This window comes from Amycolatopsis sp. NPDC028719 (genome assembly GCF_055565395.1).
The window spans coordinates 917751-965595 of record NZ_JBVHUL010000005.1 but is presented as its reverse complement, the minus strand read 5'-3'; the positions used below and the strand labels follow the sequence as shown (position 1 = coordinate 965595).

The following is a 47845-nucleotide window of genomic DNA, read 5'->3' as shown; positions in this document are numbered from 1 at the left end:
GGACGCGGCCGCCACGCCTGCTGCACATCGAAAGTCATCGGGTCACCCGGGATACCGAGCAGCTCCAGCAGCGACGGGTTCGACAGCAGCGGCTCCTCCCCCACCTCCTGGCCACCAGCCCCACCCAGGCGATACGGCGAAATGAGCCGCGCCAGCGTTTCCGCTTCCACCAGGCTCATCGTGTCCGGGCGGCCGAACCACTCCACCCCACCGGCGCTGCGGGCTCCCATGCGATCCGCCTCCACCACCAGCCGCAGGCCGCGGCGGGCGGCGAGATTGCCGATCGAATCCGACAGGTCGACCAGCGTCACCCCGACCAGACCCTCCTCGAGGATGATCTGCTCCTCGCGGGTGACTTCGGCGTCGTCGAGGACGATGACGATGTGCGGCTGGTCCGGCGCGGGCGTCGCGTTGCGGGAGAAACGCTGGCGGTCACGCAGCTCCTCATCCAGCCACTCTTCGATCTGGGCCAAGGAACCCGCCATCATCCGCATCGGCCCGATGCCGTCGGACAACGCGGGGTGCTGGGCGTGCGGCAGCCACTTCGCCCACTCCCACTCCTCTTTCGCCCGACCGGCCGTCGCGACCGCGATCAGCACGTCCTCGGGGCTGTGGAAGGTGACGATCTGCGCGAGCGTCGCGCGCGCCAGCCCTCGCTTGAGCTCGATGTCCCCTTGCAGGCACACCGCGGCGAAACCCCGCAAGGCGATCTGCGTCGGCAGGTCCGGCACGATGGAGTGCGCCCGGACGAACCGGCGCAACGCCAACGTCGAGATGGGCTCCAGCTCGTCCACCGGACCCGTCTGCGGCGGGACCAGCCGCGTCGCCAACCGGTGGGAACTCCGGCCCACCCGCAGGTGCAGGAAGTCCGAGTCGTTTTGCCGCCGCTCCCACATCCGCCGGCTGCCCGCCAGCGACCACAGCGAACGCGGATCCGGGTGCACCCACTCCAGCGCCGCCCGCTGGCCGGCCATCGCCTCCCGAGCCCGGTCGCGCATCTGCCCCAGGTAGCGGAGGTAGTCCTTGCGGTCTTCGTCCATCTCCGCACGCTTGGCGCCGCTCCCCTTGCCGCCACCGCCGGCCATCATGCCCAGCGTCCCGACGACCGTCGTGGCGCCCAGGGCGATCGTCAGCGGATTGCGCCGGCTCGCCTGGAACAGGAACACGAGCAGCCCCAGCGACGCGACGATCATGACGACCGGAAGCGCCTTCATGACGATGTTGCCGGGGATGACCCGGGGCACCTCGGGCGGCGGCTCGAGGTGCACCTCACCGCCCGGCGGGCGCGGTGCCGCCAGCCGCGGCGACCGCTTGAACTGCAGCGTGCTCACGGAGGCTCCTTCGGATCGCCGAGAACGCTCGATGTATAGAGCGTTCAGTACACAGCGCACCGTAGCGAAGACTCCGCCGACCAGTCAAGACCGAACGTTCTATCTCAAGTGCTACTTCGACGCGGAGTCGATGCGGAACTGCAGGATCCCGTCGACACCCTGGAGGAACGTGTCGCAGACCTCGGCCGGGTCCGACAGGCAGCCCGCTGCCATCGCGCCGTCCCGGAGCATCACGAAGTGGCGGCCCGCGAGCCCGGGCGGCGTCTTCCCGACCTGCGCGAGCAGGTCCGTGATGGTGCGCAGGAACCACTCGCGGTGGGCGAGGACGGCCTTGTGCACGGGGTGCGCGGGGTCCGGGTACTCCGCGACCGCGTTGAGGAAGGCGCATCCGCGGAACTGGGCCGACCGGATGCCCTCGGTGATGGACTTGGCGATGGCGCGCAGGATGTCGGCCGCGGGAAGGCCGCTGGAGAGCGTCTTGTCGACCCCTTCGCGCTCCATCTCGTGGACGCTCTGGAGGTACGCGACGACAAGGTCGTCCTTGCTGGGGAAGTGCCGGTACAGCGTGGCGCGCGTGACCTTGGCCTCGGCGACGACCCGGTCGATCCCCACGGAGTGCAGACCCTCCGCGTAGAAGATCCGGGTGGCCGTCGCGAGCAGCCTCGACCGCGCTTCGGATACCTGGCCTCGAGTGTTGTGCACCATCAGTCCGACTGTAACAGATAGAACGATCAGTATCTATTGAGTCGCGGCGCCGTCCGGCACCGCAGGACAGCGACCCTTGCTAGAGTGAGCATTCCATACAACTGGAGAGAACGTTCGGTCACTTGTCCGCGCCTCCGTCTCGCGAAGGAAGCTCATGCCCGATCACGGCGTCGATCACGCCCGCTCCATCGCCGCGGCCCTCCGCGCGTTGCGCACCCTCCTGCCCGCCGGGCAGGTCCACGTTTCCGGCCCGGGCTACGCCGACGGCGTCGCCCTGTGGAACGGTGCCGTGAAGCACCGCCCCGCCATCCTGCTGACCTGCACCTCGACCGGCGACGTGGTGCTCGGTGTGCGCACCGCCCGCGAGTTCGGCCTTCCGCTGTCCGTCCGCGGCCGGGGCCACGACTACGCCGGCCGGGCGCTGGCCGACGGCGGCCTGACCCTGGACCTGAGGCCGATGCACGGGGTCCGGGTCGACCCCGGGGCCCGGGTCGCCGAGGTCGGTGGCGGCGCGTCCGCCAACGACCTGCTGGCCGCGGCCGGCGAGCACGGTCTGGTGGCCGCGACCGGCACGATCGGCACGGTCGGGGTGGCCGGGCTCACCCTCGGCGGCGGCTACGGGCCCCTCGCCGGCCGGGCCGGTCTCGCCGCGGACAACCTGCTGGCCGCCGAACTGGTCACGGCCGACGGGACGATCGTCCGCACGGACGGCCACCACGAGCCGGACCTGTTGTGGGCGCTGCGGGGCGGCGGCGGCAACTTCGGGGTCGTCACGTCGATGACCGTGCGGCTGCACGCCGTGCCGGCCGTGGTGACCGGCCTGGTGCTCTACCCCTGGGCGCAGGCCGGGCCGGTGCTCGCCCGGGTTCGCGAGGCCCAGCAGGATGCGCCGGACGAGCTGACCATCCAGGTCGGCGCGATCGCGGCGCCGGACGGCTCACCCGCGGTGCTGGTGCTGCCGACCTGGTCCGGCGACGTCGCGACCGGCCAGGACCCGGCGGGCCCGGTGATGCCGCTGACCCGGCTCGGCGCTCCCCTGCTCGCCCAGCTGGACGCGGCTTCCTACGCGGCCACGATCGCCGGCCGGGACGCGATGTTCCCCGACGGCAGGCACGTCACCCTCCGGACCCGCTCGGTGCCCGGGCTCGGCGAGGACGTCATCGAGGTCGTCGAGCGCTTCGGCGGCCGGCTGCCGACGCCGCTGTCCGGGATCACCCTGCACCACTTCCACGGCGCCGCCACCACGATCGCCCCCACCGACACGGCGTTCGCGCTGCGCAGGCCCCACCTCATGGCCGAGATCATCGGCATCCGGCCGCCGGAGGAAAGCGGAGAACACGTCCACAGCTGGGCCGACGCGGCCTCCGTGGCGCTGGCCGAACACGCCTTCCCGGGCGGATACGCCAACCTCCTCGGGCCGGAAGCGACCGACCAGATTCCTCATGTGCACGGCGAAAACCTGCCCCGCCTGCAGCGCATCAAGGCGGCGGTGGACCCGGACGGCGTCTTCTCGGCCACGCCGCTCCCGATGCCCCGGCCGGCCTGACCGGCCGGCCGCGGCTCGTCCCGTTCGTGCGGGCGGCCCGCGGCCGGTCACCAGGTCGCCGAATCGTTCACCGAAGCCAACCCCGCCTGCCAAGGCTCCCGGCCGCCGATGCAGTGAATGACCCATTCACCTCGCCCGACGCCATGAATGACCCATTCCTGGCAGCACAACCCACCACCAGAACCCGCGCCCGGTCACCAGGCCGCCGAGTGGTCACGCGAGCCGAAGGGCACCTTCCTCGCATCACATGCAAGGAAGGGAACCTTCAGCTTGCTCGGGGCGCGCATCGCCAGGCCGCTGTCAACGAACCTCGGAAGCGCGACACCAGCCGTCCGTGAGCTCGTGCTCGCGCATCTTCCCGGTGGGCGTGCGCGGCAGTCGCTCCGCGAACCGGATGTGGAACGGGTCTGCGTCACGACTTCGGGGCCGCGAAGGGGTTGGCGTCGGTGTGGTGGTGTCCCCACTCGTCCGGGCGCCCGAAGTCGTGGGGCACCCAGTCGTCCCCGACTTCGATACCGCCGCAGCCGATCTCCAGGTGGAACCCGCTGGGATTGCGGACGTAGAACGAGATCGCCTTGTCGTTCATGTGCCGGCCGAGGCTGATCGAGATCGGCACGTCGTGGGCCTTGGCCCGGTCGTAGGCGCGCCCGACGTCGTCGATCGAGCCGTGCTCGAACTCGAGGTGGTGGATCGACGCGGTTTCCGCGCTCGCCAGCGCGATGCTGTGGTGGGCGCGGTTGCAGCGGAAGAAGAACAGGCCGGGGGCGCGGTAGTCGGTCAGCTTGAACTCGAGCACCGACTCGTAGAGCTCGCGAAGTTCCCGGAGCCGGGGGCCGGCCAGCACGAGGTGCCCCAGACCGGTGACGCCCGGCCCACCGGCCGGGCGGTCGACGCCGAGGCGCACCTTGGCTTCGCCGACCGCCAGTTCCACGCGGTAGCCGACCGGGTCGGTGAACCAGCGGAGCTGGGTGGCGCCGCGCAGCTCCTTCTCCTCCGCGGAGGCGTCCACGACGGTGTAGCCGGCGTCCGTCAAGCGCTGCGTCAGCCGGTCCAGTTCCCGCGGTGTGTCGACGATCCACCCCAGCTCGCGCGGACTGTCCTCATCGGACGGATGGAGGGCGACGCGGTACTTGAACTCGTCCATCTCGGCCAGGACGACCGCGTCCGTGCCGGACTCGGCGTGGCTGACGCCGACGCCCAGCGTGCGCCCGAGCAGGTCGGTCCACGCGTCGACGTCGGTCACGTTGAGACCGACGTAACCCAGCTTCCTGATACCCACGGTGTGTCATCCCTCCGATGCGGCGCCGGCGCCGCCCTGCAGAAATTCGCGGACGATGTGGTTGAACTCGGGCGCGCGCTCGTACTGGACCCAGTGCCGGCAGTGCGGCAGCACGCGCAGCTCCGCGTCGGGGATCCCGTCGAGGATCCGGGCCGCCCAGGTCAGCGGAACGGTCTGGTCCTCGCGGCCCCACACGAGCAGGGTGGGGGCGCCGATGAGCCCCAGGTCGGGTGTCAGGTCGCCGAAGTTCGGGGGGATCGGCAGCTCGGGGTGGGCCCGGAGGCTCGACTCGTAGCGCTCGTCGATGAGCGCATCGGTCGCCAGGGACTCGTCGAACACCATGAGCCGCACGAACTCGGCCATCGCCTCGCGGGAAGGTTTTTCCGCGGCCATGTAAGCGAAGAGGCGCTCGAGCCCGGCGGGCCAGGGCGGGGCGTCCGCGGGGAGGACGCCGCCCGGTGCCATGAGCACGAGCCGGTCCACGCGATCCGGGTGGCGCATCGCGATCCGCATGGCGACCGCTCCCCCGTAGGAGTTGCCGACCAGGTGGGCCCGCTCGATCCCGAGCGCCGTCAACGCCCGGCACACCCGGTCGGCGGCGTGGAAGATCAACGGCTCGGCCGTGTCCGGCCGCGGGGACTCCCCCCAGCCGGGCAGGTCGACCACGATGTTCCGGTAGTCCCGGAAGGCGGGCAGGTTCCCGCCGAAGTTGCTCATCCCCGTGGCGCCCGGCCCGGAGCCGTGCAGCCACACCACCGGGCTGCCCGAACCGGTGTCGGTGTAGGCCAGCCGCGCGTCTCCGACATCCACCGTGCTCGTCACCATGCCGTCCCTCCGTGTATGTAGCGCTCACTATACAACGGACGGCGGCGTTATCAAGGCACTCGCGGCCAGGTGATGATCGGAAAGTGAGGCGGCCTTCAGCGCTTCCGCTTCGCCGCGCCGGCCCGTTGCTCCGCCAGCCCGCGGATCAGGGAGACGAAGGGGGCGACCTGCGAGCTGTAGCTCATGTCGTCGAAGCTGTTGGTCACCGAAAGACCGTCCGTCAAGGCGCGCCCGAGGACGGCCAGCTGCTGGACGAGGGCTTCGTTGTTCTTGCCGCCGTTCGGCGCGAAGATCGGGGTGAGCGCGTCCACCCAGGAGGCGTGGGCGTAGTCGCGGATGCGGCGCACGGTCACCTGGACCGCCTCGGCGTCCTTCTGCGGGCCGACGCTGATGGCGACCAGCAGGCGAAGGTAGTCCGGCCGCCGGTCGAGTGAGCTGCAGGCCGCCGAGAACCACGCTTCGAGCCGCTCCAGCGGCGCCAGGTCGTCGAACGAGGACGGGTTGGGGAACAAGGCGTGCAGCTCGTCGAAGGTGCGCTCGAGGAGCGCCGCCAGCACACCGAGCTTGTTCCCGAAGTGGTAGTAGATCGAGCTGGGCGGAAGGCCGGACTGCGCACACAGGTCCGAGATGGCCATGCCGTCGTAGCCCTTTTCGCCGACGAGGGCGCGCGCCGCGTTCAGGATGACCTCACGGCTGTTCAGTCCGGCAGCGGTCGGCGCGGAGCCGGAATCCCTCACCATGCCGGTCATGATAGGTCCGCCTCGACGGCACTCCCCCACCGGGCGCGCGGCCGGCGGCGGGTCGTCCGGCCGGGCCGACTGTCCACATCGGCCCGGCCGGTGAGGATCAGGCGACGGTCGCGTCGACGGTCACCGGGATGTTGCCGCGGGTCGCGTTGGAGTACGGGCAGATCGCGTGCGCGGCTTCGACGAGCTCGTCGGCCGTCGCCTGGTCCACCCCGGAGAGTTCGACGTGCAGCGCGGCGGCGAGGCTGAACCCGCCTTCCGGCGTCGCGTGCACCTGCACCTCGGCGACGACCGCGGAGTCGGTGACCCGGGTCTTCCGCTGTGCGGCAACGGCCTTGAGCGCCGAGTGGAAGCACGAGGCCCAGCCCGCCGCGAACAGCTGCTCCGGGTTGGTGGCACCGCCGGGACCACCCATTTCCTTCGGAATCGCCAGGGTGATGTCGAGCAGGCCGTCGTCGGACCTGGCCTGCCCTCCCGCCCGGCCGTCGCCGGTGGAGGTGGCGATGCCGAGGTACAGGGGTTCGCTCATGACGGGAGTCCTTTCTCGATCGCGGAGTCGCGATACCGAACGTTCTATCTTGACTCATCATGCGACCCCACCTTCATCTCTGTCAATACCGAACGTTCTCCTCACACCACGGGAACGTGCGGGGCGTCGAGCAGGCTGCGGTCGCCGTCGATGCCGTGGGCCCACGCGGCCGCGACGTCTTCATGCGGCGCGCCCCAGGGAATCGCGCCGACCTCGTCCAGCAGCCGGCAGTGCTCCGGGCCGAGTTCGACGTCCAGGGCCTGGAGATAGCCGTCCAGCTGAGCCGGAGTCCGTGGTCCCACGATGGGGATCATCGACGTCCGAGCCTGCGCGGCGCGGTGACGGAGCCAGGCCAGCGCGACCTGGACCGGGCCGGTCCCGGCCTCCTCGGCGACCGCGAGGACGGCGTCCAGGACAGCGGTGCGGTGATCGGTGCCCTCGCCGGCCCGGGCACTGAGCCGCCCCTGCTCGCCGCGCCGGTACTTCCCGGTCAGCAGACCGCCGGCCAGCGGCGAGTACAGGACGACCCCGAGCCCGTGGGCCTGGGCCATCGGGATCAGCTCCCGTTCGGCGGAGCGTTCGGCCAGGCTGTACTCGGTCTGGATGCCCGCCAGCGGCGTGCGCCCGCTCAGCTCGGACCGGACGGCGGCGCCCGCGACCCGCCAGGCCGGGAAGTTCGACAGGCCGCCGTAGCGGATCTTGCCCGACCGGATCAGGTCCTCGAAGCCGGCCAGGATCTCCGCCACCGGGGTGACGCCGTCCGGGAAGTGCGGCATGAAGACGTCGACGTGATCGGTCTTCAGCCGCCGCAAGCTCTCCTCCAGCGAGCGGATCATGATCTTGCGGCTGTTGCCGGTGGTCCCCGGCCGGACCCGGGCCTGCCGGGTCCCGCCGTACTTGGTGATCACCACGAAGTCGTCGCGCTCGCGACCGAGGAGATCACCCAGGACGGTCTCGGCCTCGCCGTTCTGGTAGATGTTCGAGACGTCGAAGGTGGTGCCGCCGGCCGCGACGAACGCCTCGAAGATCGCCTTGGCGCCCGCCAGGCCGGCGGCGGTGGGAGCCGAGCCGAAGGTGGCCGTGCCGAGCACGTACTCCGAGACCCGCAACCCGCTGTGTCGTCCGAATGTCTGGTAGCGCACGGAAATCTCCTCGAGGCACGAGCTGTGGGGTACAGTTCGGACGCTACCACAAAAACGAATGGTCGTTCTTTTATGCCGAGAGTCACCCAAGCCCACCTCGACGCGCGCCGTCAGCAGATCCTCGACGCCGCCCGCGCCCGCTTCGCCACGCACGGCTTCGCGCGCACGTCCATGACCGACCTCGTCGAGGCCTCGGGCCTGTCCGTCGGGGCGATCTACCGGTACTTCAAGGGCAAGGACGAGATCGTCACCGCCATCTGCGAACAGGCGGACCAAGCGCTCCCCACCGAGCTGACGGCCGAGTCCGTGCACGGCTTCCTGGAACACATCCGCACCCTGGCGCGCGAAGAAGACCACGCGCGGCTGGTCGCGCAGATCTACGCCGAGGCCGCCGTCTCCCCGCCGCTCGCCGCCCTCGTCGGCCGGCAGCTCGAGGACCTGCGCCACGCGGTCGCCGCGCTCCTGCGGGAGCACGAGCCGGCCGAAGCGGACCGGATCGCCGAGGCGTTCGTGACTCTGTGCGGCGGCTACTCGCAGCAGCTCGCCGTGCGCGGCGACGTCGACCCGGCCCCCTTCACCGCGGCTCTCCTGGCGATCATCGGATCCTGACGCCGGGGCCGGGTCAGGACTCGATTCCCGCGATCCGCAGCCACACCACCCGGCAGGTCTCGGCCGCCTGGTCGAGCGCCTCCGGAGAATCCGCCGCAGCGTGGTAGAACGTCCGCTCGATCATCCAGCACACCGCGCGCGCCAGGGCCCGGGCGCCGTCGGGCCCCTCGTGGGCGGGAACCCCGGCGCGCACCATGATCGCGGCGATGGCGTCGATGAAGATGTCCGCGGTCTCCGTCCACAAAGCTCCGACTTCGGGGATGGCCGAGGACTGGTCGATCGCGACGCGCATCATCAGCCCGTGCTCACGCCAGCGGTCGCGGGTGCGGTTCACGGCCGTCGCGATCGCGTCCCGGGGCGCGGCGGGGTCGTCGGCCGCCGCCCGGGACTTCTCGCGGAGCGTTTCGACGGTCTTGGCGAAGAGGGCGACCAACGCCTCCTGCTTGGAGCTGAAGTAGAAGTACATCGACGCACGGGAGAGCCCGGCGCGTTCGGCGATGTCGTTCGTCGTGAGCGCGTCGAAGCTCTTGACGGCCAGCAGGTCCTCGAGGACCTCCAGGATCTTGAGCTCGCGCAGGTCCCCTTTGGACGGTGCCGCGGAGCGCCGGCGACTCCCCTTGACCGGATCAGGCATTTCCCTGTCCCCTCCCGCTTCCGCCGGCGGTCAGTTCGCCGCGATCCGGTGACCGTCCGGGAAGTCCGTGGACCGGGACAGCTCGTCCCACGCTTCGATGTCCGCGGCCACGGCGGCCCGGCCGGCCGCGACGAGCCGCAGCGCGTCCGAACCGAGCACGAGGTGCACCGGCGGCTTCTCCGCCTCGACCACCGCGAGCACCGCCTCGGCGGCCTTGGCGGGGTCGCCCAGCTGGTGGCCGCTGGCGGCCTGCCGGGCCGCGCGGATCGGCTCGAAGAGCTCGTCGTAGTCCGCGATCGACCGCTCGCTGCGGACCATCGAGCGGCCCGCCCAGTCCGTCCGGAACGACCCGGGCTCGATGATGGTCACCCGCACCCCGAACCCCGCGACCTCTTTGGACAGGGTTTCGAGCATGCCCTCCACCGCGTACTTGCTGCCGCAGTAGTAGGCCAGCCCGGGAACGGTCATCAGGCCTCCCATCGAGCTGACGGCGAAGATGTGGCCCGAGCGCCGTTTCCGCATCCCGGGCAGCACCGCGTGGACGGTGGCGGCCACGCCGAACACGTTGGTGTCGAACTGCGCCCGCAGTTCGGCCATCGGTGACTCCTCGAACACGCCCTCGTGCCCGTAACCGGCGTTCGCGATCAGCACGTCGATCGGGCCGACGCTGGATTCGACTTCGCCGACCACGCCGAAGACGGCGTCGTCATCGGTGACGTCGAGCCGCCGCGCGTGGGCGCGCCCGGGCGCGAGCGCCTCGAACTTCGCCAGGTCTCCGGCCTTGCGCACGGTACCGACGACCGTGTGCCCGGCCGCGAGCGCGCCCTGCGCGAAGGCGCGCCCGAGGCCACTGCCCGCGCCGGTGATCAGAAAGGTTCGCTTCGTCATGCCGTCGACTCTACGCTGTGTCTAGAAAAATCGACACTGTGTCGACGGTCTCGTGCGGGCGACCTCCGGCCCGCTCGATCCGGAATGGCGAAGCGTTGCGCCGTCAAGGCCGCGTGAGCCGCTTCCTCGTCCTGCCGGGCGGTTCCGCCGGAGATGCCGAGTCCGCCCACGCACACGCCGTCGTCGACAGCGGGAACCCGCCGCCCACGGCCATCAGCCGCGGGTGCTGGGCCGGCGGCGCCACGCGCGGACCGGCGACGAGGGAATTCCAGGTGTGCGTCGCGAGCCGGAACGAGGCCGCCGTCCACGCCTGGTCGATCGCGACCTCGGCGGCGAGGAACGGGTTCCCGTCCGCGCGTTCGAAGGCCACGAGGTGGCCACCGGCGTCGGTGACCGCCGTGGCGACGTCGAAGCCGGCGACGGTGACCTCGGCGCGCACGGCCTCGATCAGCGCGACGGCCGCGGCCCGGCTGATCGACGGCGCGTTGTGCGTCTTGGGCCCACTCACTTCAAACCCGAATTCGGCGTGGGAACGACCCTGGTCACCTTGATCCGGTCGACGAGCAGGAAGTCCTTCACCTTCGCATCCAACTCGTTTCGCCACCGATCGCTCTGGTAAACGTCGGCGTACAACGTCTCCCGTTCCGCTTCGTCTTCGAAGCGGCGGATCCACACGTAGCCGTCCGGGTCCTCCTCGTCCACAAAGGACGCCGTGACCGAGTTCAGGAAGCGACGCGCAGGACGAGCTTGCCGCGCGTGCGGTGGGCCTCGCCGCGCTCGTGCGCCGCGGCGACCTGCTCGAGCGGGAACACCTCTTCGACCTCCACCGCCACCTCGCCCGCGTCGATCAGGGCGCCGATGGTGGTGAGCGCAGCGCCGTCCGGCTCGACCAGGAACGGCGACACCCGCTTGCCCTTCGCCTCGGCCGCTGCCGCCAGGTCGGGCGACACACCGGCCGGCACCGCGACGAGCAGCCCACCCGGGCGCAGCACGTCCAGCGACCGCGTGCCGGTGGCGTCGTGGGCGTCGCCGACCAGGTCGAGCACGACGTCGACGTCGGACACCGCGTCCTCGAACCGGACGGCGGTGTAGTCGACGAGCTCGTCCACGCCGAGCTTGGTGAGCCAGTCGTGGCTGCCGGCCCGGGCGGTGCCGAGCACGTGCGCGCCGAGGTGCTTGGCGAACTGGACCGCGAGGTGCCCGACACCGCCGCCGGCGGCGTGGATCAGCACCCGCCGGCCGGACTCGAGGTGCGCCGTGTCCACCAGGGCCTGCCACGCGGTGAGCGCGGCGAGCGGCACCGCCGCGGCCTGCTCGTGGCTGACGCTCGAAGGCTTGCGGGCGAACTGCCGCGCGGGGGCGGTGACGTACTCGGCGTAGCCGCCGGCCGCCCGCGGGAACCAGGGCATGCCGTACACCTCGTCGCCTTCCCGCAGGGTCGTGACGCCGAAGCCGGCCTTCTCCACGACACCGGAGACGTCCCAGCCCAGGATGAACGGCGGCTCGCCGAGCACGCCCGCCATCCCGGCGCCGGCCCGCGTCTTCCAGTCCACCGGGTTGATCCCGGCCGCGTGCACCTTCACCCGGACCTCGGTCGGCAGCGGTTCGGGGCGCGGCACCCGCTCCACCGAAAGCACTTCGGGACCGCCGAGGGTGTGCTGGACGACGGCGCGCATGGAGGTGTCGGACACTGGATTCTCTCCCTGGATCGGATACCCGGAAAGATCGGAAGGTGATCTTTCCCCGGACACCGGCAACGTATCCCCGGGGATATAGTTACCCGCAAGGGAGAGAACTTCCCAACGGGAAGCATCGAGGTGAGAGGCTTGCCATGGCCACCGTGTGCCTGACCGGGCAGCACTCCGACCACGACGTCTACGCCGCGCAGTGCCCGTGCCGGGCGATGCTGGACCTGCTGGCGAACAAGTGGTCCGCACTCGCGATCGGCGCGCTCGAAGACGGCCCGCAACGGTTCGGCGAGGTGCAGCGGCACCTGCAGGGAGTCAGCCCGAAGGTACTGACCCAGACCCTGCGGCGCCTGCAGGAGTTCGGCCTCGTCGATCGCACCGTCTACCCCGCGGTGCCCCTGCACGTCGAATATTCGCTCACCGAACTCGGGCACAGCGCGGCCGTGCCGCTGCGGATGCTGCGCAGCTGGGTCGAGGACAACATCGACAGCGCCGCCCACGCCGGAGCGCCGGCGGCCTCCTGCGCGACCGAGACGGCCGGCGCGTGATGTTCCCCCTGCTCGCGGTGGAGGACTTGTGGCCGACGCCGTCGTGATTCCTGGCGGTGCGTTCGGGCCGGCAGCGGGGCTGCTGATGTATGCCGGGGTGGTGGCGGAGCGACGCGGCGTGGCAGTGCACCGGCACTGGTGGTCACAGCCGCCGTCGCCACCGTTGGAGCCGCAGAGCGAAAGCTGGGTGTGCGACGAGATCAGGCCCCTGCTCGACCGTCTCGGTGGAAGCCCGCTGCTGATCGGGAAGTCACTCGGGACGAATGCTGCCACGCCGGCCGCCGAGCGGAGCCTGCCGGCGGTGTGGCTGACGCCGATTCTCACCGTGCCGTGGGTGGTCGCCGCTTTGGAGCGGGCAACCGCGCCCATGCTGCTGGTGGGCGGCACGGGCGATGCGTTGTGGGACGGCGCCGAGGCTCGCCGGCTGTCGCCGTACCTGCTGGAGGTCGAGGAGGCCGACCACGGCATGCAGGTTCCCGGCCCGGTCAGCGAGTCGGTCGCCGTGCTCGGCCGCGTGCTCACCGCGATCGACGAGTTCCTCGACACGATCGCCTGGCCGAGCCGAGCAACGAAGGGCCGAGGCTAGGCGAACACCGGTTCCAGCGCCGCGAGACGCGGGAGCGGGACACCGAGCCTGCGGCCGTCGGCCAGCACGTCCCGGGGGTAGAGACCGGCCGATTCACGACTCAGGCGGCCGGAATCTTCGATCTGCTCCATGAGGAAGCCGGCCAAGTTGTTCCCGCCGAGGACCTTGCGCAGGACGAAGCCGAGCAGCCCGGCCGGAAGGTGCGAGACGATCGCGGCGCCCAGCCTGGGCGTTCCCCCTTTGGCCGTCATCAGGGGAATCATTTCCCGGATGAGCAGGATCGATTCTTCGGCCGCGGCTCGCGATCGCACGAAGTCCGCGAACCCGCCCGCCTTGATCATCGGGGTCAAGAACCCGGCGTCCAGGATGAAATGGAACCAGAGCCAGCTGCGGAAGTCCCGGTGTTCGGAAACCGCGAAACCCGCGCCCCGAAAGAGAGCACGCACCGCCCGGTAGCGTCCGGTGCGATTCGCGTCACCGCAGAATCCCATGAAGACGGTCTTCAGGATTCCGCCCCGGAGCGTGGACCCGTCGAACCCGCCGCCTCCGCCCGGAAAACCCCAGACCACCTGCTCGCCGGGCAGTGCCGAAACGGCGACCACGGGGTCGGTCCACACGTTGTTGAACACCAGCACGGTGGCATCGCCGACGCGCGAACCCAGGAAGGCGGTGGCCTCGGCCAGCTGGTCGTGGTTGACGCTCAGGACGATGAGGTCGTAGTCGTGGCCGGCGTCCAGTTCTTCCCGCAGGACGATCGGCCACTTCTCACTGACCGGACGCCCGCCGCGATCGGCGCGGCCGTCCCGGATTTCCAGGTCGGCCACGGGGCCGTAGGCGGCCGCGCGGCCGGGACGGACGTAGAACTCGACCTGGTTTCCGGCCTTCTCCAGTGCCCACCCGTAAAGCGTCGCGATCGCGCCGCGACCGAAGAACAGAATCTTCATTGTCTTCCTCTAACTGGAAATGGTGTTCCACTTGCTGTTTACTGTAGGCGAAGAACACCGCCGCCGTTCACCCCCGCGAGGAAGTGAGAACAATCTTGGCCGGACCGACTCACCTGCGAACGTCCGGTTTGCGGGCCGACGCGGCACACAACCGCGCGAAGATCGTCGAGGCGGCTCACGAGCTCTTCCGCGCGCGGGGCGCCGACGTCGCCATGAGCGCGATCGCCCGGCGTGCCGGGGTCGGCGTGGCGACGCTGTTCCGGCGGTTCCCGTCTCGGGAGGCCCTGCTCACCGAAGTGTTCGCCGAGCAGATCAGCCGCTGCGAGACCTTGCTGGACGAAGCCGTCGACGACCCGGACCCCTGGAACGGCTTCCGCCGCCTCATCGAGTTCATGTGCGCCGAGCAGATCAAGGACCGGGGGTTCGCCGAAGCGGTCCTCGCGTCGTTCACGGGCGAGAACGACTACCGGCACCGCCGCGACCGCGCCGAAACCGCGTTCGAAAGGCTGGTCCGCCGCGCCCGGCAAGCCGGCCGCCTCCGGCCGGACTTCGCGACCAGCGACCTCGTCATGCTCCTGTTCGCCAACGGCGGCCTCCGGGACGCCCCACCCGAGCACGCCCACGCCCTTTCCCGCCGGCTCGTCGCGTACCTCCTCGACGCGTTCGGCACCTCACCCGGCCCCGGCGGCGCCCCGCTTCCGCCGGCGAGCCCCCTCGGGCTGGAGCACGCGGTGGGCCCAGCCAAGAGATAGAACGTTCGGCTGACCGCGCCGGGATCGGCTGACATGGGGGTGGGCGCCCAGGTCCTCGCCGAGTACGGCTTCCACGTGATCCGGTTCGACAACCGGGACGCCGAGCTGTCCACCTGGCTCGACGAGCTCGGTGGTCGGCGTCTCGATGGGTGGCGGCATCGCGCAGCAGCTCGCCATCGACCGCCCCGCCGCGCCACCGTCGCGTACGACCGCGCCTACCACCCGGCCGGCACGTTCCGCCAGATCGCCGCCAACGCGATCGCCCCGGACCGCACCGGCGCCCTGCGCACCTTGAAGCTCCCGGCGGTCGTCATCCACGGCGACAGCGACCCCCTGGTCGACGTGAGCGGCGGCCGCGCCACGGCAGCGGCGATCCCCGGCGCCGAGCTGCTGGTCATCCCGGGCATGGGTCACGACCTGCCCGAAGCGGAATGGAGCCGGATCGCCGAGGCCATCGCGGCGAACGCCGCCCGGGCCTGAGGCCCGGCTGCCGCGGCCCGGGAGTTCCACGCCCAGCTGCCGTGGCGAGACCGGGCTACCGCAGGTGCGGCGGCCGCCACCGGGCTCGAAACGCAAGGCGCCATCGCGGCGAACGCCGCCCGGCTCCCCCGCAGCCGAGGGGCTCCACGCCCTGCTGCCGTGGCGAAACCGGACTACCCCAAGTGCGGCGAACCGTAGCCCCCACCACCACCGGACTCGCAACGCAACACGTCACCTCGGCGAACGCGGAGGCTGTTGACCTTCAGCATCTCCCGCGCGTCCGGGGTGCCCGGGTTCAGCACCACGCGCGGCGGAGCGCCGGCTTCGCCGCCGAACAGGCCCCACGCCGGCGTCACCGAACGCTCCCACCACAGCGACAGGTCCTGGTCGGCTTCCATCACGTACTCGCGGACCACGCCGTCGCCGCCGCGCCAGCGGCCCGCGCCGCCGGAGCCCTCCCGGATGCGGTATTCGCCGACCCGCACCGGGTACAGCGTCTCCACGACCTCGATCGGCAGATCGCGCAGCGATCCGTTGACGTTGTTGATCAAAGCCGTCTCTCCGTCGCTGCCGTCCCACGCACCCCAGCCGCCGACGGTCGCCTCCAGTGTCACGAACGGCTCGCCGGTGCGCGGGTGCTCCCCCGCGAACTGCACGATCATCGAGTCGCCGTAGCTGGCCGCGGCGACCCGGTCGGGCATGGCGGGCGCGAGCGCGGCCACGACGAGGTCGATGAGCATGCCGAGGCTGGAGTAGTAGTACTGGCACGCGGCCGGTTCCCGCGCGCCGAGCATCGACCCGTCGCGCACCTGGACCTCCAGCGGGGCGAACGAACCGCCGTTGAGGCTCACCTGCGGGGAGATCAGCAGCTTGTAGCCCACGCGGGCCGCGGAAACCGCTTGGGAGCGGCCGCAGTTGACCGGGCCGGTGGCCTGGTCGGCGCAGTCGGTGAGGTCGATGGTCATCGACTCGCCCGCGACGACGACCCGCACGCGCACCTTCAGCGGCGTGGCGGGGTCGATCGCGTCGTTGTCCAGGTAGCCGGTCGCCTCGTACTCGCCGTCCGGGATCGCCGCGATGCGTTCGCGTTCCAGCCGTTCGGTCTGGGCGAAGATCTGCTCGCGTGCCGCGTCGACGGTTTCCGCGCCGTAGCGGGCGAACAGCTCGCCGAGGCGCCGCACGCCCATGCGGGCACACGCGATCTGGGCGCGCATGTCGCCGAGCGTCACGTACGGGAACCGCACGTTCGTCTCGATCAGCCGCAGGACGTCGGCGCACTCGACGCCGCCGGCGACGATCCGCGTCGGCCCCATGCGGAGCCCTTCCTGGTAGATGTTCGTGGAATCCATCGACCCGCCGGGGTCCTTGGAGCCCATGTCGATCCAGTGTGCGCGTGAGGTCGCGAACCCGGCCAGTTCGCCGCCGACGAAGATCGGCGCGTAGACCGTGCAGTCGTTGAGGTGCGTGCCGCCGATGTAGGAGTCGTTGAGCACCCACACGTCGCCGGGCTGCCACACGTCCGCGCCGAACAGCTCCTCGGTGTGGCGGGTGCAGACCTCGAGGTTGCCGAGGAAGATCGGCAGCCCGGACGACTGGCCGAGCACGCGGTGGTGGCGGTCCAGCAGCGCGACCGCGCAGTCCTTGCCCTCGTAGATCGTCGGCGTGTACGACGACCGGATCAGGGTCATGTTCATGTCCTCGGCGGCCTGGATCAGCGCCGAGCGGATGATCTCGGTGGTGACGGGGCTGATGCTCACGCGTGGTCCTCCTGCAGGTGGTCGGCGGCCGCGAGGGTGATGACCAGGAAGCCGTGGTCGTCGACGGCGAGTTCGGCGTCCGGCGGGACGACCGTCGTGGCGGTTTCCTCGTGCACGATGGCGGGTCCGGCGAGCCGGCTGCCCGGCGCGAGCGCGGCGCGCGCCACGATCGTGGTGGGCACGGCCTTCCCGGCGAAGACGACGTCGCGCGTCACCGGGTCCGAGCGTTCGGGCGCCCCGTCGGCCGCCGCCGCGCCGCGGTCGACGACGCCGTGGCCGGTGGTGCGCAGGGCGACGAACTGCACCGGCGCGCCCGGCGTGGCGTGGCCGTAGCGCTGGTGGTGGATCTCGGCGAAGCGCGCTTCGATCGCGGGCAGGAAATCGGGGCTGTCGACCGGATCCGTGTCGAGGACCGGCACGGTCAGGGTGTAGTCCTGGCTCTCGTACCGCATGTCGATGCCGTGGGTCACCGACCGGCGGTCCTCGGCGATACCCTGCTCCCGCAACGCTTCCAGCGCCTGCTCGCGCAGCGAGTCGAGCGCCGCGCGCAGGGCGTGGGTGTCGAGCTCTGCGCCGTTTGCGAAGAACTGCAGGGTGAAGTCGCGCCGGACGTCGGCTTCGAGCATGCCCCACGCGGAGAACGCGCCGGGGAACCGCGGCACGATCACCTCGGTGATGCCGATTTCCCGGGCGATGAACGCCGCGTGCATCGGTCCCGCGCCGCCGAACGCGAGCAGCCCGAACTGCCCCGGTTCCCGGCCGTGCTCGACGGTCAGGGTGCGGATCGCCTGGGCCATCTTGGCGTTGCCGACGTCGCAGATGCCGGACGCCAGTTCGACCGGGTCCATGCCGAGCTGCTCCGCGAGGGTCGCGACGGCCTGGTGCGCGGCGTCGAGGTCGAGATCCATGCCGCCGCCGGCGAAGGACGCGGGGTCGACCCGGCCGAGCACGCAGTTCGCGTCGGTGATCGTGGCCTGGGTGCCGCCGTGGCCGTAGCACGCGGGGCCGGGCACGGCGCCCGCCGATTCGGGGCCCACGCGCAGCGCATCGCCCTCGGCGTAGGCGAGCGAACCGCCGCCCGCGCCGATCGTGTGCAGGTTCACCAGCGGCATCAGCAGCGGGAAACCCTCGGCCTCGCCGTCCGGCGAGACGTCGGCCGCGTGGTCGAGCACGAGGGAGACGTCGAACGAGGTGCCGCCCATGTCGACGCAGATCAGGTCGGGGCGGCCGAGCAGCTTCGCCGCCGCGACCCCGCCCATCGTGCCGCCGACCGGGCCGGACAGCAGCGTCTGCAAGGGGTGCCGCCGGGCGAACCCGGCGTTGACCAGCCCGCCGGAGGACTGCATGACGTGCACCGGGACGTGCAGGCCCTTCTCGGTGAACCGGCCCTCGATGCGGTCCAGGTAGCGGTGCACCGACGGGCCGGTGTAGGCCTCCAGCACGGCGGTGGACGTCCGCTCGTACTCCCGCCACTCCGGGGCGACCTCGTGGGAGAGCACGACCAGCACGTCGTCGCCGAGTTCTTCGCGCAGGATCTCCCCGGCCCGGCGCTCGTGCCCGGAATCGAGGTAGGAGAACAGGAAACACACCGCGACGGCCTCGAAACCCTCCGCCCGCACGCGTTTGGCGACCAGCCGCACGGCGTCTTCGTCGAGGGGTTCGCGTTCGGTGCCGCCGGCGTCGAGCCGGCCGGCCACCTCCGCGACCGCCTCCGGTCCGACGAGCGGCACCGGCTTGCGGTAGTGCAGGTCGAACAGCCGGTTGCGGTTGCCGCGGGCGATCCGGTAGACGTCCCCGATCCCCTGGGTGGTCAGGATCAGCACCTTCGCGCCGCGCCGTTCGAGCAGCGCGTTCAGCCCTTGCGTGGTGCCGTGCACGAAGAACTCGATGTCGGCGAACGGCAGGTCGAACTGCTCCAGCGCGCCGAAGACGCCGCGCGCGAGGTCGTCGGGGGTGGTGAGCACCTTGCCCGCGCGCAGCCGCTGCGTCGCGCCGTCGTGGACGACCACGTCGGTGAAGGTGCCGCCGATGTCCATGGCGACCCGGTAGGTCATGGGAACTCCTTGTCGGATGGGGGAAATCAGGTGAGCGCGCGGCCTTCGGTCTCGGGCAGCGGCAGGACGGCGAGGAGGGCGACGACGAGGAACGCCATGATCGACGCGACGGTCAGCGAGGACGCCACGCCGTGATCCATCATGGCGCCGATCACCGGCACGGAGACGGTGTTCGCCAGCAGGATCGCCGAGGTCGACCAGGAGTAGCCGACACCGCGCAGCCCGGTCGGCAGCACCTCGGCCGACCAGGTGTTCCAGATGCCCCAGGCACCGAGTGAGAAGAACGCGAGGATCAGGTTGCCCGCGTACAGCTGCGCGGAACCGGTGGCGAGGCCGAAGAGCACGCCGCCGATCGCCGAGGCGAGCGCGAACAGCAGGAAGATCCGCTTGCGTCCGTGGCGGCGGGTCAGCCACGCGGCGAGCAGGTACCCGGGCACCGACACGACCTGCGTCACCGCGACGAACCACAGCGCGCCGGACACGCTCAGCCCGCGGTTCTGCAGCAGCACCGGCAGCCAGGTCTGCAGACCCCAGTAGCCCCAGCTGAACGTGAACGAGGTGAGCAGCATCGGCAGGAACCGCCGCCGCACCGGCGACCGGAACAGGGTGCGCACCAGGCCCGCCCGGCCGCCGTCGTCCTCGGCGGAAAACGTGGTGTCCGCCGGGATGTCCGCGCCGAGGCCGCGCAGGACAGCGGCCGCTTCCGCGTGCCGGCCGCGCCGGGCGAGCCAGTACGGCGACTCGGGCACCCAGCGCAGCACCGCGAACGCCCACAGCCCGGCCAGCGCGGCGACGATGGCGACGGCGCGCCAGCTGATGGTGCCCAGCGACTGGCTCACGCCGATGCACAGCAGGGTGCCGATGGGGAAGCCGATGCTGAGTGCGACGGCGCCCTGGCCGCGGCGGGCGGTCGGCAGCAGTTCGAGGAAGTACGGGAACGTGACCGCGTAGACCCCGCCGAACGCGACGCCGGACAGGAACCGCAGCGCGAGGAACGGCCAGAACGCCGGGGAAAGCCCGGCGGCCAGCGCGAGCACCGCGTACAGCAGCAGGCTCGCGACCGTGACGCGGCGGCGGCCGAGCCGGTCGATCAGGCCGCCCCACAGCAGCGCGCCGGGCACCATGCCGAACGCGACCGCGGACAGCGCCCAGCCCAGCTTCGTGTTGTCGACGCCGAAGTCGCCGGCGATCCCGGTCGAGACGTAGACCAGTCCGACCTGCTCCCAGGCCTCGATGACGAAGGCGAAGAACAGGACCGAGCCGGCCAGCCAGTGCCGGCGGGTCAGCCGCATGCCGGTGCAGACGTCGCCGACCGTCGGCGCGGTGGTGACGGTGGGCGGGACGGATTCGTGCGGGGCGGCCATGGCGCCTCCTATCATCATCAAAACGTTTTGATGAGCTTTGCGGCATCAAACCCGCGCGTCGGCGCGGTGTCAAGACCCCGGCCGCCGGCCGGTGGGCGATACTGGGCCGTCGTGAGGCGGGGCGAAGGGAGAACGAGGGTGGACGGGGAGGCGGCCCGGCGGACCGTGACGATCCGCGAGGTCGCCGAGCGCGCCGGGGTTTCGATCAGCACGGTCTCGCACACGTTCTCCGGGCAGCGGCCCATTTCGGCCGCTACCCAGGCCCGCGTGCGCGAGGCCGCGGCGGAACTGGGTTACGACCCGAACCCCAGTGCCCGCTCGCTGCGAACCGGCCGGTCCGGCCTGGTGGGGCTGATCCTGCGCCCGCGCTACGCGGTCGCCGGCACGCCCGACCGCGCGGAGACGTTCAACCGGCTCGTCGGCGCGGTCGCGACCGAGATGCTGCGGCAGCGGACCGGGCTGATCCACGTACCCGACCTGCGCGACCCGGCAGTGGCGAGCGTCCCGATGGACGGCTGCATCGTGGCCCACCCGTACGGGGGCGACACGGCGCTGGCCGAACTGCTCGGCCGGGGCCTGCCCGTGGTGACCGTCGAGGAGGACCCGGACCGGCCGGAGCTGCCGTGGGCGGTCCGGCTGGACTACCCGCCGGTGGTCGAAGCGCTCCTGGAGCACCTCTACGACCAGGGTGCGCGCAGCATCCTGCTGCTCTCGGGCACCGAGGACAACGCGTGGAACCGGAGGCCGCGCGAGACGTACACGGCGTGGTGCGCGCGGCGCGCGTTGCCGCCACGGACCGGCCTGCTGAGCGAGGGCCTGAGCATGTCCGACGCCGCCGAACTGGTGCAGCCCCTGCTGTCCGATCCGGACCGGCCGGACGCGATCGTGGTCGCGACGAGCGACTTCGCCGCGCTGATCGCCGAAGTCGCCGCGGCGCAGGGACTGCGCATCCCGGACCAGCTGATGCTGGCGGCCCTGACCGACAGCGAGCACGCTCGCGCCGGCACCCCGCCGATCACGGCGATGGACCTGACCCACGAGGCACTGGCCGAACGTGCGGTCGAGCTGATGCTGGCCCGCCTGGCCGGCGCGGAAACCCCGGCCGGTCCGGTGTTCCTGACCCCGGACCTGCGACTGCGGGCCTCGACCCGGCGCACCGGCTGACGGCCGCGCGGTTCTGGGCCGGGCAGTGGCGGTGACCGGCGGGGAATCCGCTTGCGGCACCGAAAAGGCGTTCTCGTCGCGCGTGCAGGGGTAAACCCGGTACGGGCGGGTATGGCGGGAGGATGCCTCCCCGGTTGTGGCGTTGTCTCGTCGTGGTCGGTCTGCGGTACGCGCTCGGCGGCAGCCCTGGCGGCGCCGGGACGATGCTGGTGTTCTGGCTGCTCGTCACCGCGATCGTGCTCGTCGTCCCGGCACCGGGACGACGAGAACGAGGGTGAGAGCGCCGAGCGGGCTCAGGTGGAGAACGGCGAAGACGCGCCTTCCGCGCGGGTGCGGCCACGGCGGCCGGTCGCCGCCAGCGGCTGGGCGATGTCCTCCAGGGACTTGCCTTCGGCGTCGACGGCGAGGAAGCGGGCGATCAGGCCGCCCGCGATCATCACGGCCGCGCCGAGCAGGTAACCGAGGAACAGCCGGCCGGGGTGGTCCCCGGTGCCGATCAGAGCGCCGTAGAAGACCGGTCCCAGCGCGCCGAAGCACTGCGCGATCGCGAAGAACACCGCGATCGCCTTGGCCCGCACCTCCAGCGGGAAGATCTCGCTGACGGTCAGGTAACCCGCGCTGGCACCGGCGGAGGCGAAGAAGAAGATCACGCACCACGCGATCGTCTGCGTGATCGCGGTGAGGGAGCCGGTGTAGAACAGCACGGCCGTGACGGCGAGCAGGACGCCGGAAACGAGGTACGTGCCCGAGAGCATCGTCCGGCGGCCGAGGGTGTCGAAGAGGTGGCCGATGGTGAACGGGCCGACCAGGTTGCCGACCGCGAACGCGATCAGGTAGATCGGCGTGGCCACCGACGGCACCCCGTAGAACTTGCCGAGCACGAGGGTGTAGGTGAAGAAGATCGCGTTGTACAGGAACGACTGGCTGATCATCAGCGAAGCGCCCAGGATCGCCCGGGACGGGTACTCGCGGAACAGCACCCGGGCCAGCGCCACGTACCCGATCCGCTCGGCCGGCGTCACCTCCATCTCCTTGCTCCGGTCGACCGGCGGCAGGCTGCGGCCGGACTGCTCCACCTCGTGCTCGATCTGCTTGATCGACTCCTCGGCGGCGTGCTCCCGGCCGTGCATGACCTGCCAGCGCGGGCTTTCCGGCAGATGCCGCCGCACGAGCAGGATCACCAGCCCGAGCACCGGGCCGATCAGGAAGCCCAGCCGCCACCCCAGCGACATGTCCATCCGGTTGAGCAGGATGTAGGTCCCGATGGTGCCCAGCACGGCGCCGGCCCAGTACGTGCCGTTGACCGCGATGTCGACCCGGCCCCGGTAGCGGGCCGGGATCAGCTCGTCGATGGCGGAGTTGATCGCGGCGTACTCGCCGCCGATGCCCATGCCGGCGACGAACCGGGTGACGTAGAGGAAGGCGACCCAGCCCGCGCCATTGCCCAGTGTCGCCGCGGTCAGGCCGCTGCCGACGAGGTAGACCGCCAGGGTGAGCATGAACAGGTTCCGCCGGCCCAGTTTGTCGGACAGGTTGCCGAAGAAGAGGGCGCCGACCACCTCGCCGGCCAGGTAGATCGTCGCCAGCAACCCCGCCGCCGCCGACGACAGGTGCAGCGTCTCGGGCTTGGTGAGGGTGTCGGCGACGGCGCTGGCCACCGTGATTTCCAGGCCGTCGAGGATCCACGCCACCCCGAGCGCGACGACCATCCGGGTGTGGAACCGCGACCAGGGCAGCCGGTCGATGCGGGCCGGGATCAGCGTCCGGACCGCCGATGACGCGGGTGTCGCCGCCATGACAACCTCCTGGGGGAACGAGCTGCCCCGCACGGCTTCCCCCGCCGTCGCCGGTGAAACCCGGGCGGACGCAACGGTTGCCGGGGCTTGACCTCCGCGGCCGGCGTGCAACCGTCCGGCCGGGCACTTCCGTCCCTGGAGAATGCCCATGCGAAGCTTGCCCGCCTTGCCGGGTTTCCTGCTCCTCGTCGTCACCGTCACGGCGTGCGGCCTCGCCGGACCGGGGTCCGGGAACGAACCGGCGCTGTGCTCCCCCACCTACGAACCCCGCGAACTCGTCGGCCGCGGCCCGCTCCAGCCGACGTTCCCGTTCCCCTCGGGCCACCGACCGGACGAGCACCAGCCGGGCGAAACCCGCACCACGGACGCGGCCGTGATCAAGAAGATCGCCGCCGCCGCGTGTTCGCTGCCGACCCCGCCGGAGGAGCTGGCCTGCACCCTCGAACTCGGGCCGAGCTACGAACTCCGCTTCCTCGACGCGCAGGGCCGGACGACGACCCTCACCGCCGCCGGTTTCGGGTGCCAGTTCGTCGAAGGGCTGGGCCCCCGCCGGTACGACGCGAAGCCGCTCTGGGAAGCCTTGGCCGTCGCCGGTCTCCCCGCGCCGTCGCCCCGCTGACTCAGTCCACGCCGTCTTTCCTCGATGCACGCTGCGGTCAGCGATGGAAGCGGGTCGTGTTCTCCAGTGGCTCCCGGCCGACGGTGAGGGAGTTGATCGCGGCGCCGGGATCGGAGTAGCCGAACGAGATTCCGAACAGCAGCTTCCCGCCGGCGATGCCGAGCGTCTCGCGCACGGTGTCGGCGTAGAAGCTCAGCAGCGCTTGAGGGCAGCTGGCCACCCCGTAGGCGGCCATCGCCAGCAGCAGCGTCTGCGCGTACATGCCCACGTCGGCGGTCAGCCGCGGGTCGCCGGACTCCGGCGCGTACAGCAGAGCGACGTGGGGCGCACCGTAGAACCGCAGGCTCTTCTCGTCGTACGTGGCACGCAGATCGCGGTCACCGCGGGCGATGCCGAGCGTGTCGTACAAGGCGGCGCCGAACGCCGCACGCCGGCGGTGGTGCACCGGCGAGTAGATGTCGTCGCTGTACGGGAAGTCGGCGGTCCGCCGGCCGGCGCGCTCCGCGGCCACGATCGCGTCGGCCAGGCTGTCCCGCGCGGCTCCGCTGACCACCTCGACCTGCCAGGGCTGCGCGTTGGAGTTCGACGGCGCGGCGGCGGCCAGGCCGAAGATCGCCTCGATGGTCTCGTCCGGGACGCGGTCGGGCAGAAATCCCCTGGTCGCGCGCCTGTCCCGGATGAGCCGCTCCGCCACTCCGCTCATCACCGTGGTCACATCGACTCCTTAGGTACACGCTGACGTTTACCTGCGCGACCGTAGCGGACGCTCCGCGCTATGTAAACGTTGCCGTATTGTTGGCGGCATGGGAGACGAACCGGCCCGCCGAGCCGGGCGAGGCGGCCGCGAGCGCGTGCTGGCCGCCGCGAGCACCTTGTTCGCGGCGCGTGGCATCACCGCGACCACGATGGAGGACATCGCCGCCCACGCCCCGGTGTCCAAGCGGACCTTGTACGCCCACTTCCCCACCAAGGAGGACCTGGTCCTGGCCCACCTGGACCATCTCTTGCAGTCCGGCTACACGCTGCTCGAGACCCTGAAGCGGACCGACCTGCCCGCCCGCGACCGGCTCCTCGCGATGTTCGTCGTGCCACCGTGGCCGGACGGCATCGTCCATGGCTGCCCGTTCATCCACGCGGCGGCCGAGCACCCCGACCCCGCCGGCCGCGTGCACGCTTTCGCGCGCGAGCAGAAACTCGTCATGCTCGCCCTGGTCACCGGTCTCCTCGACGAACTGGGCATCGCCGAGCCACCACCATTGGCCGAGCAGCTGGTCACCCTCGCCGACGGCGCGGCCGGCCGCGCGATGGTCCTCAACGACCCCGGCTACGGCCGCCACGCCCGCGCGGCCGCCGAAACTCTGCTGGACCACGCACCCCGTCGCCCCGGCGCATAGCTCACCGCACCGGCCGAACGGCGGTCATGCCGGATCACCTGTTCTGCCCGGCAGTGCGCACGCGGCGAGCAGCGCCGCGATCGTCCACGCCGCCGGGCCGACGCCCCACCACGTGGACAGGGCGCCCGCGGTGACCGCACCGATCGTCTGAGCGCCGTAGAGCACGACGATGTACAGCGCCACCGCCCGCGACCGCAGCGAAAGGGCCACGGTCGCCTGCAGGAAACCGTTGTTGACCGTGACCATCGACGCCTGCGCGGCGCCGAAGACGAGGCCGGTCGCGAACAACGCCGGCACCGAGCCGAGCAAGGGCAGTGCCGTGAGCGCGAGCGCGGCGAACAGTGCGCACGCGGACCGCAGCGCCCGCTCGGGAACGTACCGGCGCAGGTTCGGGTAGGCCACGGCCGAGCAGACCGCGCCGATCCCGAACGCGGCCAGCACGAACCCGAGGTCGGTGGCGGAAAGGCGCCGGACCGTCAGGACGTACACCGGGACGAGCGCGGACATCGCTTGAGCCAGCGAGAAGAACGTCGCCGCGCGCACGAGCAGTTCGCGGTATCGCGGCGTGGCCCGGAGGAACGCCGTGGTTTCCCGCAGCGAATCCCGCCACGAGCCCGCGACGTTCGACGTCACGACTATCCGGCTCTTCCGGAAACACAGGACGAAACCGGCGAAGGACAGCGCGTTGGCGAGGTAGACCGGGAACCCGCCGACCGCGCCGAAGGCGAATCCGCCGGCCGCCGGGCCGAGCGTGCGGGCGAGGTTGAACGACAGGCTGTTCAGCGCCGAACCGTCCTTCACCAGATCCGCCGGCAGCACCGAGGACACTTCCGCGTTCCACGCCGGGTAGCCGGCGGCCCAGCCCGCGTTGAGCGCGAACGTCAGCACGAGGATCACGACCGGGCCGAGGCCGCCGCACCACCCGAGCACGGCGAAGACCGCCGCCACCAGGGCGCCGGTCACATTGGCCCAGAACAGGACCAGGCCACGGCCGATCCGGTCGGCCAGCACGCCCGCCGGGAACGACAGGACCACGGCCGGCAGGGTGGCCGCGGCCAGGAGCAGCGCGTTGATCAGCGGCGACGGCGAGGAGAGCGCGAGCTGCGCGGCCGCCGCGGTGTTGTGCATCCACGTACCGAAGTTGGACAGCACCGAGACGATCCACAGCTTCCGGTAGGCGGGCACGGCCAGCGGCGGCAGCCCGCGCCACGCGATACGGCTCTCGGACACCACGCCCCCTGTCGATCCGGTTCGGTCCGCCGAGCATCGCCGCCACGATCAAGGTCGTCAATCTTGATGGAATCAATGTGAGATGCTGGCGGCATGACCGATCGGACGTTCACCACGGCGCAGGCCGCCCGTCTGCTGGGGGTGAAGGCGGACACGGTGTACGCCTACGTGAGCCGCGGGCTGCTGAGCAGTACACGGGCCGCCGACGGGCGCACGAGCCGGTTCGACGCCGAGGAGGTCCGGCGCCTGGCGGCCAGGAACCGCAGGGGCGCACCGGAATCCGCCCCGATCGAGACGGCGCTCACCGTCATCCGCGACGGCGCGCTGTACTACCGGGGCCGGAACGCCGCCGAACTCGCGGGTACCACCACCTTCGAGGCCGTCGCGAACCTGTTGTGGACAGGCGTGCCGGCCGAGGACGCGGCGTTCGTGGCGGCCGAGCCCGTGCGCGAACTCGCGTGCGCGGTGATCCGGCCTCTCGCGCGGCAGGCGCGGCCGGTGGACCTGCTGCCGGTGATCGTCGGAGCCGCCGCCACCGCGGATCCGCTGCGCTACGACGTGGATCCGGCGATCGTGGTGGGCGCCGGCCGGGCCCTGCTCGCGGTGATGGTGGACGCCCTGCCCTCGTACGGGAACGCCCGGCCGGCGGACCCGCTCGCGGTGCGCCTGTGGTCGGCGCTGACCGCGAAGGAGCCGCACGAGGACGGGATCCGCGCGCTCGACGCCGCTCTGGTTTTGCTGGCCGACCACGATCTCGCGTCGTCGACGATGGCTGCCCGCACGGCGGCGTCCACCAGAGCGCATCCGTACGCGGTGGTCGCGACCGGGCTCGGAGCCCTGGACGGCCCGACGCACGGGGCGGCCGCGGAAGCGGTGCGCCGCTTCCTGCGTTCGGCGGCCGAACTGGCCGACCCGATGGCCGCCGTGGCCGACCGCGCCCACGAAACCGGCCGCGTGCCGGGGTTCGGGGAACCGCTCTACCCCGAGGGCGACCCGCGGGCGGCGAGGCTGCTCGAACTGATCCACGCGCCGAGCCCGATCCGGTCCACAGTGGACGAGCTGATGGCTGCACGGCCGGCCATGCGGCCGAACGTCGACCTCGCGCTCGCGGTGCTCGCCGAGGCCTCCGACATGGTGCCGGGTGCGGGCGAGACGATCCGCGCGATCGGGCGGACCGCGGGGTGGCTGGCGCACGCGCTGGAGGAGTACCGCGAGCGGCCGTACCGATTCCGCCCGCGGGGTTTCTACACAGGGAGCTGACCGCCGGAGCCGATCGTTCCGATCGGACAGTTCACATATCAACTGTTTACGTATAGACTGTCACCGTGAAGCAGCAACCGTCCCTGCACCGGGACCTCATGCGTTACCTGCACCGGGCCGCGTTGCTGAGCGAACGGGCCGGTGATCGCCGGTTCCAGCAGCGGATCGGCATCGGCCGGACCCTGTTCCTGGTGTTGCGGTCGATCGCCGACGCCGGCGAAGTCCCCCCGTCGCAACAGGAGATCGCCGACCTCCTGAGCCTGACGAAGGGGGCGGTCAGCCGTCACGTCGAGACCGCCCGGCACCGCGGATGGCTGGCGGTCGCGACCTCGGCCGCGTCTCGTCGTGAGCACACATTGACATTGACCCCCGCAGGCCGATCCCTCGTAACGGAAGGGCTGGCCGTCCAACGCGAGTACGAGCGACTCGGCGGCGAGCACCTGACCGACGCCGCGATGTCCACCACGATCCGCACCCTGAAGACGATCTGTGAACTCCTGGAGAACGAGGAGCGGCGATGAAGATCGAGGTCATCCTCGGCAGCACCCGCCCTGGGCGGGTCGGCGACCGCGTCTGCCGGTTCGTCATGGACAAGGCAGCCCTGGTCAACGGCGCCGAGTTCACCGTGCTCGACCTGGCCGACCACCCGATGCCGTTCTTCGACGAGCCGCTCGCACCACTGGCCAACGACGACCGCCGCCCGTCCGCCGCCGTGCGGGCTTGGCTCACAGCCGTGGCGGCTGCCGACGCCTACGTCTTCGTGACACCCGAGTACAACCACGCGCCGCCGGCAGCGCTGAAGAACGCCCTGGACTTCCTCGCCACCGAGGCCGCCGGCAAACCCGCGTCGATCGTGTCGTACTCCACCACCGCACACGGCGGGGCGCTGGCCGGTGAGCAGCTCCGGCTGGCGCTGAGCAAAGCGGGCATGCTGCCCTTGCCCAAGAGCCTCCCCCTCGCCCACGCCGACCGGCTGCTCGGCCCCACCGGCGAACTGGTCGAACGATCCGACCGGGCCCGCCGGATCGCCGAGTTCGTCCCGGCCTCCCTCCGCGACCTCGTCAACCACACCCGCGCGCTCGAAACCCTTGCCGAAGCGACACCATCCGGCCATTGAGCGACTTGCGCCCACCCATGCCGATGGGCAAGGCCCCCGGCGTGTTCGGCTCTCTGCTTGGATATCGGCGTGACCGTGTACGACCTCGCTCGCGCCCTGCCCGCCATCCCTGACCTGCGCGCGCTGTGCCGTGCGCTGGCCGCGTTGGACGTCGTGCTGAGTCCCGGCAGCCAAGACCGCTACCACCTCTACGACACCGGCTGGGCACCTGGTGAGGAGCTGGCGTCCATGCGGGACGGCGCGGGCAACGAATACTCGATCGTGTTCACGGCCGCAGGGGCGTACGTGCGCGGCTTCGACCACGAGTCCCCGATGAGCCCCTACGCCACCGACGACGACGAGCCGTGGCCCGGCGTTCTCGACACCGTGCCCGGCGTTTTCCGGGAGTGCGTGCGGGAACCGGCGTTCTGCGACGAGTACGGCACGCCGTACGTCACGGTGTGCCTGTGGCGTGAGCACGCCGACACCGCCTGGCGGCACGGAGTCATCGCCTTCCCCGACGACGGCGACGACGGAGCGGACTGGCTGTTCGCTCTGCTGACCGACGGCACACCCGAGGCGTACCGGGACTGGGCGCAGGACTACTACGAAAGGCCGATCGACCTCGACGCGGTCCGGCACATCTACGCGGGGCAACCGCTGACCGCGAACGTCGTGACCGCGCTCAACTCCGCCACCACCCTGGCGGCCGTGGCAGAACGCGTCGCCGCGACCGGTTACCCGATCCGCTGACCGGCCGTCCACCAGAACATGCCCCATGCTCCGCCGAGCATGCGCAAGCCAGCGCTCCGATTATGAGAGCGGTGGAACCACGTTCACGACATCGGCCAGGCCGACGAGCCGGGGACCCTCGAGCATCGACAGCCGCAGACCCGCCGAGATCGGCGGCCAGAGATCGGGTGCGAGCGGGTGGAGCCGAATCATCGCCTCGTTCCCGGGGGCAAGCGTTTTCCTTCCCTCCAGAGTCAAAGGCGCGTCGTGGCGTTCCCGGTGAACTTCCGGCGGAAATGCCCAGTGTGCTCGATAGCCGGAGTGGATCGCGGTGTGACGACCGCCTTGTTCCGCGGTCACGAGCCGCAGTCGGGCGCGGATGTACCCGCGCTCCCTTTCGGTCGCCGTCCAGCGGTCGTGCTCATGGTCAGGTTCCATGTCGAAATCATCCAGACGGAATAGCACCCCTGACATTCGCGGCCCGTCGATCGAAACCCCCGAATCGTCAGGGCTCGGTGCCCCACGCGAGGGCGCCGGACTGGTAGGCAGTAGCGGTAGCCAAGTCGGCGAAGGACGTCGCCGGGCGGTAGCTGTAGTCGTCGGCCTGGTTGAACGCCGACCAGTCGGCCTTGGCGATCCGCACCTGGATCTCGCCGGTGCTCGCGCCCGGGGCGAGGGTGCCGCCGCCGAGGCTCACCTCGACGTACGCGTCGGCACCCGGGCGCGCCGCACTGATCTTCACCACGCGCAAGGTGACGTTCGCGCAGCCGAGAACCGCGTAGTCGCACCAGACCTGGTAGCCCGGGTTGGTCGCGTCGCCGGTGAACCAATAGCGCGCGGTGACGCTGTTCAGGGCGACGGCCGCGCTGCCCCGGTTGACGATCTGGAGACCGGTGCGGATCTGGTTGCCGGTGACGGCGCTGTCGGCGCGTTGCTGCACGGCGAGGGAGCCGGTGCCGGTGTTGCCGCCGGTCGTGGTGGTGACCGAGACCGGGCTGCTCGCCGCGGACTGGTTGCCGGCGGCGTCCCGGGCGCGGACCGAGAACGTATACGCGGTGCCCGGAGTGAGGCCGGTGACCTGGTAGCTGGTGCTCGTGGTGCTGCCGACCACCGCACCGGCCGGGTTCAGCACGTCGTACCCGGCGACGCCGACGTCGTCGGTCGCGGCGGTCCAGGTCAGGCCGACGCTGGTACTGCCGGGCGTGGCGGTGACCCCCGTGGGTGCGGCAGGCGGGGTGGTGTCCCCTGTGGACAGTCCCGGTTGGCTGCCCCACAGCACCGTGGAGCCTTGCGCGAGCACCAGCTGCGGGTTGTCCACCGGCGCGGTCCCGCTGGGGGCGAGTCCGGTGTGCGACCAGTCGTTTCCGAGATTCCAGGTGCCGGTGCTGCTGATCCGGAACTGCACTTCCTTGCGGTAGCGCGACTGTCCGCCGGGAGCGACGCCGCCGGAGCACGGCACGTCGACGTAGTACACCGAGCCGGAGAACTGGTGCACGGTCGGCGCGTCGCACTGGTTGTAGGCGGAGGTGACCGAGATCTGGCCGGGCGTGGTGGCGCCGTCGAGGGTGAAGTAATAACGCAGCGAGCCGGTGAACGTGCGCGCCGGCCAGGCCGACTTGTTGAGCACGTACGCCTTGACCTCGGTGAACGTGCCGCCGTCGGGCTGGTTGAGCGCACCCTGCGCCAGGATTTCGGGGCCGTCCGGGGTTTCCTTCGGCGGGAAGCTCGCCAGGGGTGCGCCGCCGTACTCGCCGTACAGCCGGGCCAGCGCGCCGGTGAAGCCGGCGTTGTAGTCGAGCGCCACCTCGTTCATCGTGTAGTTGCCGCGGTCGTCGGTGTACGCGTCGTTGGCCGAGCTGGGACCGCCGACGAGCGCGCCGTACAGGACGTGCCGGCTCGCCACCGGGTCGGTGATGCTGTCGGCCCAGGAGCCGTGCGCGGTGCGGTGGTGCGGGTTGCGGGGCGGGTTGACGCCGAACCCGACCTCGTAGCTCGCGCCGCGCGGGTTGTCGCCGAGCGCGTAGTCGATCTGCCGCACGGCGAAGTCGTGGTACGTGGTGGCGCGGGCGGAATCCGTGGTCCGCAGCCAGTCCGAGTAGGCGAGGGCGACGAACGCGGTGTTGGCGGCGTACCGCAGCGAGCCCCACTGGTCGAGCACCGCCTGGCCGCCCGGCGAATACGGCACGCGCTGGCCGTTGACGCCGGTGGTCCACCAGTCCAGCCAGCGGTTGGCGTCGGCGACGTACTCGGGATCGCCGGTGAGCTGGGCGAGCAGGACGTACGCGCCGTAGGACTTGTCGTCCCACGCCAGCGTCCAGCGGTAGGAGCGGGTGGAGGTCTGCGGCTCGGTGGCCAGCTTCCCGTATTCGGCGCGCGCCTTGGTCAGGTAGGCGGCGTCGCCGGTGGCCTTGTACAGCCAGATCGCGCCCCACACCAGCTCGTCCTGGTAGCCGCTCCAGGACTTGTAGAAGTTCTGGGCGTCGGTGATGCAGGTGGAATAGGCGCCGCGGTAGTTGTCCGCGAACGAGTAGAGCTGCTTGGCGTGAGTGAGCAGGGTCGCCGCGTAGGCAGGGTCGTCGGCCCGGAAGACCAGTGAGCCGGCGGCCAGCTGCGCGGCGCCTTCGCCGGCGAGATCGGAGCCGGGGCAGGAGGTGTCGACGCGGTAGGCGGGGCGGGCCATGGTCATCGTCTCGGCGGGACCCCACCACTTGTGGTCGTCGTCGCCCTTGCCGACCTGGCCGTAGAGCACGTTGGGCTGGGGGTGGGCCTTGATCAGCCAGTCGTTGCCCCAGCGCAGGTTCGAGAGCAGGTACGGCCACTGCCCGGAGTCCTGGTAGGCGGCGCGGTTCTCCAGCGCGCCCCAAGCCAGCATGCTCATGCTGAACTCGAAGGGCAGCCCGAACTTGACGTGGTCGCCGGCGTCGTAGAACCCGCCGGTGAGGTCCAGGCCGACGTCCTTGCCGTCGTCGAGGGCGGACGGGCCGCGCCAGGAAACCCGGTTGCCGGCGGGCAGTGCGCCGGAGCGCTGTGCGTCGTAGAACCAGATCGCCTTCTGGAGGGCCTCGCCGTAGGCGAACTTGCCGGCCGCGGCGCGGGCGGCCGGGGACAGGCCGGGCACCACCACCGTCAAGCAGAGCACGAGGAGCGCCACGAGCGCCCGGGACACCCACTTCATCGTCGAAGCGTGCACTCCGCCTCCTCGGTTCTGGGAGCGCTTCCGGAACGACGGTAAGGATTCGCGCGCGGCCTGTAAAGCGTCGCCGCCACCGATAGGCATTTCAGCTGTGCAGTACTGGACTATCCGGCGTAGCGCGGGCGGACTCGGGCGGCATTCACAGTGGTGCACTTTGGGAGCGTTCCCAGATTTCGCCGTCCGACGGCGGCCTCGCGAGTCCTACCCGGACCGGTGGGCCACCAGAGCGGAAGCGACGCGGGCGACAGCGGGGTCGGCGTCGTGGGCCAACCGCCGCAGGACGTCGTGGGCCAACTCCGGCGGCAGCTCGGCAAGCGCCTGGGTCAGCCGTATCCGCACCGCGGAATCCGCCGCGTCGGCGGCGAACTCGCCGACGATCGCGCTCATCACCTGATCCGCGTACCCGTGTTCGGTCGCCAGCGAACTCAGCACCTCGGCCGCTTCGACGTCGTTCGTTCCCTCGACCACCATGGCGACGAGGATCGGCACCGCCGCGCTCCCGCCCCGGCTGCCCACGGCCAGCGCGGCCGGCCGGCGCACCGCCGGGTCCGGATCCGCGAGCGCGCCCGACAGCGCCGAAGTCGCCTCGTCGCCCGGCAGCTCGGCGATCGCCAAGACCGCGCGCCGCCGGATGCCGACGTCGGTCGAGCGCAGGCCCGCCGCCACGCTCGCCACGCCGTCGCCGCCCGCCCGCGCGAGGGCCCACCGGAGCGCGCCGGCGACGTTCGGGTCGGCTTCGGCGAGCACCGCCTTGGCCAGCAGGTCGGCGGGAACCGGAACGCCCTCGGCCGGGGCCAGGACGGCCTGCTGGCGCCGCGCGGCGCTGGGCGAGTCGAGCCCGTGCAGGAGCTCCACGACGCGCAGGACGTCCGGCCAGCCGTCGGGCGCCGAGGCGTCGATCGCACGGAGCCGCTCGAGCAGTTCCTGCTCCCGTTTCAGCCGGTCCTCGGTCCTGCGGATGAGGTCGTCGACCAGAGCGGCGGGCGGGACGAGCGCGTCCTCCAGCGCGCGGCCGATCTGCCGCAGCGTCAACCCCAGTGACCGCAGGCCTTCCACGTGGAAGATCCGGCGGATGTCCGCTTCGGAGTACTCGCGGTAGCCGCCCACGGTGCGGCCGGTCGGCCGCACCAGTCCGAGGGAGTCGTAGTGCCGCAGCATCCGCGTGCTCACCCCGGACCGGCGGGCCACCTCGCCGATCAGCACGCCGCTCCCCCGGCGCGTTCGGGACCGAGCGCGACGACCCGCTTCGCCTCGTCGACGGCCGAGTCGAACCCGGCGTCCGGGTCGTGCAGGAGCCGTTCCGTGGCTCGGGCGTGCGCACGCACCGCCGGGTCGGCACTGGCGAGTCCCGCCCGCAGGGCCGGCTCGACCACGTCCCCGAGCGCGACGAGTGCCCGGCTCAGGCTCAGCCGCAGCTCCCGGTCGCCACGGCCGAGCCGGCCGGCCAGGCGCACCGCCAGCTCCTCCCGGTCACCGTCGGGCACGAGGGCGACCGCGGCCCGCCACGCGCTTCGCTTGACTTCGTCGTCGGGGTCGTCGAGCAGCGCCGGGGTGATCGCGGGCCACGCGGCCCGGTCGCCGATCTTCGACAACGTGTGCAGCGCCTGGCTCCGGGCCTGCGGCCGGCCGGAACGCAGCTCGGTGACGAGCCGGGGCACCGTGAGCTCCGTGGGCAGGCGGGTCAACGCCCAGGTGAGCATGTCGCGCACGAAGAAGTCCGGCTCGATCGCGCACCGGGCGACGAGCGCGTCGACGAAGCCGGGCTCGGCGTACGTCCCGGCCGCCAGCGCCGCCTTCAGCCGTGTCGACGAATGCCCGGCAGCCAGCGCGTCGAGCAGGCGCGGGTTCTTTTCGCTGGTGATGGGGATCACCTCCTGCCGCCCAGTGAAGACCTTGTCACAGTGTCAAGGTCAAGCCCCGGTGTTCGCGCGGCGGGTCCGGCCGGGTTCCGCCGCCGCAAGGACGGCTCACGCTTTCTGCCCGGACGGCCTGGAACTACTGCCCCGGCGGGCAGCCTGGCACCAACCCATACACCGGCCATCGCGGCGTTGCTATCCTCCCGCCGAGTGATCGTCGACAAGGCGCCGTCACCGGCCGGTGACCCGGTTCGCCGGCCCACCGGAAAGGTCGCGTAGTGGGCAACCCGCTGGTCGCGGAGACCAAAGACTCCACCAAGGCGTATTCGGGCATTTCGCTGCTGGAGTCGGCAGCCGACCTGAAATCCGCGATCGAAAGCGGAGACTGGGCCTCGGTCGCCATGGGCGCCGTCGGCACCGCCCTCGACGCCCTCTCCATGGCGATGGACCCCTTCGGCGCGATCCTCGCCGCCGGCGTCGGGTGGCTCATCGAGCACGTCGGACCGCTCAAAGAAGCCCTCAACGGCCTCACCGGCAACGCCGACGAGATCGCCGCCCAGTCCGAGACCTGGAAGAACGTCGCCACCGAACTCGGCAGCATCGGCCAAGACCTGACCGGCATGGTCAAAACGGACGTCTCGTCCTGGACCGGCACCGCCGGGGACGCCTACCGCCAACGCGCGCAAGACACCGTCGTTCTGCTGGAAACCGCCCAAAAGGGCTGCGAAGGCGCCTCCAGCGGCGTCAAAACCGCCGGTGAGGTCGTCGCCGCGGTCCGGGCGCTGGTCCGCGACATCATCGCCGAACTCGTCGGCCACCTCATCAGCTGGGCCCTGCAGGTGATCTTCACCCTCGGCATCGGCATGACCTGGGTGGTCCCCCAGGTCATCACCGCGGTCGCGAAGACGGCGTCGAAGATCGCCGACCTCACCAAACGCCTGGTCAAGGCACTTCAGGCGCTGATCCCACTGTTGAAGCGGGCCGGTGACCTGTTTTCCGACGCGGCCAAGGCACTGAAGAACATCAAGCCCGGCAAGGCAGCGCCGCCGCCGAAGCACGCCGACATCAACGGCAACCCGAAGGGTCTCGACGGACCGAAGGGTGACAGCACCACTCCCTCGGGCGCCAAGGGCGACGGCACCACCCCGTCCGGCACCAAGGGTGACCCGCCGCCCAAGACCGACCCGCCGCCGGCGTCCAAAGGTCCCGACGACACGCCGGCGCCGAACGGCTCGACCACGCCTTCCGGCGGCGGGAAGGGCGCGGGCGGCGGGAAGGACGGCGGCAAGCCGCGCGACGGCGGGCTCGCCGGCCACAACGGCTCCCCCAAGGAAAACTCGACCCCGACCGACTGCCGGCCGGGCAGCGGCGACCCGATCGACATGACGACCGGGCGGATGATGCTCGCCCAGACCGACGTCGAGATCGACGGTGTCCTTTCGCTCGTGCTGGACCGCGCCCACTTCTCCGGCTACCGCAGCGGTGTCCACTTCGGACGGTCCTGGGCGTCGACCGTGGACCAGCGCCTGGAAACCGGGGAAGACCGCGTCGACTTCGCCGCCGAGGACGGCACGCTGCTGGTCTACCCCGTCCCGGGCGCCGCGGCCGTCGCGCCGGTCGAGGGTCCGCGGTGGCCGCTGCGGCGCCTCGGTGACGAGTACGTCATGGAGCAGCCGGACCTCGGCCGCACCCTGCACTTCCCCGCCGGCGGGGAGATCGGCCGGCTGGCGGCGATCTCCGACGCCGACGGCAACCGGATCGTCTTCGACCGCGACCCGCACGGGACGCTGCGCGAGGTGCGGCACTCGGCCGGGCACCGCATCGCCGTCACCACGGCCGACGGCCGGATCACCGAGCTCACCTCCGTCGGCGCCCGCGACGACGACCGCGTCACCCTCGCCCGGTTCGCCTACGACGAGCGGGCGAACCTGGTGGAGGTGATCAACTCCTCGGGCCGGCCCTACCGGTTCGCCTACGACGACGCGGGCCGCATCACCGGCTGGCAGGACCGCAACGGCCGGGGCTACGAGTTCAGCTACGACGAGCTGGACCGCTGCGTCCGGGGCACCGGGCCGGGCGGGGTGCTCTCCTACACCTTCGCCTACGACCGGGAAAACCGCGTCAACCGCGCGACCGACTCGCTCGGTCACACCACCACCTTCGAGCTGAACGAGGAGTTCCAGCTCGTCCGCGAGACCGATCCGCTCGGCGGCGTGACGACCTACGAGTGGGACCGCCACGACCGGCTGCTCGCCGTGACCGATCCGCTGGGCCGGGCCACCCGGTACGGCTACGACGAACACGGCAGGCGGACGTCGGAAACCCGCCCGGACGGGAGCGTGCACAGCGTCCGCTACGACGGGCGCGGCCGTCCGCGGGCCACGGTCGAACCGGACGGCGCGGTGTGGGCCCACGAATACGACGAGACCGGCCGGCTCGTCGCGACCACCGACCCGATGGGCGGGGTCCGCCGGTACGGCTACGGCCCGGGCGGAGCGCTCAGCTCGTTCACCGACGAAGAAGGCCGCACGACGGGGATCGAGTGCGACGCCCTCGGCAAGCCCCGCACGGTCCTCGACCCCGCCGGCGGGCGCACGACCTACACCTACGACCGGCTCGGCCGCGTCGAGTCCGTCACCGATCCGGCCGGCAACACGACGACGTTCGCGTGGACGGTCGAGGGCGAGCTGTGGAAGCGCATCGCCCCGGACGGTTCCGTGGAGCGCTTCACCTACGACGGCGAGATCAACGCGGTCGAGCGGACGGACGCCGCGGGTGCCGTGACCCGGACCGACTTCGGGCCGTTCGACCTGCCCGTCTGCGAGATCGCGCCGGACGGCAGCCGCACGCGGTTCGCCTACGACACCGAGCTGCGGCTCGTCTCGGTGACCAACGCCGCGGGCGCGCAGTGGCGGATCGACTACGACGCCGCCGGGCGGGTCGTGCGCGAGACCGACTTCGACGGCCGGGTCGTCACCTACCGGCGCGACGCCGCCGGCCAGCTGGTCGAAAGCAGCACGGGCGCCGGGGAACCGACGACCTACACCTGGGACGCGCTGGGCCGGCTGACCGGGAAGCGCCGCGGGGACCGCGTCACGACCTACGCCTACGACGCCGCGGGCCGCCTGGTGCGCGCGACCAACGCCGACGCCGACCTCACCTTCGCCTACGACCGCCTCGGCCGGGTGGTGGCCGAGACCTGCGACGGCCGGGAAGTCCGCTCGGGCTACGACCGCAGCGGGCTGCGGACCGCGCGCCGCACCGCCTCGGGTGTCACGAGCACCTGGAGCTACGACGCGGCGAGCGCGCCGGCCGAGCTGAGCACGGCCGGCCGGTCGATCCGGTTCGCGCACGATCCGGCCGGCCGCGAGATCGGCCGGGTCTTCGGCGCCGCGACGCTGGTCCAGACCTGGGACGCGAACGACCGGCTCGTCGAGCAGGTCGTCGCCGGGGCCGACGGGCAGCCGCGGCAGCGGCGCGCCTACCGCCACCGGGCGGACGACGTGCTCGCCGGGGTGGACGACCTGCTCTCGGGCCGCCGCGAGTTCGCGCTGGACCGGCTGGGCCGGGTCACCGGCCTGCAGCGGCCCGACGGCGGCGAGCGGTACGCCTACGACGCGGCGGGCAACATCGCCGTGGCGGAGTGGGCCGACCACCCGGCCGCGGGCCCCCGCGAGTACACCGGGACGCTGGTGCGGCGCGCCGGCGACGTCCAGTACCGCTACGACGACCTGGGCCGCCTCACCTGGCGGCAGCAGCCGGGCGGCCCCGCCGGCTGGAGCTTCGCCTGGAACGCCGACGACCGCCTCGAGCAGGTGCGGACCCCGGACGGCCACGAGTGGCGCTACGCCTACGACGCGCTGGGACGCCGGGTCGCCAAGCGCCTGCTCGGCCCGGACGGCACGGTCGCCGCCGAGACGGTCTTCGTCTGGGACGGGATCGTCCCGGCTGAGGAGATCGTCACGAACGGCGGTGCGCCGGCGCGGATCACGACGTGGGACTGGGAAGCGGACCGGCCGGTGCCGGTGAGCGTGCTGGACCGCCGCACCCGCGCGGACGGCGGCCTCGACGAACAGTTCCACGCCGTCGTCGCCGACCTGATCGGCAGCCCGGCGGAGCTGGTCGACGAGTCCGGCCGGATCACGTGGCACTCGGCGCAGACCCTGTGGGGCCTGGAGGCCGGTGGCCCGGGGCCGACGCCACTGCGCTTCCCGGGCCAGTACTTCGACGCCGAGACGGGCCTGCACTACAACGTCAACCGGTACTACGAGCCGGAAACCGGGCGGTACATCAGCCCGGACCCGATCGGGCTCGGCGGCGGCACGAACCCGCACGCGTACGTCCGCAACCCCACCGGCTGGCTCGACCCGGTCGGCCTCAAGGGCGGCCGGGGCAAGTGCAAGGGCGGCAAGGCGAACAACCCGGTGCTGGGCAACAACCGCCCGGGCCAGCCGGTGTTCCACGGCAACGCGAACGTGCCGGTGACGGAGATCAGCGACAAGAAGTTCGTCGGCATCCTGGAGAACCTCGCCTCCGGCCGCGGCGAAGGCGCGCGCCGGGCGAAGGAACTGCTGAAGCAGATGCAGGAAGGCCGCGGCTGGCAGCAGACGGCGGGCATCCACCAGGGCGGCCTCGGCGGCGCGGCGGGCGGCGCCGACCCGCGGCCCCACATCACGGTGAACGTGGGCGGCCGCGGTTACCACGTCCACGTGGGCAGCTCCAACGGCAACCTCTTCGCCCAGGACATCACGCCCAACCCGATCCGCTGACGGAGGCCGCCGCGCCGGTCGTGCCAGGTTCCGGCGTGCCGGCCGTCGCCGGTTCGCTGGAGCTTCCGCTCGGCCGGATTGCCCGGGACGGCACCGGGTTGTCAGCGGGCTGGGCCGAGGCCGCAGCGGCCGGCGGACGGGCCCCGGGCACGGCCAGGTACAGCTGCCCGGACATCAGGCTCCGCCGGCGCACTCCCGGGTTGGCGGCGCCGGCCGGGCGAGTTCGTCCTCGACGAACGTGGGCCTGGCCAGCGTGATCGCCGGGATGGTCGCCACGAGGGCGACTGCGGGCAGAAACAGCAGCGGCAGGGTCCACCCGCCGCTCACGTCGTGCAGCAGCCCGACGAGCAGCGGACCGAGCGCGCCGAGCGCGTACGCGACCCCCTGGGCGAAGCCGCTCAGCGCGACGGTGCCGCCGTGGGTTCGGGTGCGACCGTTGATGAGCACGAGGCAGACCGGGAACAGGATCGACCCCGAGCCGATGAGCAGCACCCAGAGCAGGGTGAGTGCCGCAGGCGCGAGCAGCAGGCCGAGGTAGCCGAGCACGAAGCTCGCGATACCGGCGGCGATCAGCCAGCCGACATTGCGCAGCCGCGCGACGAGCAGGGGCGCGACGAGTGCGCCGGGCACGCTGATGAGGCCGGTGACGGCGAGCAGCACACCGGCCTCGGTCGGCGTCGAGCCGGCGATGTCGCCGAGGATCTCGGGCAGCCACGCGAAACACGCGTAGGTGCAGATCGTGCTGGTCGAGAACACCACGGTGATCGACAGGGCCACGCGTGACCGCCACAGTCGCGTGACGACGGCAGGAGGCGGGGACTCGACAGCGACGGCATCCGAGAGTCGCCGGCGGCGCTCCCGCGCGATGATGACGAGCCAAGGGACAAGCGCGACCACCGAAGTCACCGACCAGATGCCGAGCGAGAACCGCCAGCCGAGCTGCTCGGCGACCGGAGCGGCGAGCGCAGCGGGCACGGCCGTGCTCACGCCCACGATGCAGGCGTAGACGGCGGTCAGCAGCGCTACCCGGTCGGGAAAGTAGCGCCGCACGATCGGCGGCAGCAGCACATTGCCGATGCCCGTACCGGCGAGCGCGACGACACTGCCGATGAGCAGCACCGCGAAGCCCGGGGCGAACGCGCGCACGAGATGGCCGAAGGTCATGAGCAGCAACGCGAGCACGAGGCCGCCGTCGAGGCCGAGGCCGCGGGCGACGCGCGGCGCGATGAACCCGGATGCCGCGAGCAGGATCGGCGGCAACGTGCCGAGCAGCCCGACGCCGATGTCCGATATCGGGATGTCCACCCGGATGTCGCCGAGGATCGGCGACACCGCCGCAACCGCCTGGCGCAGGGTGAAGGCCACGAGCACGATGCCCAGCAGCGCGGCCGCGCGTCCCGCCCACAGCGGAAGGGGGCGGTGCTCGGACATTCACCGACTCTAGCTTCTTGAAGCGACCCCGGCGGGAGGCGGCGAGCGTGCTGTACCTCACCGGCGGCGAGCTCGAAGACGCCGAACACGCCCTCGAACCGGTCGGCTACGACGGCGCCGCCGTTGACACTTTAACTAAGTTCAGGCATCGTGGGGACAGCCTTGAACGTTGTTAAGGCGCTGGCCGGGCAACCGCTGGTCGCCCACCGACACGTGGAGTCACGCCATGTCGTTCCTCGTCGCCATCGCGATCTACGTCATCCGCGTCCTGCGCCGGCCGATGGACGTCCGGCTGAAGCTGCGGCACGCCGGCCCGCTGGCGGTCGTTTCCGGCGCCGGGGCGGTGGTGGCGGCCTGGAGCAAGCTCCGGCCGGACGGGATCGCCACTTCCTACCTGCTGGGCGAAGTCCTCGGCGTGCTCGCGGTCTACCTGATGACCTGGACAACGGTCCTGGCCACCCGGTTGCCCACGCTGGAACGCTGCTTCGGCGGTCTGGACCGCATGTACTTCTGGCACCGGCTGTGCGGCATCTGGTCTCTCCTGCTGTTCATCCCGCACACGCTGGTCACCAGCGGCAGCGACCAGGCGGCACCCGCGGAGGAGCTCACCTTCTCCGGCGAGGCGGGGCGGGCGCTGGGCTTGTTCGCCGCACTCGGCTTGATCGCGCTGACCCTGGTTTCGCTGGCCCGGGTGAGCCGGCTGCTGCGCGTCGGTTACCGGCTTTGGCTGGTGACGCACCGGTTCATCGGCCTGATGCTGGTCGCCGCCCTGGTGCACGGCTGGTTGCTCGACGAGGTACTGGCGGGATCGGCCGTGTTGCGTGTCAGCTACGTGATCATCAGCGCTGTCGGAGTCACCGCGTACGGCTACGACGAACTGCTGCTCCGGCGCAGAGCGGCGAAAGCCGACTACGTGATCAAGGAGGTGCTCCGCCCGGGAGCGCACATCACCGACGTCCTGTTGACGCCGACCGGTGCCGGTTCGCCGTTGCGGGGCGGGCAGTTCGTCTACCTGAGCGTGGGCGGGGAACACCGCTGGCGCGAACACCCGTTCAGCGTGGCGGGAACGTCGTCGGACGGCTCGGTCCGGCTCACCATCCGCTCACGCGGCCGGGACACCTTGCGGATGCACGAAAACCTGCGTCCCGGACTGCCGGCCGTGGTCAACGGTCCGTACGGCATGTTCGACCACACTCTCGGCGGCGCTCGCCAGATCTGGATCGCCGGCGGTATCGGGGTGGCTCCGTTCCTGGGCTGGCTGACCACCGAACGGGTCGACGAGCCGAGCCGCATCGATCTGTTCTACTGCGCCGGCACCGAGGCCGAAGCGGTGTTCCTGCCCGACCTCGTCGCGGCCGCCGACCGCTTGCCGAACCTCGAGGTGCACCCGGTCTTCTCCGAAAAGGACGGCAGGCTCACGGTCGATCGCGTCCAGGCCGCGGCCGGTCCGGTGACGGCGGACACGCACGTGTTCCTGTGCGGCCCGGCGGCGATGGTCGCGAAGCTCGGCACCGGCCTGCGGCAGCAAGGCATTCCGCGCGATTACGTGCACGCCGAGCACTTCGAGTTCCGTTAGGTCAACCTTGCCCCGCCGGTGGGATGTTCGAGGACGGCGTTGATCAGGACCACGCCGTTTCTCCCACCCTCGGCTTCGGCGACACACTCGCCTGCCTGGCGCGGCGCTCGTCGTGGCCGCGCCGGCTGCGGCCCCTGCTGCTGCGCAGGCGCGGCCGGCTCACGCGCCCGGCCGGGCGGCGAGCCCGTCGAGGACGATGCCGAGATGCCGTTCGAAGCGCTGGTCGCCGTCGTCGAGGAGGTGCCCGGCCTCCTTCACCAGTGACGCGCCTTCGCCGAGCCAGGCGTCGCGCTCGGTGGCCGAGTAGCGCGTCGGATCGGTCTCGGCGGCCTGGCGCCGCTCCTGCTCTTCGATGACGAAGCCGACGACGAACGCGGTGACCACGTCGACGGCGTCGTCGGCGTCGGCGGGCTTCCAGCCGGCCGCGGTCCAGCGTTCGAACAACGGCTCCTTCATGCGGACCACGTCCGGGTCGGTGATCCGGGTGCCACTGAAGATGCGGGCTCCGTCGCGGTGGACCAGGTACTCCGCGCGCAAGACACGGGCGTAGGCGGTGAGGTCGTCGCGCCAGCCGTCGCCGGGCGGGACCGCGGCGAAGGCGCTGCTCACGCGGCGCATGACCTCGGTGGCCATCTCGTCGAGCAGCTCCTGCTTGTTGCGCACATGCCAGTAGAGGGCGGGAGCGCGGACGTCCAGCCGGGAGGCGAGCGCACGAACCGTGAGGGCGTCCATGCCCTGGTCGTCGAGCAGCTCGAGCGCCGCCGTGATGATCCGTTCCCGAGTGATGCCCTTGGTCATGGTTGACAACTTAACATTGTTCAGGCATGGTGGCTACAGCGTTGAACTTAGTTAAGGAGGAGGCTCTGATGCGTGCTGCGGTCGTCACCACTCCCGGTACGTCACCCGTCTGCGATGACTTCTCCGAGCCGCCGGTCCCACCCGGTCACGAGCCGCTGCACCTCGTCGGGGCCGGCTTGCACCACATCGTTCGCACGCTGGCCGCCGGGTGGCACCACGGCCACGGGCAGATGACGTATCCGCTGGTGCCGGGCATCGACGCGGTCGCTCGCACCGGCGACGGGCGCTTGGTCTACACCGGATACGCGCGTCCACCCTCGGGGACGATGGCCGAGCGGCTGGTCGCCCCCTTCCAGGCGGAGGTTCCGGCGGGGGCGGATCCACTCGCGATCGCCGCGGGCATGAACCCCGGACTTTCGGGCTGGATGGCCCTGACCGCGCGACGCAAGGAAGCGGGGGCGTTGGGCACCGTGCTGGTGCTGGGCGCCACGGGGATGTCGGGCAGCCTTGCCGTGCAGGGGGCGTGGGCACTCGGGGCGGAGCAGGTCATCGCCGCCGGGCGCGATCCGGCGGCGCTGGAGTGGCTGCGCGGCGCGGGAACGACGACCGTGTCGCTGGCCCACGACGGACCCGACGGCCTGGAGAAGGCCCTGGCTGACGCGATGTCCGAGACGTCGCCGGGTCTCGTGCTGGATTACCTGTGGGGGCCCGTCGCCGAGGCCGTCTTCGCCGTGCTGGGTCGCGGCGGCGAGGACACCGAGGCGACCACGGCCTACGTGCAGATCGGCTCGTTCGCGGGCTTGGAGGCGTCGCTGCCCGCGGACCTGCTGCGCGACAGGCGGATCCGGATCACCGGCAGCGGCATCGGCTCGCGGTCCGCCGAGGAGATGCTCGCCGAGGCGCCCGAGCTCATGGCCCGCTTCGCCGACGGGTCCCTGCAGCTGCCCTACACCGCGTTCCCGCTGAGCCGGGTCGGTGAGGCGTGGGCACACACCGGCCGCAGCCGCGCCGTCGTCGTGCCGGGTTGAGCCGTCCCCCGAATCAGAACCAACGGAGAGAGGAAAGCCATGCAGAAGAGGGCACTAGTGGTGGGGCTCGGGATCGCGGGGATGTCCGCGGCGATCGGGCTGCGCCAGGCCGGTTGGACGCCGGTGATCGTCGAACGGGCGCCCGAGCGGCGTACCGGGGGTTACTTCATCTTCATGTTCCCGGAGGGTGTGCAGGCCGCGGCCGACCTGGGGATCGCCGACCACCTGCACACCCGCAACCCGGAATGGCGACCGGGCGGGAACTCGTGGTCGGTGGATCGCCGGGGCAGGCGCAGGCCGGCCCTGGGATTGCTGGACGCGCCCAGCGGGCTGGCAGCGGTGCTGCGCGGCGACATCGAGGCCGCGTTGTGGCAGGGCATCACCGGTGACGGGACCGAGGGCGCGGTCGAGGTGCGGTTCGCGACGACTCCGGTCGAGATCGCCGAGGGCGCCGGCGGGGTGCGGGTCCTGCTCGAGGACGCCGGCACCGGGAAGCAGTACCGCGAGGACTTCGATCTCGTGGTCGGCGCGGACGGGATGCGCTCGAGCGTGCGCCGGATGGTGTTCGGTCCGGACGAGGACTACCTGGCGAACTGGAAGGCGATGATCTGCGCGTTCCAGATGAAGGAGCAAGTGCCCACCTACGAGGCGGGCGACAGCATCATCGTCTCGCGCCCCAAGCGTGCGATGTGGGTGTTCGGGCTCGCCGACCACGCGCCCTGCGCGTGGCTGACCTACCGCACCGAGGACATCCCGGACCGGTTCGCCGGGCCGTCGATCGAGCAGGTGCGCGCGGCCTTCTCCGGGATGGAAGACGAACCCGTGGTGCGCCACGTCCTGGATTCCCTGGAGCAGGCCCCTGACCACGTGTTCGACTCGATCCACCAGGTGAAGATGCCCCGGTGGAGCACGGGGCGGGTCGTGCTGGTGGGCGACGCGGCCTGGTGCATGAACACCTACTCGGCCATGGGCTCCTCGTCCTCGCTGCGCGGCGGCGCCGCACTGGGCGCGGCCCTGCGGGAGCACCCCGGCGACCTCGCCGCCGCTCTGGAAGCTTGGGAGACCGGCCTGCGTCCCTACATCACCAGCCAGCGGCGCTCCGCACGGATCAAGCAGCAGCGGTTCGTCCCGTCCAGCCGCCCGGTCCAGGTGGTGGTTTCGGGCGTTCTCGAGCTGATCCGCAAGGTCGTCCACCGCCGGCTGGCAGCGGAATACACCACGGCAGCGGCCGCTGCCCCGTCCGGCGCGGCGCGGTGACGGCCATGCGGAAGAGGGCGTTGGTGGTGGGGCTCGGGATCGCGGGGATGTCCGCGGCGATCGGCCTGCGCCGGGCCGGTTGGACGCCGGTGATCATCGAACGGGCACCCGAGCGGCGTACCGGGGGTTACTTCGTCGGGCTGTTCCCGGAGGGCCGGCAGGCCGCGGCCGACCTGGGCATCGCCGACCACCTGCACACCCGCAACCCGGACCGGGCGGCCGGTGCGAACGCGTGGTCGGTGGATCGCCGGGGCAGGCGCCGGCCGGCACTGGGATTCCTGGACCAGCCCGGGGAGCCGGCAGCGGTGCTGCGCGGGGACGTCGAGGCCGCGCTGTGGCAGAGCATCACCGGCGTCGAGGTGCGGTTCGGGACCACTCCGGTCACGATCACCGAGGGTCCTGCTGAGGTGCAGGTGCTGCTCGAGAAGGCCGGCACCGGTGCGCAGTACCGCGAGAGCTTCGACCTGGTCGTCGGCGCGGACGGGATGCGCTCGAGCGTGCGCCGGATGGTGTTCGGTCCGGACGAGGACTACCTGACCACGTGGAACGCGATGATCTGCGCGTTCCAGCTGAAGGAGCAAGTGCCCTCGTACGAGGCGAGCGACAGCATCATCATCGCGCGCGCGAAGCGGGCGGTGTGGGTGTTCGGGCTCGCCGACCACGCGCCCACCGCGCTGCTGACGTACCGGACGACAGACATCCAGGAGCAGTTCAGCGGGTCGCGGGTCCAGCGGCTGCGCTCGGTCTTCTCCGGAATGGACGATCCCGTGGTGCGCCACGTCCTGGACTCCCTGGAAGAGGCCCCTGATCGCCTGTTCGACTCGGTGCACCAGGTGCGGCTGCCGCGGTGGAGCACGGGACGGGTCGTGCTGGTGGGGGACGCGGCGTGGTGCATGAACCTCTACTCGGGCATGGGTGCCACGTCCTCGCTGCGCGGCGGCGCCGCACTGGGCGCGGCCCTGCGGGAGCACCCCGGCGACCTCGCCGCCGCCCTGGACGCCTGGGAGACCGGCCTGCGTCCGTTCATCACCAAGCACCAGCGCACCGCCCGGCTCAAGCAGCAGATGTTCGTCCCGTCCAGCCGCCGGGCCGAGGCGCTGCGGTCGGTCCTCCTCGGTCTGGTCCGCCGGATCCGCGGCCGTCGGCCGGCGACGGAGGCGGGCGGTGCGCGAGCGCGGGCACTGTCCGGCGCGTCGCGGTGAGCCGCAAGGCACGGGCCAACTGCCGGGCCGATCCGATCGACGTTCGGAATTTCGGCTAGTTTTCGAACATACCTCAGGATCGAGCGCATGGCTCCGAGATGTCGTGGATTCTGATGGCATGAGTCGAACAGATCTCGTATCCACTCTCGACCGGGCGGGGGTCGAGCACGAGGAACTGCACGTGGTCCGCGGGGCCCGCAGCGACCTCCCGATCGTCGTGGCGGTGCACTCCACCGCACGCGGCCCGGCGATCGGGGGCTGCCGGATCAAGCCGTACCGATCCGTCGGCGACGGCGTGGCCGACGCCTTGCGGCTCTCCCGCGCGATGACGCTCAAATGCGGGCTCGCCGAGCTGCCGCACGGCGGTGGCAAGACCGTCGTGGTCCTCGGTGACGCACCGCTGACGCCGCCGGTGCGCGAGAACCTCGTGCTCGACATCGCCGAGACGATCGGCAGGCTGGGCGGGCGCTACCGCACCGGACCCGACATCGGGACCACCCCGCAGGACATGGCGGTGATCCACCGCCTCACCCCGGGATGGGCGTTCTGCCGGCCCGAAGCGCTCGGCGGCAGCGGCAACTCGAGCGCGGCCACCGCCCGCGGGGTCCGCGCCGCCCTCGACGCCGGTGTCGCCCGGGTCCGTGGCACCCGGGCCGTCGCCGGCCTGCGGATCGGCGTCATCGGCTACGGCAGCGTCGGCCGTCTCCTGGGCCGGTCGCTGGCCGCCGACGGCGCCGACGTGGTCGTCGCCGACCGGGACGACCGCCTCCGCGCGCAGGTGGAGACCGACGGTCTCACCTGGACCGCGTCGGACCTGCTGCGGCAGGACCTCGACATCCTCGTGCCCGCCGCCACCGGCGGCCTGCTCAGCCCCGAGACCGTCGCCGGCTGCACGATCCCGCTGATCGTCGGCCCGGCCAACAACCAGCTCACCGGCGACGAGGTCGCCACCCTCCTGCACGAGCGCGGCATCACGTGGATCCCGGACACGGTCGCGAGCGCCGGCGGCATCATCCACGCCGTCTGCCGTGAGGAGC

The 47845-nt window shown here is 71.5% G+C and carries 44 protein-coding genes and 1 pseudogene (1 of these 45 running past the window's edge); 20 read left to right on the top strand and 25 right to left on the bottom strand.

Annotated elements, in window-relative coordinates; all coding sequences use genetic code 11:
- Together ACZ4TR_RS27840 and ACZ4TR_RS27835 are read right to left on the bottom strand one after the other, a co-directional pair.
- Positions 1–1331 (bottom strand): annotated as a pseudogene (locus ACZ4TR_RS27840) (type VII secretion protein EccC); the annotation flags it as partial.
- A 111-nt stretch (positions 1332–1442) separates the two neighbouring features.
- Complete coding sequence (locus tag ACZ4TR_RS27835; RefSeq protein WP_465289724.1) at positions 1443–2036, bottom strand: TetR/AcrR family transcriptional regulator; 594 nt, start codon at positions 2034–2036, stop codon at positions 1443–1445.
- A 154-nt stretch (positions 2037–2190) separates the two neighbouring features.
- Between ACZ4TR_RS27835 and ACZ4TR_RS27830 the strand changes: the two genes are divergently transcribed.
- Entirely contained in the window at positions 2191–3582 is a 1392-nt protein-coding gene (locus tag ACZ4TR_RS27830) for an FAD-binding oxidoreductase (RefSeq protein ID WP_465289722.1), read from the top strand.
- A gap of 412 nt (positions 3583–3994) precedes the next feature.
- Here the strand turns inward: ACZ4TR_RS27830 and ACZ4TR_RS27825 are convergent, their stop codons facing one another.
- The 5 genes from ACZ4TR_RS27825 to ACZ4TR_RS27805 form a co-directional block, all read right to left on the bottom strand.
- On the bottom strand, positions 3995–4861 hold the full coding sequence (locus ACZ4TR_RS27825) for a VOC family protein (protein WP_465289721.1): 867 nt from the start codon (positions 4859–4861) through the stop codon (positions 3995–3997).
- A 6-nt stretch (positions 4862–4867) separates the two neighbouring features.
- Positions 4868–5686, bottom strand: coding sequence for an alpha/beta fold hydrolase (locus ACZ4TR_RS27820; RefSeq protein WP_465289719.1), 819 nt, complete (start codon positions 5684–5686; stop codon positions 4868–4870).
- A 95-nt stretch (positions 5687–5781) separates the two neighbouring features.
- Positions 5782–6426, bottom strand: coding sequence for a TetR/AcrR family transcriptional regulator (locus ACZ4TR_RS27815; RefSeq protein WP_465289717.1), 645 nt, complete (start codon positions 6424–6426; stop codon positions 5782–5784).
- A gap of 106 nt (positions 6427–6532) precedes the next feature.
- A complete protein-coding gene (locus ACZ4TR_RS27810; RefSeq protein WP_465289715.1) occupies positions 6533–6961 on the bottom strand; it encodes an organic hydroperoxide resistance protein in 429 nt (142 codons plus the stop codon).
- 101 nt (positions 6962–7062) lie between these two features.
- Positions 7063–8103, bottom strand: a complete 1041-nt coding sequence (locus tag ACZ4TR_RS27805; RefSeq protein WP_465289713.1) for an aldo/keto reductase — start codon at positions 8101–8103, stop codon at positions 7063–7065.
- Between the two features lie 72 nt (positions 8104–8175).
- Here ACZ4TR_RS27805 and ACZ4TR_RS27800 point away from each other — a divergent pair, with 72 nt between their 5' ends.
- A complete protein-coding gene (locus ACZ4TR_RS27800; RefSeq protein ID WP_465289711.1) occupies positions 8176–8712 on the top strand; it encodes a TetR/AcrR family transcriptional regulator in 537 nt (178 codons plus the stop codon).
- A gap of 13 nt (positions 8713–8725) precedes the next feature.
- Here ACZ4TR_RS27800 and ACZ4TR_RS27795 read toward each other — a convergent pair whose 3' ends face one another.
- The 5 genes from ACZ4TR_RS27795 to ACZ4TR_RS27775 all read right to left on the bottom strand — a co-directional run bounded on the left by ACZ4TR_RS27795 (position 8726) and on the right by ACZ4TR_RS27775 (position 11910).
- Positions 8726–9346, bottom strand: coding sequence for a TetR/AcrR family transcriptional regulator (locus tag ACZ4TR_RS27795; protein WP_465289709.1), 621 nt, complete (start codon positions 9344–9346; stop codon positions 8726–8728).
- 30 nt (positions 9347–9376) lie between these two features.
- Positions 9377–10234 (bottom strand): oxidoreductase, encoded by an 858-nt coding sequence (locus ACZ4TR_RS27790; RefSeq protein WP_465289707.1) that lies wholly within the window; start codon positions 10232–10234, stop codon positions 9377–9379.
- 103 nt (positions 10235–10337) lie between these two features.
- Complete coding sequence (locus tag ACZ4TR_RS27785; RefSeq protein WP_465289705.1) at positions 10338–10742, bottom strand: GlcG/HbpS family heme-binding protein; 405 nt, start codon at positions 10740–10742, stop codon at positions 10338–10340.
- Positions 10739–10936 carry a hypothetical protein gene (locus ACZ4TR_RS27780; RefSeq protein ID WP_465289703.1) on the bottom strand — a complete coding sequence of 66 codons (198 nt, stop codon included), beginning with the start codon at positions 10934–10936 and terminating at the stop codon, positions 10739–10741. Before ACZ4TR_RS27780 ends, ACZ4TR_RS27785 begins: the two co-directional genes overlap by 4 nt.
- Positions 10937–10956: 20 nt before the next feature.
- Complete coding sequence (locus tag ACZ4TR_RS27775; protein WP_465289796.1) at positions 10957–11910, bottom strand: NADP-dependent oxidoreductase; 954 nt, start codon at positions 11908–11910, stop codon at positions 10957–10959.
- Positions 11911–12065: 155 nt separating this feature from the next.
- Here ACZ4TR_RS27775 and ACZ4TR_RS27770 point away from each other — a divergent pair, with 155 nt between their 5' ends.
- Both ACZ4TR_RS27770 and ACZ4TR_RS27765 read left to right on the top strand, forming a co-directional pair.
- Positions 12066–12470 carry a winged helix-turn-helix transcriptional regulator gene (locus tag ACZ4TR_RS27770; protein WP_465289701.1) on the top strand — a complete coding sequence of 135 codons (405 nt, stop codon included), beginning with the start codon at positions 12066–12068 and terminating at the stop codon, positions 12468–12470.
- A 28-nt stretch (positions 12471–12498) separates the two neighbouring features.
- On the top strand, positions 12499–13056 hold the full coding sequence (locus tag ACZ4TR_RS27765; protein ID WP_465289699.1) for a hypothetical protein: 558 nt from the start codon (positions 12499–12501) through the stop codon (positions 13054–13056).
- Here the strand turns inward: ACZ4TR_RS27765 and ACZ4TR_RS27760 are convergent.
- On the bottom strand, positions 13053–14000 hold the full coding sequence (locus ACZ4TR_RS27760; protein ID WP_465289697.1) for a ketopantoate reductase family protein: 948 nt from the start codon (positions 13998–14000) through the stop codon (positions 13053–13055). The genes ACZ4TR_RS27765 and ACZ4TR_RS27760 overlap by 4 nt on opposite strands.
- A 95-nt stretch (positions 14001–14095) precedes the next feature.
- Between ACZ4TR_RS27760 and ACZ4TR_RS27755 the strand changes: the two genes are divergently transcribed.
- A complete protein-coding gene (locus ACZ4TR_RS27755; protein WP_465289695.1) occupies positions 14096–14752 on the top strand; it encodes a TetR/AcrR family transcriptional regulator in 657 nt (218 codons plus the stop codon).
- 33 nt (positions 14753–14785) lie between these two features.
- Entirely contained in the window at positions 14786–15232 is a 447-nt protein-coding gene (locus ACZ4TR_RS27750) for an alpha/beta fold hydrolase (protein WP_465289694.1), read from the top strand.
- A 173-nt stretch (positions 15233–15405) separates the two neighbouring features.
- Here the strand turns inward: ACZ4TR_RS27750 and ACZ4TR_RS27745 are convergent, their stop codons facing one another.
- From ACZ4TR_RS27745 to ACZ4TR_RS27735, 3 genes are read right to left on the bottom strand one after another with little or no spacing between them, the layout of a single operon-like run.
- On the bottom strand, positions 15406–16989 hold the full coding sequence (locus tag ACZ4TR_RS27745) for a hydantoinase B/oxoprolinase family protein (RefSeq protein ID WP_465289692.1): 1584 nt from the start codon (positions 16987–16989) through the stop codon (positions 15406–15408).
- The gene (locus ACZ4TR_RS27740; RefSeq protein ID WP_465289690.1) at positions 16986–19043 is read right to left on the bottom strand and encodes a hydantoinase/oxoprolinase family protein; all 2058 of its coding nucleotides are present in this window, start codon (positions 19041–19043) and stop codon (positions 16986–16988) included. The genes ACZ4TR_RS27745 and ACZ4TR_RS27740 overlap by 4 nt, the downstream gene beginning before the upstream one ends.
- A gap of 26 nt (positions 19044–19069) precedes the next feature.
- Positions 19070–20407, bottom strand: a complete 1338-nt coding sequence (locus tag ACZ4TR_RS27735; protein WP_465289689.1) for an MFS transporter — start codon at positions 20405–20407, stop codon at positions 19070–19072.
- A 138-nt stretch (positions 20408–20545) separates the two neighbouring features.
- On the opposite strand from ACZ4TR_RS27735, the gene ACZ4TR_RS27730 reads away from it, so the two are divergent.
- Positions 20546–21571 (top strand): LacI family DNA-binding transcriptional regulator, encoded by a 1026-nt coding sequence (locus ACZ4TR_RS27730; protein ID WP_465289687.1) that lies wholly within the window; start codon positions 20546–20548, stop codon positions 21569–21571.
- Between the two features lie 122 nt (positions 21572–21693).
- The gene (locus ACZ4TR_RS27725; protein WP_364521363.1) at positions 21694–21849 is read left to right on the top strand and encodes a hypothetical protein; all 156 of its coding nucleotides are present in this window, start codon (positions 21694–21696) and stop codon (positions 21847–21849) included.
- 15 nt (positions 21850–21864) lie between these two features.
- Here the strand turns inward: ACZ4TR_RS27725 and ACZ4TR_RS27720 are convergent, their stop codons facing one another.
- Positions 21865–23367 (bottom strand): MFS transporter, encoded by a 1503-nt coding sequence (locus ACZ4TR_RS27720; protein ID WP_465289686.1) that lies wholly within the window; start codon positions 23365–23367, stop codon positions 21865–21867.
- 148 nt (positions 23368–23515) lie between these two features.
- Here ACZ4TR_RS27720 and ACZ4TR_RS27715 point away from each other — a divergent pair, with 148 nt between their 5' ends.
- Positions 23516–23986, top strand: coding sequence for a hypothetical protein (locus ACZ4TR_RS27715; protein WP_465289684.1), 471 nt, complete (start codon positions 23516–23518; stop codon positions 23984–23986).
- Positions 23987–24023: 37 nt separating this feature from the next.
- On the opposite strand, the gene ACZ4TR_RS27710 is transcribed toward ACZ4TR_RS27715, so the two are convergent.
- The gene (locus ACZ4TR_RS27710; protein ID WP_465289682.1) at positions 24024–24701 is read right to left on the bottom strand and encodes a nitroreductase; all 678 of its coding nucleotides are present in this window, start codon (positions 24699–24701) and stop codon (positions 24024–24026) included.
- Between the two features lie 88 nt (positions 24702–24789).
- Between ACZ4TR_RS27710 and ACZ4TR_RS27705 the strand changes: the two genes are divergently transcribed.
- Positions 24790–25380 carry a TetR/AcrR family transcriptional regulator gene (locus ACZ4TR_RS27705; RefSeq protein WP_465289680.1) on the top strand — a complete coding sequence of 197 codons (591 nt, stop codon included), beginning with the start codon at positions 24790–24792 and terminating at the stop codon, positions 25378–25380.
- Positions 25381–25404: 24 nt separating this feature from the next.
- On the opposite strand, the gene ACZ4TR_RS27700 is transcribed toward ACZ4TR_RS27705, so the two are convergent.
- On the bottom strand, positions 25405–26610 hold the full coding sequence (locus ACZ4TR_RS27700) for an MFS transporter (protein ID WP_465289678.1): 1206 nt from the start codon (positions 26608–26610) through the stop codon (positions 25405–25407).
- A gap of 93 nt (positions 26611–26703) precedes the next feature.
- Between ACZ4TR_RS27700 and ACZ4TR_RS27695 the strand changes: the two genes are divergently transcribed.
- The 4 genes from ACZ4TR_RS27695 to ACZ4TR_RS27680 all read left to right on the top strand — a co-directional run bounded on the left by ACZ4TR_RS27695 (position 26704) and on the right by ACZ4TR_RS27680 (position 29719).
- Positions 26704–27870: a citrate synthase gene (locus ACZ4TR_RS27695; protein WP_465289677.1), complete on the top strand. Its 1167-nt coding sequence runs from the start codon at positions 26704–26706 to the stop codon at positions 27868–27870.
- Positions 27871–27935: 65 nt separating this feature from the next.
- Positions 27936–28391 (top strand): MarR family winged helix-turn-helix transcriptional regulator, encoded by a 456-nt coding sequence (locus ACZ4TR_RS27690; RefSeq protein WP_465289676.1) that lies wholly within the window; start codon positions 27936–27938, stop codon positions 28389–28391.
- Positions 28388–28987: an NADPH-dependent FMN reductase gene (locus ACZ4TR_RS27685; RefSeq protein WP_465289675.1), complete on the top strand. Its 600-nt coding sequence runs from the start codon at positions 28388–28390 to the stop codon at positions 28985–28987. Before ACZ4TR_RS27690 ends, ACZ4TR_RS27685 begins: the two co-directional genes overlap by 4 nt.
- Positions 28988–29056: 69 nt before the next feature.
- The gene (locus ACZ4TR_RS27680; RefSeq protein WP_465289674.1) at positions 29057–29719 is read left to right on the top strand and encodes a hypothetical protein; all 663 of its coding nucleotides are present in this window, start codon (positions 29057–29059) and stop codon (positions 29717–29719) included.
- 60 nt (positions 29720–29779) lie between these two features.
- Here the strand turns inward: ACZ4TR_RS27680 and ACZ4TR_RS27675 are convergent, their stop codons facing one another.
- From ACZ4TR_RS27675 to ACZ4TR_RS27660, 4 genes are all read right to left on the bottom strand, one after another.
- Positions 29780–30136, bottom strand: coding sequence for a hypothetical protein (locus tag ACZ4TR_RS27675; RefSeq protein ID WP_465289673.1), 357 nt, complete (start codon positions 30134–30136; stop codon positions 29780–29782).
- 67 nt (positions 30137–30203) lie between these two features.
- The gene (locus ACZ4TR_RS27670; protein ID WP_465289672.1) at positions 30204–32888 is read right to left on the bottom strand and encodes a glycoside hydrolase family 9 protein; all 2685 of its coding nucleotides are present in this window, start codon (positions 32886–32888) and stop codon (positions 30204–30206) included.
- Positions 32889–33092: 204 nt separating this feature from the next.
- The gene (locus tag ACZ4TR_RS27665) at positions 33093–34094 is read right to left on the bottom strand and encodes a MerR family transcriptional regulator (RefSeq protein ID WP_465289671.1); all 1002 of its coding nucleotides are present in this window, start codon (positions 34092–34094) and stop codon (positions 33093–33095) included.
- Positions 34088–34762 carry a HEAT repeat domain-containing protein gene (locus ACZ4TR_RS27660; RefSeq protein WP_465289670.1) on the bottom strand — a complete coding sequence of 225 codons (675 nt, stop codon included), beginning with the start codon at positions 34760–34762 and terminating at the stop codon, positions 34088–34090. Before ACZ4TR_RS27660 ends, ACZ4TR_RS27665 begins: the two co-directional genes overlap by 7 nt.
- A gap of 263 nt (positions 34763–35025) precedes the next feature.
- Here ACZ4TR_RS27660 and ACZ4TR_RS27655 point away from each other — a divergent pair, with 263 nt between their 5' ends.
- Positions 35026–39516, top strand: a complete 4491-nt coding sequence (locus ACZ4TR_RS27655) for an RHS repeat-associated core domain-containing protein (protein WP_465289669.1) — start codon at positions 35026–35028, stop codon at positions 39514–39516.
- 174 nt (positions 39517–39690) lie between these two features.
- On the opposite strand, the gene ACZ4TR_RS27650 is transcribed toward ACZ4TR_RS27655, so the two are convergent.
- Entirely contained in the window at positions 39691–40947 is a 1257-nt protein-coding gene (locus ACZ4TR_RS27650) for an MFS transporter (protein WP_465289668.1), read from the bottom strand.
- A gap of 226 nt (positions 40948–41173) precedes the next feature.
- Between ACZ4TR_RS27650 and ACZ4TR_RS27645 the strand changes: the two genes are divergently transcribed.
- The gene (locus ACZ4TR_RS27645) at positions 41174–42523 is read left to right on the top strand and encodes a ferredoxin reductase family protein (protein ID WP_465289667.1); all 1350 of its coding nucleotides are present in this window, start codon (positions 41174–41176) and stop codon (positions 42521–42523) included.
- 159 nt (positions 42524–42682) lie between these two features.
- Here ACZ4TR_RS27645 and ACZ4TR_RS27640 read toward each other — a convergent pair whose 3' ends face one another.
- Complete coding sequence (locus ACZ4TR_RS27640; RefSeq protein ID WP_465289666.1) at positions 42683–43321, bottom strand: TetR/AcrR family transcriptional regulator C-terminal domain-containing protein; 639 nt, start codon at positions 43319–43321, stop codon at positions 42683–42685.
- 68 nt (positions 43322–43389) lie between these two features.
- Here ACZ4TR_RS27640 and ACZ4TR_RS27635 point away from each other — a divergent pair, with 68 nt between their 5' ends.
- From ACZ4TR_RS27635 to ACZ4TR_RS27620, 4 genes are all read left to right on the top strand, one after another.
- The gene (locus ACZ4TR_RS27635; protein WP_465289665.1) at positions 43390–44349 is read left to right on the top strand and encodes a quinone oxidoreductase family protein; all 960 of its coding nucleotides are present in this window, start codon (positions 43390–43392) and stop codon (positions 44347–44349) included.
- A 39-nt stretch (positions 44350–44388) separates the two neighbouring features.
- Positions 44389–45606, top strand: a complete 1218-nt coding sequence (locus ACZ4TR_RS27630) for an FAD-dependent monooxygenase (protein ID WP_465289664.1) — start codon at positions 44389–44391, stop codon at positions 45604–45606.
- Between the two features lie 5 nt (positions 45607–45611).
- On the top strand, positions 45612–46808 hold the full coding sequence (locus tag ACZ4TR_RS27625; protein ID WP_465289663.1) for an FAD-dependent monooxygenase: 1197 nt from the start codon (positions 45612–45614) through the stop codon (positions 46806–46808).
- A gap of 118 nt (positions 46809–46926) precedes the next feature.
- Positions 46927–47845 carry the 5' portion of a Glu/Leu/Phe/Val dehydrogenase dimerization domain-containing protein gene (locus ACZ4TR_RS27620; RefSeq protein WP_465289662.1) on the top strand. It continues 149 nt past the right edge of the window, so the window shows 919 of its 1068 coding nt (coding positions 1–919); it begins with the start codon at positions 46927–46929; its stop codon lies beyond the right edge, outside the window.

Excerpts from the sequence above, each read along its gene's own strand:
- ACZ4TR_RS27795 (WP_465289709.1), bottom strand. The coding sequence starts at position 9,346 with ATGCCTGATCCGGTCAAGGGGAGTCGCCGGCGCTCCGCGGCACCGTCC.
- ACZ4TR_RS27695 (WP_465289677.1), top strand. The coding sequence starts at position 26,704 with ATGACCGATCGGACGTTCACCACGGCGCAGGCCGCCCGTCTGCTGGGG.
- ACZ4TR_RS27770 (WP_465289701.1), top strand. The coding sequence starts at position 12,066 with ATGGCCACCGTGTGCCTGACCGGGCAGCACTCCGACCACGACGTCTAC.
- ACZ4TR_RS27830 (WP_465289722.1), top strand. The coding sequence starts at position 2,191 with ATGCCCGATCACGGCGTCGATCACGCCCGCTCCATCGCCGCGGCCCTC.
- ACZ4TR_RS27740 (WP_465289690.1), bottom strand. The coding sequence starts at position 19,043 with ATGACCTACCGGGTCGCCATGGACATCGGCGGCACCTTCACCGACGTG.
- ACZ4TR_RS27820 (WP_465289719.1), bottom strand. The coding sequence starts at position 5,686 with ATGGTGACGAGCACGGTGGATGTCGGAGACGCGCGGCTGGCCTACACC.
- ACZ4TR_RS27775 (WP_465289796.1), bottom strand. The coding sequence starts at position 11,910 with ATGCGCGCCGTCGTCCAGCACACCCTCGGCGGTCCCGAAGTGCTTTCG.
- ACZ4TR_RS27810 (WP_465289715.1), bottom strand. The coding sequence starts at position 6,961 with ATGAGCGAACCCCTGTACCTCGGCATCGCCACCTCCACCGGCGACGGC.
- ACZ4TR_RS27685 (WP_465289675.1), top strand. The coding sequence starts at position 28,388 with ATGAAGATCGAGGTCATCCTCGGCAGCACCCGCCCTGGGCGGGTCGGC.
- ACZ4TR_RS27630 (WP_465289664.1), top strand. The coding sequence starts at position 44,389 with ATGCAGAAGAGGGCACTAGTGGTGGGGCTCGGGATCGCGGGGATGTCC.
- ACZ4TR_RS27725 (WP_364521363.1), top strand. The coding sequence starts at position 21,694 with ATGCCTCCCCGGTTGTGGCGTTGTCTCGTCGTGGTCGGTCTGCGGTAC.
- ACZ4TR_RS27760 (WP_465289697.1), bottom strand. The coding sequence starts at position 14,000 with ATGAAGATTCTGTTCTTCGGTCGCGGCGCGATCGCGACGCTTTACGGG.
- ACZ4TR_RS27720 (WP_465289686.1), bottom strand. The coding sequence starts at position 23,367 with ATGGCGGCGACACCCGCGTCATCGGCGGTCCGGACGCTGATCCCGGCC.
- ACZ4TR_RS27790 (WP_465289707.1), bottom strand. The coding sequence starts at position 10,234 with ATGACGAAGCGAACCTTTCTGATCACCGGCGCGGGCAGTGGCCTCGGG.
- ACZ4TR_RS27650 (WP_465289668.1), bottom strand. The coding sequence starts at position 40,947 with ATGTCCGAGCACCGCCCCCTTCCGCTGTGGGCGGGACGCGCGGCCGCG.
- ACZ4TR_RS27835 (WP_465289724.1), bottom strand. The coding sequence starts at position 2,036 with ATGGTGCACAACACTCGAGGCCAGGTATCCGAAGCGCGGTCGAGGCTG.
- ACZ4TR_RS27735 (WP_465289689.1), bottom strand. The coding sequence starts at position 20,407 with ATGGCCGCCCCGCACGAATCCGTCCCGCCCACCGTCACCACCGCGCCG.
- ACZ4TR_RS27675 (WP_465289673.1), bottom strand. The coding sequence starts at position 30,136 with ATGGAACCTGACCATGAGCACGACCGCTGGACGGCGACCGAAAGGGAG.
- ACZ4TR_RS27715 (WP_465289684.1), top strand. The coding sequence starts at position 23,516 with ATGCGAAGCTTGCCCGCCTTGCCGGGTTTCCTGCTCCTCGTCGTCACC.
- ACZ4TR_RS27625 (WP_465289663.1), top strand. The coding sequence starts at position 45,612 with ATGCGGAAGAGGGCGTTGGTGGTGGGGCTCGGGATCGCGGGGATGTCC.
- ACZ4TR_RS27705 (WP_465289680.1), top strand. The coding sequence starts at position 24,790 with ATGGGAGACGAACCGGCCCGCCGAGCCGGGCGAGGCGGCCGCGAGCGC.
- ACZ4TR_RS27800 (WP_465289711.1), top strand. The coding sequence starts at position 8,176 with ATGCCGAGAGTCACCCAAGCCCACCTCGACGCGCGCCGTCAGCAGATC.
- ACZ4TR_RS27750 (WP_465289694.1), top strand. The coding sequence starts at position 14,786 with ATGGGGGTGGGCGCCCAGGTCCTCGCCGAGTACGGCTTCCACGTGATC.
- ACZ4TR_RS27815 (WP_465289717.1), bottom strand. The coding sequence starts at position 6,426 with ATGGTGAGGGATTCCGGCTCCGCGCCGACCGCTGCCGGACTGAACAGC.
- ACZ4TR_RS27635 (WP_465289665.1), top strand. The coding sequence starts at position 43,390 with ATGCGTGCTGCGGTCGTCACCACTCCCGGTACGTCACCCGTCTGCGAT.
- ACZ4TR_RS27640 (WP_465289666.1), bottom strand. The coding sequence starts at position 43,321 with ATGACCAAGGGCATCACTCGGGAACGGATCATCACGGCGGCGCTCGAG.
- ACZ4TR_RS27645 (WP_465289667.1), top strand. The coding sequence starts at position 41,174 with ATGTCGTTCCTCGTCGCCATCGCGATCTACGTCATCCGCGTCCTGCGC.